Genomic DNA, 51,245 nt, shown 5'->3' with positions numbered 1-51,245 from the left:
GGGGGCGCCTTGGGCGGAGGAAGGGAAACGCCTTCGGCGGAGGAAGGGGTGCCTTGGGTGGAGGCGGGGGGCGCCTTCGGTGGAGGTAGGGGGCGCCTTGGGCGGAGGAAGGGGTGCCTTGGGTGGAGGCGGGGGGCGCCTTCGGTGGAGGTAGGGGGCGCCTTGGGTGGAGGCGGGGGGCGCCTTGGGCGGAGGAAGGGGGCGTGAACCGGATCACGGGCGCGGCGGCGGGTGCGCCGATTGAACGCCTGCGCAGGTCCAGGACGCCCGGGTCGGCGGCGCCCGTGGGCGCTGCCGAGGGGCGTGGGGAGGCGCCGGCGGCCCCCGGGGGAGGCTGCCCCCCCGGGGCCCGTCGGCTCGGGCCCTCAGCGCACCGTCGCCCGCTGGGTCACGGCGACGCATCCCAGGACGGTCGGCGCGGTCAGGGGGACGGCGGGGACGACGCGCTCGCCGAGCAGCGACGTGGACCACACGAGCGTCAGCAGGTGCTGGGCGAGCCGGAGTTGGCCGGCGCGGGCCACACCGATCGCCGCCATACCGCGGTACCGGACGACGAACCCGCCGAACTGCGACACCAGGGACGGCGAGGAAGCGGGCCTCCTGGGCGGAGCGCCCTGAACAAGCCCGGCCACGGACCCGGCCCGTGCGCCGAGGGGCTTGGCGCGCCGGTCCACAAGGCCCCAGCACGCGAGTTCCCGGCCTGAAACGGGTCACGGACCCGGTCCGGCGCCTGCCGTCCGAGGACCGGGCCGTAGGGCCGAAGTCGAGCGTTCCCGCGCCAGGGCCGAGGCTCTGAATGTCCATGGGCCGGTCCGGATGCCCATGGACCGGTCCGGCGGCTGCCGTCCGGCCGATCCGGCTGCCCGCAGGGCCGAGGTTCTTGCCGTCCCCGGGCGAGGGGCCGAAGCCCGCGGGGCCCCCGCGGCGCGGCCGCGTGGGCGCATCAAGGCCGCGGCCGCCACCGCGGCTCGAGTGGTGGGCCGCGCGGCGGCTAGAGGCTCGGCCGCTAGAGGCTCGGGCGGGAGCGGACCGGGTGGTCCTCCGGCATCTCGGCGACGCAGATCCTTACGCCATCCGGGTCGCAGATCCACATCTCGATCATGCCCCAGGGCTCGCGCAGGGGTGGCCGCAGCACGGTGACCCCCCGTTCCTCCAGTTCTCGCCGGGCCTCCAGCGCGTCAGGGACCTGCACCATCAGTTCCACTCCGGGCGCTGGGGGCGTGGCGGAGGTGCCGGAGACCTCGAGGAAGCCTCCACCGAGGAAGAAGACCGTGCCGCGCTCGGCGCCCGTGCCGAACTCGCGGTAGATCGCCAGGCCGAGCCCGTCCCGGTAGAAGGCGCGGCTGCGCTCCAGGTCGGTGGGGCGCAGCAGGATGCGGCTGCTGAGAATGTTGACCATCAGCGGACTGTAGGCAGTGCGCCCTCGGGAGGGAAACACCGGCGCGTTAGCCTTCGGAGCGTGGAGACCGCAGACCCCGCCGCATCGCTGACCTTCCGTGCCGCAGTCGAGGAGGACGTGCCCGCCCTGGTGGAGCTGGTCGAATCCGCCTACCGGGGCGACAGCAGTCGGCAGGGCTGGACCACCGAGGCCGACATCCTCGACGGGCAGCGCACCGACCCGCAGGGCGTCGCCGAGGTCGTGGGCGCCTCGGGCAGCCGCCTGCTCGTCGTCGAGCGGGACGGCGTGCTGGTCGCCTGCTGCCAGCTGGAGCACCGGGGCGCCCATGCCTACTTCGGGATGTTCGCCGTGCGCCCGGGACTGCAGGGCGCGGGACTTGGCCGGGCGGTCCTGGCCGAGGCCGAGCGCGTGGTCCGCGGCGAGTGGAACGCGCGTGAGATGCACATGACGGTGATCTCGGCCCGTGAGGAGCTGGTCGCCTGGTACGAGCGGCGCGGCTACCGGCGCACCGGCCGGACCACCCCGTTCCCCTACGGCGACGAGCGGTTCGGCCTGCCCAAGCGCGAGGGCCTGGAGTTCGAGACGCTGGTCAAGGAGCTGGGCTGAGCCCCTCCGCCTCGACGGCCCGCTTGATCGCGGGGAAGTCGGTCGTGCCGCCGTCCACGCCCAGGGTCCTGGCCAGAAGAAGGTCCCGCGGCGTGTTGACCACCCAGGACACCACCCCGATGCCCTCGTCGTGCAGGCGCTCCACGACGGCGAGGGTGAGCCTGCGCAGGTTGAGGACGGCCAGTTCGGCGCCCACGTCCTTGGCCCGTCGCACCACGTCCTCGCCGTAGCGGCCGGCGACCAGGCCGGTGCGCACCCCCGGCAGCCGTTCCCGGATCTCGGCCACCGCCTCGTCGTGGAACGAGATGACGGTGACCCGCTCCAGCAGGTCGCGGCGGCGCATGGTGTCCGCGAGGGCCCGCGCGGCCGCCCGGTCCTTGATCTCGGCCTGGAGCGGGGCGCGGACCGCGTCGAGCACCTCGTCGAACGTCGGTACCCGCTCACCGAGGCCGGCGTCGAGTTTGCGCAGCTCGTCCAGCGTGTGGTCGCCGATGGGGCCGCTGCCGTCGGTGGTGCGGTCCACGGTCGCGTCGTGCATCACGACAAGGGCGCCGTCGCTGCTCAGATGCAGGTCCAGCTCGATCACGTCGAGCCCCTCGCGTTCCGCCCTGATGAACGAGCGCAGCGTGTTCTCCGGCTCGACGCCCATGACGCCGCGGTGGCCGATGGTCAGGAAGCTCAAACTCGTGACCGCCTGTCGATCTCGGTTTCTGCGCGGGCGGAGAAGCCAACCCAAAAGCTCCAGTCGGCTCCGCAGCCTAGTGCCGGCGAAAGTCCGAACAGTGACAGGAGTGACGCGAGAGGGTGACGGGCATATGTACTGGGTGGCCTTTTCCGCGAGGACGGGAAGAACGACGGCAATGTGGGGGGTCGCACAGGATAATCTGCGGCCTCTCCCCTTGAGCGGGACAACCTCTCTTCTATACGCTGTCATGACGCGAGGTTCTCCTGTGAAAGTGGGGTGTCCATGAAAAATCTACTGTCGGTAACGGACATTGAGGGCGTAAACGGCGCGAGTGATGCAGCCGAGGCGCCCATGGGCACCGTGGCGCTCCCCGCCTGGGCCGATCTGAAGCGGGCCGTGGAGACCATCCGCCCCTGGCAGTCCAAGGACGGCTCGATCGACTTCGACGCCGAGGACGCCCCCGAGCGGGCCGAGGCAGAGCGGCAGGTGGCGGCGATGGCCGACGCCGTGCGCGCCCTCGCCCCCCGCTTCCCGCACGACGCCGAATACCTCGGCAAGCTCCTCACCGACCTCGACCGCTGGGCGGCCGACGGCTTCGGCGTGCCGGACTTCCTGGACTCACTGCTCGCCTTCCAGCCCTCCCAGGAGCGGCAGGACGGCCTCGAGCACCTGGTCCTCTTCCCGATGTACACGCAGAACGGCAACCCGAACCGCAACTTCGAGGCCGTCCTGCTCCGTGTCGTCTGGCCGCGGTGGCTGGCCGAACTCGAGCGCACGCGCTTCGACAACCCGATGTTCGTGCCCATCACCTTCGAGGACTTCACGGCCGGGTACGACACCGACTCCGCCGTCCTGTTCCCCGAGACCGTCGCCGTCCGCGAGGTCCCCGAGCGCTACAGCTGGGGCGGGATCTTCTGCGACCGCGAGGCCGCCCGCTTCCGCCGGGTGACGGCCTCCGCGGTGGAGACCCTGGGCCTGGAGCTGCCCGAGGACGCCCGGCGGCTCGTCGGCGACCAGGACCTCGCCGTGCAGACCTTCGTGCTGTGGGACCTCGTGCACGACCGCACGCACAGCCACGGCGACCTCCCGTTCGACCCGTTCATGATCAAGCAGCGGGCGCCGTTCTGGATGTACGCGCTCGAGGAGCTGCGCTGCGACCTCACGGCCTTCAAGGAGGCCGTGCGGCTGGAGTCCGAGGGCTTCGAGCACGGGCGCAACGTCCAGTTCGCGATTCTCTTCGACCGTCTCTTCCGGTTCCCGCTGACCGGTGAGAGGGTGCGCAACTACGACGGGCTCGGCGGACAGCTCCTCTTCGCCTACCTGCACAAGCACGACGCGGTCCGGTGGACGGACAACAAGCTCCGCATCGACTGGGACCTCGCCTCCACCGTCACCAACCAGCTCTGCGCCGAGATCGAGAAGCTCTACCGGGACGGAATCGACCGTCCGAAGCTGGTCCACTGGTTCGCCGCCTACAACCTGGTCGCGGCCTACCTGTCCCCGCACCCGGGGTCGGTGTGGGCCAAGGGCCCCGACGCGCTGCCGCTCGACCAGCCGCCCCGTAAGCTCGTGGACCAGGTACTTCCCGACGAGTTCCCGCTCAGCATGTTCTACGAGGCACTCAGCAAGAAGCTCAAGCACGTGATCGCCTCCACCAAGGGGATCACCGCAAAGGCCGCCGCGTGAACGAGGCGTCGCAGTCCAGGGAGGTGGCACGGATGAACAGCAAGCCCCTAGAGGGTGCCGTCGTGGCCGTGGCGGGAGCCGCGGGACCGGCCGGAAGGGCGGCCCTGCGCCGCCTGGCCACCGCCGGAGCCACCGTCGTCGCCTCCGACGCGGACGCCGAGCGGCTGCACGCCGCGGTGGACGAGGCCCGGGACGCCGCCGGGGGAGCGGTCGTCACCGGTGACACCGTCGACCTGCTGGACCTCCAGGCCGCCCGGGAATGGGCGAGCCGCACCGAGAAGGAGTTCGGACGGATCGACGGGCTGGTCCACCTCGTCGGCGGCTGGCGCGGCTCGGCCACGTTCACCGAGACGGACCTGGCCGACTGGGAGCTTCTGGAGAAGCTGCTCGTCAAGACCGTCCAGCACACCTCCCTGGCCTTCCACGACCCCCTGCTGCGCAGCCCCCACGGGCGCTATGTGCTGATCAGCGCGTCCGGTGCCACCAAGCCCACCGCGGGCAACGCCGCCTACGGCGCGGCCAAGGCCGCCGCCGAGGCCTGGACGCTGGCACTGGGGGACTCCTTCCGCAAGGCGGGGGGCGACTCGGGACCCTCGGCCGCGGCTGGGATCCTGGTGGTCAAGGCCCTGGTGCACGACGACATGCGGGCCCAGCGGCCCAACGCGAAATTCGCCGGCTTCACCGACGTGGCCGATCTCGCCGACGAGATCGCCGCGATGTGGGACCGGCCCGCCGAGGAAGTGAACGGAAAGCGCAAGTGGCTGACGCCTCAGTGACCTCGAACGACCAGCACGACCCGCACACGACCGACGCCGCGCGCCACCACGACCCGGCGGTGCGCGGCTTCGCGAGCGACAACTACGCGGGGGTCCACCCGGAGATCCTCGCCGCGGTCGCCCTCGCCAACGGCGGCCACCAGGTCGCCTACGGCGAGGACGACTACACCGGCCACCTCCAGGACGTCTTCCGCAGGCACTTCGGCCCCCGGGCCGAGGCGTTCCCGGTCTTCAACGGCACCGGAGCCAACGTCGTCGCCCTGCAGTCCGTCTCCGAGCGCTGGGGGGCCGTCGTCGCGGCCGAGAGCGCCCACATCCATGTGGACGAGTGCGGCGCGCCCGAGAAGATGGGCGGACTGAAGCTGCTCACCGTGCCCACGCCCGACGGCAAGCTCACCCCCGAGCTGATCGACCGCCAGGCCTGGGGCTGGGGCGACGAGCACCGCGCGCAGCCGCTGGCCGTCTCGATCACCCAGACCACCGAACTCGGCACCTGCTACGGCGTCGAGGAGGTCCGGGCCATCTGCGAGCACGCCCACGAGCGCGGCATGGTCGTGCACATGGACGGCTCACGGATCGCCAACGCCGCGGCCACGCTGGACGTGCCGCTGCGGGAGTTCACCACCGACGCCGGGGTCGACCTGCTGTCGTTCGGCGGCACCAAGAACGGCCTGCTGTTCGGCGAGTGCGTCGTCGTCCTCAACCCGGACGTCGCGCGCGGGGTGAAGTACCTGCGCAAGATGTCGATGCAGCTCGCCTCCAAGATGCGGTTCGTCTCGGTGCAGTTCGAGGCCCTGCTCGCCGGGGACCTGTGGCTGCGCAACGCCCGCCACTCCAACGCGATGGCCGAGCGCCTCGAAACCGCGGTGCGGGACATCGACGGGGTCACGGTCGTCCGTCCGGTCCAGGCCAACGCCGTGTTCGCGATCCTGCCGAGGGACGTCAGCGAGCGGCTCCAGAAGCGCTACCGCTTCTATTTCTGGAACGAGCACACCGGCGAGGTGCGCTGGATGGCCTCGTTCGACACCACCGAGGACGACATCGACTCGTTCGCGGCGGCCATCCTCGAGGAGATGGCCAAGCGGTAGCGTCGAGGAGATCGCCAAGCGGTGGCGCCGAAGGGAAGGCCGAGCGGGAGGCCCGCTGGATGCTCGAGACGCCCCGCCCGGTTCCGAGGGGGACCGCGGTGGGGCGTTTCGCGGTTCCCAACGCGTTCACTGGGTGAGACGGGCAGTCCGCGCCGCGACCGGGCGGACGGTCATCGGATACGCTGTCGCCCGTGACGACTGTCGAGCTGCTGCTTTTCGCGCGCGTGCATGTGGACCTGGTCCGGCACGCGAGCGCGCTGTGTCACCGCCCAAGCAGCTGAAGCACCCCAGTCCGGTCGTTCCACCCTGTCCGCGCCCGAGGGCGCCGGCAGGGACTTCTCAGCGGTGGTGACATTCCTTGACCATGACCCAGGCGCCCGCGGCCGTCCAGGCCCCCGCACAGCCGAACCCCGACCACACGTCCGCCCGGCCCGGCACCCGCCCTCGCGCGGACCTGCCCTCCCTGGCCGAGCTGCTGGACTTCGCTCGCCGCAGCGCCGCCGACGCGGAGCTCATCGCCAGTCTCAAGCCCGAGACGTTCGAGCGCAGCTGGCGGCGTCTCGAGGGTCCCGGCGGCTGCGAAGCATGGCTGCTGGCCTGGCCGCCCGGCAGTGAGACCGGCTGGCACGACCACGGAGGCTCCTCGGGGGCGTTCGTCACCGCCGTGGGCGGGCTGACGGAGTACTCCCTCGCCACGGAGCTGCCCACCGGGGGCTGGCGGACGCTGGAGCTGCTGGAGGGCCAGGACCGCACCCGTGAGCTGGGACCCGGCCAGGGGCGCGCCTTCGGCCCCCGGCATGTCCACCAGGTCGTCAACGAGTCGGAGACCGAGTACGCGATCTCCGTGCACGTCTACCACCCCTTGGTGCCGGTGATCCACCGGTACGGGCGCAAGGGCAATGTGCTCACCCTCAAGGCGGTGGAGCGCTCCGAGGACTGGTGACCCGCCGTCGGCACGCCGTCGAGCGGGTCCGCGGGGCCGGCGCGGTCGCGGCCGTCCGGGATGTGCCCGGCCGTGGCCGGTCCCCGCTAGTCCCTGGCTTCTTCCGGAGTGGGAGCGGTGCCCCCCATGTGGGCGGGCAGCCACCACGAGTCCTCCGGGCCCTTCGGCCGGTCGGGGTAGTCGCGCTGGGCGTCGCCAAGCAACTCCGCGATCCGGTCGCGCAGGCGCAGTGTCAGCTTGCCCGGCTTCTCGTCCGCGCCGGGGTGCACGGCCTCGCCGACACGGATGGAGATCGGGATGTGGCTGCGCGAGAAGTTGCGCGGGCGGCCCTTGGTCCACACCCGCTGCGTCCCCCACACGGCCATCGGCAGCAGTGGCACGCCCGCCTCCGTCGCGAGGCGGGCGGCGCCGGTCTTGAACTGCTTGAGCGTGAACGAACGGCTGATCGTCGCCTCCGGGAAGACCCCCACGATCTCCCCGGAGCGCAGCGCCTTGAGCGCGTGCTGGAAGGCATGCACGCCGTCCGCCCGGTCCACGGGGATGTGGTGCATCGCCCGCATGAGGGGTCCGGAGATCTTGTGGTCGAACACCGACTTCTTGGCCATGAAGCGCACCAGCCGCTTGGCGGGCCGGGCGGCCAGACCGCAGAAGACGAAGTCCAGGTAGCCGATGTGGTTGCTCACCAGCAGCGCCCCGCCCTTGCGGGGGATGTTCTCCGAACCCGCCAGGTCGATCCTGAGATCGAAGGCGCGGAACATCGTGTGCGCCACCCCGATGACCGGGGGATAGACGAGTTCTGCCACGTGGGAACACCTTTCCTGGCCCCGGGGGACAAGGTACGCAGCCGTAGGTTCGGCCTGTCGGCAGATGTTCCCCCGTGCGGGCACCATCTGTCACCTTCGGGGACCGGAGCGGGCGGAGATACTCGTCACGTCGTGCGCAGGGTCCGGTGCACCAGCAGGTACATCTCGCAGCCCAGGCAGAGGCCGAAGGCGGCGTTGAGGAACGCGGCGGCCAGTGCGCAGCCGGTCGCCGCCAGGCCCAGCCATGGCGGTCCGGCGAACCAGCCGACCAGTCCCACCGCGCAGAAGAGCAGGCCGACGCCCTGCGCGAAGCGGGGTGGCCGGGGGTCCTCGGCCACGGCGGGAGGGCCGATGCGGGGCCGCACCAGAACGCGGAACAGCCAGGCGTACGGCGTGCGCCGGACACCGCCGGCTGCGCCGAGCGCGAAGAGGAGCGCCTGCACGGCGAGGAGCGGGCCGCTGCCGGTGACGAGCACCGCGGCCAGGACGAGTGTGGTGAGGGCGGCGGAGAACCGTGCCCCGCGGGGGTCGATGGCTTGCATGGCAGCTTGAGTTCCCCCCGGCGGCCGGGGCGACCCGCGGGAATCAATAAGGCTGTGTGAACGCTTGAGGTGGGGATGACCGGTCTGATGGTGTGTCTTGCGGTGCTCGCGTCGGCGGGGGCTTTCGGCCTGCTGCGCGCGCGCCGCGACGGGAGGCTGCGGGTGCGTTCGGGCGATACGGGGGTGCGGCTGACGGCCGCGCAGCTCGGCGGGCCGCTGGGGACGAGGGCCACCCTGGTGCAGTTCTCCAGTGCCTTCTGCCAGCCGTGCCGGGCCACCCGCAGGGTGCTGGCGGACGTCGCCTCGATGGTGGAGGGCGTCACGCATATCGAGGTGAACGCCGAGGCCCGTCTGGAACTGGTCCGCGCGCTGTCCATCCTGCGTACGCCGACGGTGCTCGTCCTCGACGCGGACGGTGCGCTGGTGCGCCGGGCGTCCGGGCAGCCGAGGAGGGCCGATGTGATCGCCGCCCTGGGCAGGGCCGTCGCGGAAGGCGGTGACGACCGGTGATCCTCGTCCCATCTCCCGGGGCCGTCTTGACGGGGCGGGACCGGAATCGTCACTCTGACGCTATGTGGTACGGCCCCCTTCTGTACGCCCGAGTGCACCTGGACCTGGTGCGGCACGCCGGTTCCCGCTGTTCGAGCGGCTGACACGCCTCGCAGCCTGCTCGACCCGCCGACCACGAAGGACACCCGTACTCATGACGGCCTCCGCCGACCTGCACGAAGCCGATCTGCGCAACGCCGACCCGCGCGCGTCCGGCGCGCACGACTCCGATCCGCACGACTCCGATCCGCGCGACTCCGATCCGCGCGACTCCGATCCGCACGACTCCGATCCGCACGACTCCGATCCGCGCGCCTCCGGCCCGCACGACGCCGCTCCACGGGCGACCGGCCCGCACGAAGCGACCGGCGCGCGAGATGCCGCCGGCCCGCGGGAGGCACCCGCGCCCGCCTCGGCCGACCTGTTCCGCGCCGTCTTCCGCCAGCACGCCGCCGGCGTCGCGGTGATCACCGCGACGGGCGACGAGGGGCCGGTGGGCTTCACCGCCACCTCGGTCGGCTCCGTCGCCGCCGAGCCTCCCCTGCTCTCCTTCGGAGCCGGTACCGGCTCCTCGAGCTGGCCCACGCTCGCCCGCGCCGAGTACGTCGGCGTGCACATCCTCGGCGAGCACCAGCAGGAGCTCGCCGCGACCTTCGCCCGCAAGGGCGCCGACCGCTTCGGTGGGACTTCCTGGCGTCCCGGACCCCATGGAGTCCCCCTGCTCGACGGTGTCCTGGCGTGGCTCGTCTGCCGGGTGGCCGCCAGGATCCCGGCGGGGGACCACCGCCTCGTCCTCGCGGAGGCGGTCGCGTTGGACCCCACCAGCCCCGGGCGACCGCTCCTGTACCACCAGGGCGGCTTCAACGCCCTGCGGCACTGAGAGACGGCTCGCGGACGGCATGCCGACGGCACGTGTGCGGCACTGAGGGACGTAAATTGCTGGCACTGAGTGCCACGTTTCACAGTTTCAGGTCCTTGCGCTCCGGCTATGGGTTCATCGGTAATTGCCTGGTAACCGCGGACCAGTACACAGCGCGTACCGGTCCGTAGGGTGCGCCTATGCTGCCAGGGAGCGGCAGCCTGGGCGCGCCGCGCCGGACGTGACCGATGCAGTAGGAGACAGGCGTGAGCTTGAGGATCGTTGTCTGTGTGAAGTACGTGCCCGACGCCACAGGCGACCGGCACTTCGCCGAGGACCGCACCACAGACCGCGAGGCGGTCGACGGACTGCTGTCGGAGCTGGACGAGTACGCGGTCGAGCAGGCTCTGCAGATCAAGGAAGCCAACGGCGGCGAGGCCGAGATCACCGTCCTGACGATGGGCGGCGACGACGCGAAGGACGCGCTGCGCAAGGCGCTTTCGATGGGCGCCGACAAGGCCGTCCACGTCAACGACGAGGCGCTGCACGGCACCGACGTCCTCGGCACCTCCCTGGTGCTGGCCAAGGCCGTCGAGCACGTCGGCTACGACCTCGTGGTCTGCGGCATGGCCTCCACGGACGGCACCATGGGTGTCCTCCCGGCGATCCTCGCCGAGCGTCTGGGCACCCCTCAGGTCACGCTGCTGTCCGAGGTCGCGGTCGCGGACGGCAAGGTCACCGGCCGCCGGGACGGCGACGCGGCGAGCGAGCAGCTCGAGGCGTCCCTGCCCGCCGTTGTCTCCGTGACCGACCAGTCCGGTGAGGCCCGCTACCCGTCGTTCAAGGGCATCATGGCGGCCAAGAAGAAGCCGGTCGAGGCGCTGGAGCTGTCCGACCTCGGCGTGGACGCCTCCGCCGTGGGCCTCGAGGGCTCCTGGACCGCGGTCGACGGTGTGACCGAGCGCCCGGCGCGCACCGCGGGCACGATCGTGAAGGACGAGGGCGAGGGCGGCAAGCAGCTGGCCGAGTACCTGGCCGGTCAGAAGTTCATCTGACCCGCACCTGTCCGCCGACCGCCCTCGAACCGCTTTAGGAGAAATTTCCATGGCTGAAGTACTCGTCCTCGTCGACCACGTGGACGGCGCCGTCCGCAAGCCCACCCTCGAACTGCTGACCATCGCCCGCAGGATCGGTGAGCCCGTCGCCGTGCACCTCGGCGCCGGTGCCGACACCGCTGCCTCCACGCTCGGCGAGTACGGCGCGACCCGTGTCCTGGCCGCCGACGCCCCGGAGTTCGGCGGGTACCTCGTCGTGCCGAAGGTCGACGCGCTGGAGCAGGCCGTCGAGGCGGTCGGCCCGGTCGCCGTGCTCGTCCCGTCCTCCGCGGAGGGCAAGGAGATCGCCGCGCGCCTCGCGGTGCGCCTCGGCTCCGGTCTGATCACGGACGCCGTCGACCTCGAGGCGGGCGACGACGGACCGGTCGCCACGCAGTCCGCGTTCGCTGCCGCGTTCACCGTCAAGTCCCGTGTCACCAACGGCGTTCCGGTGATCACCGTGAAGCCCAACTCGGCCGCTCCCGAGGCCGCCTCCGCGGCCGGCGCGGTGGAGCCGCTGGAAGTGTCGTTCGGCGACGCCGCCAAGGGCACCAAGGTCGTCTCCCGCACGCCGCGTGAGTCCACCGGCCGCCCGGAGCTGACCGAGGCCGCGATCGTGGTCTCCGGCGGCCGCGGGGTCAACGGCGCGGAGAACTTCCACGTCGTCGAGTCCCTCGCCGACTCACTCGGCGCCGCGGTCGGCGCCTCCCGCGCCGCGGTCGACGCGGGCTGGTACCCGCACACCAACCAGGTGGGCCAGACCGGCAAGACCGTCTCCCCGCAGCTGTACATCGCCGCGGGCATCTCGGGTGCGATCCAGCACCGGGCCGGTATGCAGACGTCCAAGACGATCGTCGCGATCAACAAGGACGCCGAGGCGCCCATCTTCGACCTCGTCGACTACGGCGTGGTGGGCGACCTGTTCCAGGTGCTGCCGCAGCTGACCGAGGAGGTCGAGTCCCGCAAGGGCTGACCCGCCGACTGCCTGATTCGGCGCCTTCACGTTCGCGCCTTCACCTTCGCGCCTTCATGTTCGCGCCTCCGGGGCCCGCCGTCGCTCGACGGCGGGCCCGGTGCGTGGGGGCGGGTATTGACGATCATGGGGGCGGTGGCTAGCGTCACTTCAACAGATTGTTGATTTCCGTGGAGGCTCCCATGGTGGTCCGGACATCGCTGCCGGACGCGGTACGCGCCGAGGTCGACGCGTCGCTGTCCGAGGTGGACGCGGAGCTGACCCGCCGCTACCCCGGCGACCCGGGCAGCCGCCGGCCGGTGCACACCGTCTACGTCCCCGCCGACGCCTTCGCGCGGGACACCGTGGCCTCATGGGGCCGCCGGGCGCTCGAGGCGCTGGACGAGCACGCGCCCGACGCGGCCTCGTTCGCCCGGGTCCTGGGCCTGCCCGACGACCTCGCAGGGCCGGTCCACGACCGGGTGCGCGCCAAGCTCGAACGCGAGCCCGTGGAGGATCTGCGCATCGACTTCGAGGACGGCTACGGACCCCGCCCCGACGGGGAGGAGGACGCGGCCGCGGAGCGTGCGGCCGAGCTCATCGGCGCCGCCGCGGCGGACGGCACCGCGCCGCCGTTCGCCGGCATCCGGATGAAGTGCATGGAGTCCGCCGTCCGCGCCCGGGGGATCCGCACGCTCGACATCTTCCTCACCCGACTGCTCGAGGCGGGAGGGCTGCCCCGCGGTCTGGTGCTGACCCTGCCGAAGGTGACGTACCCCGCGCAGGTCGAGGCGATGGTGCGCCTGTGCTCGGAGTTCGAGCGCGCGACGGGCCTGCCCGAGGGGCGCATCGGCTTCGAGATCCAGATCGAGACCACCCAGGCGATCCTCGGCGCCGACGGCCGCGCCACCGTGGCCCGGCTCATCGACGCGGCCGCCGGTCGGGCCACCGGGCTGCACTACGGCACTTTCGACTACAGCGCCTCCTGCGGTGTCGCCGCGGCCTACCAGAGCATGGACCACCCGGTCGCGGACCATGCCAAGGCGGTGATGCAGGTCGCCGCGGCGGGCACCGGGGTGAGGCTGTCCGACGGCTCAACCAATGTCCTGCCGGTCGGTCCGACGCGGAAGGTGCACGAGGCCTGGCGCCTTCACTACGGCCTGGTCCGGCGTTCGCTCGCCCGCGCCTACTACCAGGGCTGGGACATGCACCCGGGCCACCTGCCCACGCGCTACGCCGCCGTCTACGCCTTCTACCGCGAGGGGCTGGACAGCGCGGCGGCCCGGCTCGCCGCCTACGTGGACCGGGTGGGCGGCGATGTGATGGACGAACCCGCCACCGCCAAGGCCCTCAGCGGCTACCTCCTGCGCGGCCTCGACTGCGGGGCGGTCGACCTGTCGGAGGCGGTGGCGGCGACGGGCCTGGACCGTACCCGCCTCGACGCCCTCTCGGGCCGGGGTCCGGCCGCCGCCGCGGGCGGTGCCGGCGGGAGCTGATCCGGCATGCCCGCACCGGGTGTTCAGCGCGCGGTCCCCGGAAGGGCCCGAGGCGGCGGCGCGGACCCGGGCGGCGCGGGCCCCGGCGGCGCGGGCCAGGCGGAGATCCGGCACCGCGCTTCCCGCTTCCGGCCGCTGACGAGGACGCTGATCAGAACGCGATCTCGCCGGAGCCGCGCACGATCAGGCGGCCCCGCAGTTCGACGCGGCGCGGCGGTCCCGTCTCGCCCTCCAGGCGGTTGAAGAGGAGTTCCGTCGCGGTGCGGCCGAGCCGGGCCGGGTCCTGGGCGACCACGGTGACGGCCGGGGAGAGCAGATCGGCGAGCTCGAAGTCGTCGAAGCCGACGAGCGCCACCGGCCGGGAGCTGGCCGTCAGGACGCGCAGCGCGGCGACCGTCACCCGGTTGTTGCCGGAGAACAGCGCGGTGACCGGCTGCGGGTCGTCCAGCATCCGCGACAGCTCGGCGTGCACGCGCTCCGGTGCGGTCGAGCCCATGGACACCCAGGCCTCGTCCACCGGCAGCCCGGCGGCCGCCATCGTCTCGCGGTATCCGCGCAGGCGCTCGGAGGCCGTGTGGATACGCGGCTGGTCACCGATGAAGGCGATCCTGCGGTGCCCCTGTCCGATCAGATGGGCGACCCCCTCGCGGACCGCGCCCGCGTTGTCGGTGAGCACCGCGTCCGCGTCGATCCGCTCGGCCGGGCGGTCCACGAACACCGAGGCGATACCGGCCGCGATCTCGGGCTCCAGATAGCGGTGGTCGAACGACGTCGGCACGATCACCAGCCCGTCCACCCGGCGGGCGCAGAACGCGAGCGTCAACTCCTGTTCGCGCTCGGGGTCCTCGTCGCTGGAGCCGGTGAACAGCAGGGAGCCGTACCCCCGCGCCACCTCCTCCACCGCTCGGCTCAGGGAGGAGTAGAAGGGATCCCCAAGGTCCTCCAGGACCAGGCCGACGCTGGACGTACGGCCCTTGCGCAGAATGCGGGCGCTGTCATTGCGTCGGAAACCGAGCGCGTCTATCGCGGACTGCACGCGCTGCATGGTGTCCGGAGTGACCCCCGGCTCGCCGTTGACCACCCGTGACACGGTCTTCAGGCCCACGCCGGCGCGGGCAGCGACGTCCTTCATGGTGGGGCGGGCGCCGTACCGCTGTGCGGCGCCACGGGAGTTGTGCGCGGGCTCGGCCACGTGTGCTCGTCCTCCTAGTGCTTCGGATCGTGCAGGGTACGGACTGGACAACGTTGTCAGCAAAGGTGAGACTACCCCGGCAGGCTCCGCGCCCGTCAGGGCTCCCACCGCCAGAGGAGACACGACAGCGATGCACACCGACGGCTTCGCCGCTCCGGACCCGGCCGGCGCCGGTCTGCCCTCCGGTTCCTGCGCCCCTGCGGCCGTGGACCGTCCCGAGGGGCTGATCGCGGCGCTGGACATCGGAGGTACGAAGATAGCCGGTGCCCTGGTCGACTCGTGCGGCGCGCTGCTGGCCCGGTCACTGCGCCCGACCCCGGCGAGCGAGGGCGGCGAGACCGTCATGGCCTCGGTGGAGCAGGTCCTGGCCGAACTGGCCTCCTCCCCGCGGTGGCCGGGTGTGCGGGCCGTGGGCATCGGCAGCGCGGGACCCGTCGACGCCTCGGTGGGCACCGTCAGTCCGGTCAATGTGCCCGGCTGGCGCGACTTCCCGCTCGTGCCCCGGGTCGCGGCCGTGACCGGTGACCTGCCCGTCGTGCTCACCGGTGACGGTGTCGCCATGACCGCGGCCGAGCACTGGCTCGGCGCCGCCCGAGGCTTCGACAACGCGCTGTGCATGGTCGTCTCGACCGGAGTCGGCGGCGGTCTGGTGCTCGGCGGAGTGCTGCACGCCGGGCCGACCGGCAACGCGGGCCACATCGGCCACATCAGCGTGGACCTCGACGGCGAGCAGTGCCCCTGCGGCGCCCGCGGCTGCGTGGAGCGGATCGCCAGCGGTCCCAATATCGCCCGCCGGGCCCTGAGCCAGGGCTGGCGGCCCGAGGGTGACGACGTGTCGGCCGCCGCCGTCGCCGAGTCGGCGCGGCGGGGCGACCCCGTCGCCATGGCCTCGTTCGACCGTGCCGCGCAGGCCCTCGCGGCGGGCATCGCGGCGACCGCGGCGCTCACCGAGATCGAGGTCGCGGTGATCGGCGGGGGAGTGGCGAAGGCGGGCGACGTCCTCTTCGAGCCCTTGCGCAAATGGCTGGGCACGTACGCGACCCTGTCGTTCGTCCGGGACATCGAGGTGCGCCCGGCGCTGATGGGCACGGACGCGGGCCTGGTGGGAGCGGCGGCCGCCGCGGCTCAATCGCTGTCCCACCTCGGCCCGTTCAGGGCGGAGGCGGGCTCTCTGTAGGCCTTCGGCCCGGCACCCGCGCCCGGCGTGGGGCGGGACTCGGCCGCGTTCGCGGTGGCCGCCCGGTGCCCCTTCTGCCGGTGGGCCGCACCGGATAGCCTCTGCGCTTTCGCCTCCTTCGGGGCAAGGGTGCCGGGCTCGCCTGTTTTCGAACGTTTGCGAACGCGGCAGCCGAGGGAATTCGTAGGGGGCGCGGTTCACAGACCGCCACAGGAGGGGGCTTCCGTGATCGTCTGGCTCAACGGTGCGTTCGGAGTGGGCAAGACCAGCACGGCACGTGAACTTCTCGAACTGATACCGGGCAGTGTGCTCTTCGACCCGGAACTCGTGGGCTCGGCCCTGCGCGACATGCTTCCGCACAAGCGGATACGGCAGGTGGACGACTACCAGGACCTCCCCGCGTGGCGCCGCCTCGTCGTCGACACCGCCGCCGCACTGCTGAACGAGGTGCCCGGGCCCCTCGTCGTCCCCATGACGCTGCTGCGCCAGGAGTACCGCGACGAGATCTTCGGCGGCCTCGCCGCGCGGCGGGTGCAGGTGCGGCACTTCCTCCTCCACGCCGATGAAACGATCCTGCGAAAACGGATCGAGCAGCGTGTGGTCTTCCCCGAAGACCCGCAGGCCGACGCCGATGTCCGCGGCTGGTGCGTGGACCACATCGACGACTACCAGGCGGCAAGGACCTGGCTGGAGGCGGACGCCTGCGTCGTGGAGGCGGGCGCCGCGAACGCCGCGGAGAGCGCCGAACGCGTCGCCGAACTCCTCGCCGAAGGAGCGGCGGTGCGCGAGATCGTGCAGACCCCCGAGCCGACCGCGGCGACGCTGGCCGCCGGTGTGCTGCTCTTCGACGCCCGGGGACGGGTCCTGCTGGTGGATCCGACCTACAAGCCCGGATGGGAGTTCCCCGGCGGAGTCGTCGAGCCGGGGGAGGCTCCGGCCTGCGGCGGGGTGCGCGAGGTCGGCGAGGAGCTCGGCCTGGAGCTGACCGAGGCTCCCAGCCTCCTCGTCGTCGACTGGGAGCCGCCCAAGCCGCCCGGCTTCGGCGGGCTGCGGCTGCTCTTCGACGGCGGGGTGCTCGCCGCCGACCAGCATGTTCGCCTGCGGCTGCCCGGGGACGAGTTGCGCGACTGGCGCTTCGTCACCGAAGAGGAGGCGGCGGACCTGCTGCCCCCCGTGCGGCGGGCCCGCCTGCATTGGGCGCTACGCGCTCGTGAGCAGTCGACCGTCCTCTATCTCGAGGCCGGCACTCCGGTCGGTCGCTGACCGCGGTCCGAGCCGGCCGCCGCCCTCGACGTGGGCGGCCAGGAGCGGATCGTCGCCCACGGCCACCGGGTTGCCCACCTCCGCGAGGAGGGGGAGGTCGGTGGCCCGGTCGGCGTAGGCGAACGCGCCGGCGCGGTCGAGGCCGTGCCCGTTCATGAAGCGCCGCGCGCCGTAGCCGCGGGCCCGGCCGGTCATCGGGGAGACCAGCCGCCCGGTGTACCGGCCCACCGCCGTCTCCGGGTCGGAGCACAGGATCGCGTCGGCGCCGAGGTGGCGTGCGATGGGCTCGACGCAGGCCGGGACGGCGCCTGAGACCAGGACGGTGAGGAAGCCGCGCCGGACGTGCCCGCGAAAGGCCTCGAGCACCTGCTCGTTCCAGATCCCGCCTCGAGCGGACTCGGCCTGGAACCATTCACGGCCGATCCGGGCCACCTCCGCGACCTGCAGTCCGCAGAGCAGTTCCCGGCAGGCGCGCGCCGCCTCGGCGGCGGAGGAGTCGGTGTACGGCCCCCCGGTGGCGCCGGGCGTCCCGGCCGGTCCCTGCGCCTCCGTCAGCGGGCGGCCGAGCGCGCGCCGGCAGCGCTCCATGGCAGTGAACGTGCTCGTACCGGAGAGCAGGGTGCCGTCCACATCGAAGAACGCCACCACGCGGGGTGCGGTCCCTGCCGGTGCGGGCTCGGTCGGTCCGGGACCGGAAAAAGTGCTCATGACCGTCGATACGGCAAGGAGCCCCGATTGGTTCATCACTGAACGGAATTTCTTTGGCCAAAGCTTCCCGGCGTCGGTGGGGTGGGTGCATTGGTCCGGGAAGGGGCCTTGCGCGAGCCGATCAAGGACGGGCGGCGCATCACCTGTCGGGGCGCCGCGGCGTACGTCCTCCGCGGCGGGGGGCTTCGAGGGCGGCCCTCGCCGAGAGCGCGGCGGCTACTGCCGGCGCTTCGCGTCGATCTCGGCGACGAGGGCCTCGACGCGGGTCCTGATCTCATCCCGGATCGGGCGGACGGCGTCGATGCCCTGCCCGGCCGGATCCTCCAGGGTCCAGTCCAGGTACTCCTTGCCCGGGAAGTACGGGCAGGCGTCGCCGCAGCCCATGGTGATCACATAGTCCGAGCCCTGGACCGCTTCGGTGGTCAGCACCTTGGGCCTCTGGTCGGCGATGTCGATGCCGACCTCGCTCATCGCCTCCACGGCGGCGGGATTGACCCGGTCCGCCGGGAGGGAGCCCGCGGAGCGGACCTCGACCCGGTCCCCGGCGAGGTGGCCGAGGAATCCGGCGGCCATCTGCGAGCGGCCCGCGTTGTGGACGCAGACGAACAGGACGGAAGCGGTTGCGGGCATCGTCTTGGATCTTTCTCCGGGACGGGTCGCGGTGGGTACCCCGTACCCGGTAACGTATCAGCCCATGGTGATGTCAGTCGATACTGATGCCTTGAAGGTGCTGGCGGACCCGCTGCGGATGAGGATCGTCTCCCTGCTCGCGGACGAGGCGCTGTGCGTGTGCCACCTGGTCGAGGAGACGGGTGCCCGGCAGACCAACCTGTCCAACCACCTGAAGGTGCTGCGCGAGGCCGGACTGGTGGAGACCGAGCCGTGCGGCCGCTTCATCTACTACAAGCTGCGCCCCGCCGCCCTGGACGCGCTCGCCGACGCCCTCGGGGAGCTCGCCGAGCGGGCCCGCCGTACCGCCGACAGCAGCCGCAGGCGCCCCTGCGCCTGAGCACCGCCCGTCCAGGCCCACCGACGTCACCCGAGGAGAGTGCCCGTTGAGCGCCACCGGGACCAGACCCGATCCCGCCGCACACCGGGCGGACGCCGTCGCACCGACCGGGCCCCCTGACGCGCCCGGACAGGCCCCGTTGGCCCGGCGCGCGGCGGCCGAACTCGTGGGCACCGCCGCCCTGGTGGCGGTCGTGGTCGGCTCCGGTGTCCAGGCCACCGAGCTGAGCCGGGACACCGGCGTGCAGCTCCTGGCCAACTCCCTGGCCACCGTCTTCGGCCTCGGCGTGCTGATCCTGCTCCTCGGCCCGGTCTCCGGCGCCCACTTCAACCCCGTGGTCACTCTCGCCGAGTGGTGGCACTCCCGCCGCGAGGACGACGGTCCGGACGCGAGGTCGGCCGCGCTCTACATCGCCGCGCAGGCTCTGGGGGCCATCGGCGGGGCCGTGCTCGCCGACGCCATGTTCGACCGGCCGCTGGTGCGCTGGTCCACGCACGACCGCTCCGCCGGACACCTTCTGATCGGCGAGGCAGTCGCCACCGCCGGGCTGATCCTGCTGATCCTCGGACTCGCCCGCGCCGACCGGCTGCGGTACGCGCCCGCGGCGGTCGCCTCGTACATCGGCGCCGCCTACTGGTTCACCTCCTCCACCTCCTTCGCCAACCCCGCCGTCACCCTCGGCCGCGCCTTCACCGACACCTTCGCCGGGATCGCGCCCGCCTCGGTACCCGGCTTCGTCCTCGCCCAGATCGTGGGCGCCGTCCTGGGACTCGCCCTGGTGGCGGCGGTCTTCGGCGCCCCGGCCGGGGAAGCCGGGGCGCCCCCCGCTCAGCCCTCGGCCGGGCCGTCCCAGGTCTCGGCGTAGCCGCGCAGGAACAGCGCCTCCGTCAACGTCATCGACTCCAACTCACCGGGGTCGACGCTCTCGTTGACCGCGTGGATCCGGGCCTGCGGCTCGGACAGGCCGATCAGCAGGATCTCCGCGTCGGGGTAGGTCGCCCGGAGTGTGTTGCACAGCGGGATCGAACCGCCCTGCCCGGCGATCGCCATCTCCCGGCCGTACGCGGCGCGCATCGCCTCGGCCATCGCCGTGTAGGCCGGGCTGGAGGTGTCGGCGCGGAACGGCTGGCCCTGCCCCAGGGCGGTGACGCTCACCCGTGCGTCCCACGGAGCCGCCGCCTCCAGATGCGCGATCAGGGCCTCCTGCGCCACCGCGGCGTCCATCCCCGGCGGCACCCGCAGGCTGACGACGGCCTTCGCGCTCGCCTGCACCGAGGGCGTGAAGCCGACCACGCCCGGGCACTCGATGCCCAGGACCGTGACCGCGGGACGCGCCCACACCCGGTCGGCCACCGAACCGCTGCCGCGCAGCCCCACTCCCTCGAGCACCTTCGCGTCCTCGCGGAAGTCCTCCTCCGAGTACTCCAGGCCGTCCCAGGTGCCGTCCACCGGCAGCCCCTCGATCACGGTGTTGCCGTCCTTGTCCATGAGCGAGTCCAGCACGCGGATCACGGCGGCCAGAGCGTCGGGTGCGGCCCCGCCGAACTGCCCCGAGTGCAGATTCCCCTCCAGGGTCCGCACCGCCACCTCAACGAGCGTCATCCCGCGCAGCGTGGCCGTCACCGTCGGCAGCCCCATCCGGAAGTTGCCGCAGTCGCCGATCACGATCGCATCGGCCGCGAGCAGCTGCGGGTGGGCCTCCACATACCGCTCGAGGCCGCCCGTGCCCTGCTCCTCCGAACCCTCCACGACGACCTTGATCCCCACCGGTACGCCGCCGTCGGCCCGCAGCGCCCGCAGCGCGGCCAGGTGCATGATCAGGCCGCCCTTGCAGTCGGCGGCGCCACGCCCGTACCAGCGGCCGTCCTCGCGCTCGGTGAGCTCGAACGGCGGTGTGACCCAGCCCGACTCGTCCAGCGGCGGCTGGACGTCGTAGTGCGCGTACAGCAGCACCGTCGGCGCCCCCTCGGGTGCGGGCAGGCGCCCGTACACCGACGCCGTGCCGTCCGGGGTGTGCAGCAGAGCGACGTCCTCCATCCCCTCCGCGGTCAGCGCGTCCGCCACCCACTGGGCGGCCTTCTCGCACTCCTCGGGCGGGAACTGGCGCGGGTCGGCGACCGAGGGATACGAGACCAGCTCGGCCAACTCGGCCCTGGCCCGGGGCATCTCGGCGCGGACGGCTTGTGCCAGCGGGGTGGTGTGCATGTCGCTCCTCATGGGATGCGGGCGGGTGGATGCAGCCCTTGCGGTTCCATCAGCGGCGCCGGAGCGGTTCGGGATCCTCCGGGCCCCCGCGCCGCGCCGATGATCGCACAGCCCCCGTAGGATGCGCCCGTGAGCGATGAGCAGGGTGCTGCGGAGAACGAGGGCCGGGACAGCCGCGTGGTATGGGACGTCGTGGTGGTGGGAGCTGGGCCGGCGGGTGCCTGCGCGGCGCATGCCGCGGCCTCGGCGGGCCGACGGGTGCTCCTGCTGGAGAAGGCCGAACTGCCCCGGTACAAGACATGCGGCGGCGGCATCATCGGCCCCTCTCGCGACGCGCTGCCTCCAGGCTTCCAACTCCCGCTCAAGGACCGGGTGAAAGCCGTCACCTTCACCATGAACGGGCGCCTCGGCCGCACCCGCCGCTCCAGGCGCACCCTGTTCGGCCTGATCAACCGCTCCGAGTTCGACGCCGCCCTGGTCGACGCCGCCGTGGCCGAGGGCGCCGAGCTGCGCACCGGCGCCACCGTCTCGCGCGTCGAGCAGCACGGGCCCTCCGTCCCCGACCGCCGCACCGTCGCCGTGATCCTCAGCGACGGGGAGGTCGTCCTCGGCCGGGCCGTCGTCGGAGCGGACGGCAGCGCGAGCCGTATCGGCGCCCATGTCGGAGTGAAGTTCGACCAGGTGGATCTCGGGCTGGAGGCGGAGATCCCGGTGCCGCCCCCGGTCGCCGACGACTGGGCGGGACGGGTGCTCATCGACTGGGGCCCCATGCCCGGCTCCTACGGCTGGGTCTTCCCCAAGGGCGACACCCTCACGGTCGGGGTGATCGCCGCCCGCGGCCAGGGCGGCGCCACCAAGGAGTACCTGGACACCTTCGTCGCACGGCTGGGCCTGGCCGGGTTCGAACCGGTGGTCTCCTCCGGCCATCTGACCCGCTGCCGCGCCGAGAACTCCCCGCTCTCCCGCGGCCGGGTCCTGGTCGCGGGCGACGCGGCCGGGCTGCTGGAGCCCTGGACGCGTGAGGGCATCTCCTTCGCCCTGCGCTCGGGCCGCCTCGCGGGGGAGTGGGCGGTCAAGGTCGCCGAGGCCCCCGACGCGGTGGCCGCCCGGCACCAGGCGCTCAGCTACGCGTTCGCGATCAAGGCCGGCCTCGGTGTGGAGATGAGCGCGGGCCGTCAGCTGCTGGCCGCCTTCGAACGCAGGCCCGGCGTCTTCCACGGCGCCGTCACCACCTTCCCTCCGGCCTGGAACGCCTTCACCCGCTTCACCCGCGGGGCGACGACCTTCGCCGAGCTCCTCCAGCGGCACGGCGTGGCCCGCAAGGCCCTTGCGGCGTTCAACCGGCCCCAGGGCGACTCGGCGGCGCCGCGCAAGGAATCGGGGAAGGAATCGGGGAACGGATCGCAGGAGGAGCCCCCCAAGGAGCCGCTGCCGCAGACGGCGACGTAGGCCCGGCGCCCCGCGCCACCGCCGCCCCTCCCGGCAAAGCCCCCGCCTGCGCGGAAGCCCTCGGCCCGGCGGAAGCCCTCGGCCCGTGCGAAGGCCTGTACTTCCCCGGGAGTACGGGGGATCACCGCTGGTGGATGACGCCCCGTGGGCGGGTGGCGCACTAGCGTGGCGGTATGAGCGATGCGCGTGAGCCGTGGTGGGGGCATGGACCCCTCGGACTCGTGCGGCGCGCCGACGACGGACGGGTGCCCTGGCGGTCCTCGGCCGCCGTCGCCGGGATCCAGGTGATCGGGTCGGCCTTCGCCTCACGGGGCCAGCCCGAACGGCTCGGCCTCGACGTCGCCGCCTATGTGCTTCTGTTGCTCGGCCCCGCGATGCTCCTGCTGCGCCACCGCCACCCGGTGGCGGTCACCACCGGGACCGCCGCGGTCGCCCTGGTCTACCTCGTGATCGGATACCCGTACGGCCCTGTCTTCGTCAGCGTCGTCGTCGCCTTCTTCGCCGCCGTCGCGGCCGGGCACCGGCGCCCGGCGTGGATCGCCCTCGGGATCCTCTACGCCGCCCATCTGCTGGTCGGCCACTGGCTGTACCGCTGGCTCCCCGGCGCCGCGGACCGGGCCGACTGGGCCCGTGAGCTCGGCACGGCCGCGTGGCTGCTCGCCATCGTCACCGGGGCCGAGGTGCTGCGGGTGCGGCGAGAGCAGGCCGTGCAGTCCCGGCTCGCCCGCGAGGAGGCGGAGCGCAGGCGGGTCAACGAGGAGCGGCTGCGCATCGCCCGCGAACTGCACGACGTCCTCGCGCACAGCATCTCCGTCATCAATGTCCAGGCCGGGGTGGCCCTCGCCCTCATGGACGACCATCCCGAACAGGCGCGCACCGCGCTGACCACCATCAAGTCCGCCAGCAAGGAGGCGCTCGGCGAGGTCCGCCAGGTCCTGGACACGCTTCGGGCCCCCGACGGCTCGGCGCCCCGTTCCCCCGCCCCCGGCCTCGACCGCCTGCCCGAGCTCACCGAGCAGGCCGCCGCCGCGGGACTCGCGGTCGACACGCGCACGGTCGGCGCCCCCGTCGCGCTGTCGCCGGGCGCGGACCTGGCGGCGTTCAGGATCGTTCAGGAGGCGCTGACCAACGTGGTGCGTCACTCGCGGTCGCGCACCGCCCATGTCGTCATCGAGTACGGACCCGAGCACCTGGAGCTGCGCGTCGACGACGGCGGTCCGGCGGCGACCACCCACGACAGCGGTGGCGGCAACGGCCTGGTCGGTATGCGCGAGCGGGTCGCGGCGCTCGGCGGGTCGGTGGAGGCCGGGCCGCGCGGTGACGGCGGCTACCGAGTGCGGGCCCGTCTGCCCCTGACCCGGGCGGCCGCGGTCGCCGAAGCCGAGGAGAGCCGATGATCCGGGTGCTGCTGGCCGACGACCAGCTGCTGGTGCGCGCGGGGTTCCGGGCGCTGCTGGACGCCCAGGCCGACATCGAGGTGGTGGGCGAGGCCGCCGACGGGGACGAGGCGGTCCGGAAGACCGGCGAACTCGTTCCGGACGTCGTGCTCATGGACATCCGGATGCCGCTCCTCGACGGCCTCGCCGCCACTCGCGCGATCACCGGCGACGACGCTCTGGCGCAGGTCAAGGTGGTCGTGCTGACGACCTTCGAGCTCGACGAGTACGTCTTCGACGCGATCCGCTCCGGCGCCTGCGGCTTCCTGGTCAAGGACACCGAGCCCGGAGAGCTCCTGCGCGCCGTGCGCGCCGCGGTGGCCGGGGACGCGCTGCTGTCGCCCGGCGTGACCCGGCGGCTGATCGCCGAGTTCGCGGCCCGGTCCAAGGAACCGGTGGCGGGGGAGGGTCTGGAGCCGCTCACCGACCGCGAGCGGGAGGTGATGGCGCTGGTCGGCATGGGGCTGTCCAACGAGGAGATCGCCCGCCGCCTGGTGGTCAGCCCGCTGACGGCGAAGACCCATGTGAGCCGGGCCATGGTGAAGCTGCACGCCCGGGACCGGGCCCAACTCGTCGTCATGGCCTACGAGTCGGGCCTGGTGCGGCCCGGCTGGCTCGGCTGAGACGACGGTCTCGCCCGCCGAGGTGGCCCGGGCGGGCGAGACCCGGGAACGGCGTGAGGTGCCCGGCTTCGCACAACCCCGTGGTGCGAAGCCGGGCACCGTCCGGTGCGGCGGTGCTCGTCGGCTACTTGCCGAGGGGCACCTGGATTCCGTCCTGGACCGGCGCGTTGCCCGTCGGCGCGGTGCCCGCGTCGACGGCGTCGGCCCGCGCGGTGCCCGCCTGCACGGTTTCTTTCCGACCGGCGGAACCCTGACCGGCGGTTCCCTGGCCGGCAGCTCCCTGACCGGCGGTTCCTTGACCGGCGGTTCCCTGCGCCACGATGACGCTGTGCGGGACGTGGCGCCTGCGGACCCCGGTCAGCGTCAGCAGCAGGCCGATGACGGCGAACACCGTCACCACGACCAGGCCCGGTCGGTAACTGTCGAGCACCGCTTGGTGCGAGGTCCCGCCGTCCTTGGCGCTCGCCGTCACCACGGCGGTGACGACGGCGAGGACGATGGCGCCGCCGACCTGGATGCTGGTGTTCAGCAGGCCGGAGACCATTCCCTGCTCGTTGTCGTCCACGCCCGTGGTGGCCTGGATGTTGAGCGAGGGGAAGACCAGGGCGCAGGCCATGCCCAGCAGGATCATCGTGGGCAGGATGACCCCCAGGAACCGCGGCTCGATACCGACCCGCAGGAAGAGGCCGTAGGCCGCCGCCAGCAGCGCGAAGCCGACGGCGATCACCCGCGGGGTGCCGAACCGGTCCACGAGCGGACCGATCCGTGTGGAGGCCACGGCCACCAGGGCGCCGGCGGGAAGGAAGGCGAGCGCGGTGTGGAGCGCCGACCAGCCCAGCAGGTTCTGCATGTACTGCGTCACCAGGAACTGGAAGCCGACGTAGGAGCCGAAGAACGCGACCGCGCCGAGGTTGGCCCTGATCTGGCCGCCCGAGCGCAGTATGCCCAGCCGCACCAGCGGTGAGGCGGTGCGGCGCTCGACGGCCGTGAAGGCGGCGAGCAGGACGGCGAAGGCCGCGAACGACAGCAGGGTGCGGGCGGACGCCCAGCCGGCGTTCGGGGCCTCGACGACGGTGAAGACCAGAAGGAGCATCGAGGCCGTTCCGGTCACGGCTCCGGCGAGGTCGTATCCCTGCCCGGGCTCCCTGCGGGCGACGGGGCCGCGGGGAATCAGCTTCATTCCCATGGCGACAGCGAGGACGGCGACGGGGGCGGGCAGCAGCATGGTCCAGCGCCAGCCGACCTCGGTCAGCAGGCCCGACAGGACCAGGCCCATGGAGAAGCCGGTGGCGGCGCAGGTGGTGTAGATGCTCAACGCCCGGTTGCGAACGGGTCCTTCGGCGAAGGTGGTGGTGATGATGGACAGGCCGGCGGGTGCGGTGAACGCGGCGCTGACGCCCTTGATGAAGCGGCTGGCGATCAGCAGCGAGCCGGAGTCGACGAGGCCGCCGAGCAGCGAGGCGACGGCGAAGACGGCGAGCGCGATGAGGAAGACACGGCGGCGGCCGAGCAGGTCGGCGGCGCGTCCGCCGAGGAGCAGCAGCCCGCCGTAACCGAGGATGTAGCCGCTCACCACCCACTGGAGGGAGGCGGTGGAGAGGTCGAGATCCGTCCCGATGGACGGTAGGGCCACGCCCACCATGGAGACGTCGAGCGCGTCGAGGAACATGGCGGCGCAGAGCACCAACAGGGTGCCCCACAGACGGGAGTTCCAGCGCTCGGCCGCGGCAGGTGCGGTGTCGGGTGAGGTCATGCCGGGAACACTACATGCATCTGCATCTAATGCAACAGCATTTAATTCTGTTGCATACAATGTTCAGTTCCTGGTAACGTGCGGCCATGCCTGAGGAGCCCGACAACTCGCTGGTGGCGCGGTGGCGCGAACTGCTCGCCCTGCACGCCACGACGTGGTGCGAGCTCGACCGGCAGCTGCATGAGCGGCACGGGATCGGGGCGAGCGAGTTCGAGGTGCTCGACCGGCTCTCCGAGGGGAGCGGGGCCACCGCCGAGCCGATGTTCCGCGTCCAGGAGCTGGCGGGTTCGGCGCATCTGAGCCAGAGCGCGCTCTCGCGCCTCGTCGGCCGCCTGGAGAAGGACGGCCTGGTCGAGCGCACGATGTGCAGCGACGACCGCCGGGGTGTGTACGTCTGCCTCACGGACACGGGCAGGCAGCGCGTCGAGTCGGCCCGGCCCACCCACCGCGCGGTGCTGGGCAGGCAGTTGACGGGCCGGCCCGCCGACGCTCGGGACATCCCGGGCGAGTAAGCCCCTTCCCCTCCGGGCACATGTGCGGAAAGGGGAGGTGGTTGCGATGTGGGACGGCATACGCGGGTTCCTGCGCGGTGGTGCGCGGACGGACCACGAGGAGCCACGTCAGCGGAACCTCTTCGAGGCGGCGGCCGACTATGTGGTGGCCAGCGCGGACAACGACGAGGCGGCCAAGGACGCGGCGAGATCGCATGTCGACCCGGACGCGCTGATGTTCGGCGTGAGCGAGCTCGCCCGGCGCGCGGTCGTGGCGATGGCGGCCGAACGGGGCACCAGCCCGGAGGCCATGGCACGGCTCCTGCTCGGCCTGCCCGCCGAGCGCCCCCGATCCGGGCGCCCCTGACACCGGGCGCCCCTGACACCGGGCGCCCCTGACACCGGGCGCCCCTGGCACTGGGCGTCCCTGACCGGGCGTCCCTGACCTGGGCGCCCCTGGCACTGGGCGTCCCTGACCGGGCGTCCCTGACCTGGGCGTCCCTGACGCCGAGCGCCCCTGATCCGGGCGCTCCCGACCCCCATGGGTGCTCCCCCGCCGCGAGGCGGCGTGGCAGGATCATCGTCCATGACCGATCACGACATCCGCCCGGCCGCCGACAGCCCCGTCGGTGTGGTGGAGCGCCAGATCGCCGCCTACAACACCCATGACCTCGACGCGTTCGCCGCGACGTATACGAAGGACATCCGCGTCGTCCGCCGGGACGGCTCCGAGGCGCTGGGCCGTGAGGCGCTGCGGGAGACCTACGCCCCGCAGTTCGCCGAGGGGCGGTGCCGCGCGGAGATCGTCGGGCGGCTCGCCGAGGGCGACTGGGTGGTGGACCACGAGGTGGCCCACGGCGTGGCCGACGAGCCGGTCCGCCTCCTCGTCGCCTACCGTGTGCGGGGCGGTCTGATCGACCGCGTGGAGTTCCTGGGCTGAGTGGCGGTGCCCGGCTGCGACCCGTCGGGGCCTCAGCGCTCGGCGGGGCCGCGAGCTCCCTGTCGCGGCCCCGCCCTTGGCGGTCAGCGGTGGCCGAGCCCCCGGTCCACGGCCGCGATGAGCTCACCGTCGGAGGTGTCCCCGTCCAGGGACCAGATCATCGCTCCACCCAGGTGGTGGCGGCGGATGTAGGAGGTCTTGGCCCGCAGTACCTTCGGGTCGTCGTACGTCCAGAACGTCTTCCCGTCGAACAGCCAGGCGTGGCCCGCCCGCTGGTCGCGGTGGACGGTGAAGGAGCCCGAGTCCGCGAGCTTCTTCAACTGCTTGTAGTCCTCGTAGCCCGCCTCCCACGTGGCGGGTGCCGGACCCGTGGCCGGCTGGAAGAGGCCGTCGCCGCCCCCTGTCACACCCGTCCAGCCGCGCCCGTAGAACGGCACACCGACCACGATCTTGCAGGCGGGCGCGCCCCGGTGGAGCCAGTCGCCCGCGGTCTGGTCGACGCTGGAGTCGTCGGCGGAGGTCGGCGAGCCCGCGGGCACCCGCAGCGAGGACTGCTGGTTGGTCGCGCTGTCCCAGCCGCCGTGGAAGTCGTAGCCCTGCACCGTCCCGAAGTCGAGGTCGCGGAAGATCTTCCGGGCCTCGAAGCCGGCGTCCATCGCCTTCGGCGAGGCGGGCAGGAACGCCGTCAGCTCGTAGTGCTTGTGCCCCTTGCGGCCGTAGGCGTCGAGCTGGCGCCGGAATTCGGCGACGAGCGCGGTGAAGTTCCGCTTGTCCTCCGGGCGGTGGACCGTGTCGGTGTCACCGGGGGAGCCCGGCCACTCCCAGTCGATGTCGATGCCGTCGAAGAGGCCGGCCGCGGAGCCGGGGCCGCCGCGCCCGTCGAGCAGCGGCAGATTGCCCTTGATGAACAGGTCGACGCACGACGCCACGAACGCCTTGCGGGAGGCCGGTGTGAGGGCGGCGTCGGAGAAGTGCGTGGACCAGCTCCAGCCGCCGATCGATATCAGCGTCTTCAGACGCGGATACTTCGCCTTGAGCTGGCGGAGCTGGTTGAAGTTCCCGGCGAGCGCCTGGCCGGCGGTGTCCGCCGTGCCGTCCACGGAGTCCTCGGCTCCCAGGGGACGCTGGTAGTCGGCCCAGGGGTCGCCCTCACCGGGGACGGACGCCTCGAAGCACTTTCCGTCCGGACCGACGTTGGCGAACGCGTAGTTGAGGTGGGTCAGCTTCGCGGCGGTACCGCTGGTGACCAGGTCCTTGACCTGGTAGTCGCGCCCGTAGACGCCCCACTGGGTGAAGTAGCCGACACGCTTGTAGGCGGGGGAGGGATGGTGGTGCCCGCCTGTGTCCGCCTGCGCCGACGGCATGAGAGCGGGCAGCGCGACGAGCAGGGACAGCGAGCAGGCGGCCGCGGCGAACCTGCCGAGAAGTCTTCGGGGCATGGGGCTCTTCCCTGTGAAACGCCTCATGAGGCGGTGGTCCGAGTGGGATCGTCGAGCGTCAAGAGCCGTGCTCGTGAAGACAGGACAGTATTGGCCTAGACCAATACGGTCAAGGGTCGGGACCGTACCGGATGGGCGGACATGGGGGAACGCGAGCGGACGCCGGGGGAGTTTGCGGCGAGCGGCCGCTACCAGGTGATCGCCGAGCGCTCGCGCCACAGCTCCAGCAGGGAGGCGTCGCCCTCGACCTCGAGGAGGTCGGGCAGGGAGCGGTTCCACAGCGTCAGATAGAGCGCCTCGGCCGGGCCGCTGACCGTGCAGTCAGGGGTCTGCTCGCTGTCCCGCTCCACGGTCGGCGCGTCCAGCGAGAGGTGCACGTACCAGTCCGCCGCGGTGTCACCGGCGTCCGTCGCCCGCAGGTGCAGCAGGCGCGGTCCGTCGGCGCGCAGGCGACTGAACGGGCGGGTGTGGAAACAGCTCACCAGCTCGTCCACCCCGTCGGCGCCGAAGTCCGCGGGAACGGGGGAGAGCCCGTCCCCCGCCGCCGCCTCGGCGTCGACCCGGTGGATCGCCGTCTCGTGCGCCTGGTGCCGTGCCCAGAACTGCCTCGGTGAGGGAGAGGCGAGGAAGTACCAGCAGTCCAGGTCGGGCGCCGCCCCGCGCAGGGCGCCGAGGACACGCTCCAGCCCCTCGCGGAACCACGGCAGCAGGTCCGCGTCGTCCGGCATCGGGCCGAAGACCTCCCGCTCCTGCGCCTCGTCCATCGCCTCGGTGCGCTGTTCCAGCACATAGGCGGCCGCCCAGCGGTGCACCCCGCCCGTGTGGTGGACGAGGTCGCGCACGGCCCACTCGGGGCAGGTCGGGACGTATGCGTCAGGGCCGCCGCGGGCCGCTGCCGCAGCCAGCAGTTCGCCCTCCCTGCGCAATGCCTCGAGGTGCTCCTGGAACTCCATGCGCCGATTGTCGCGCAGTCCCGCGCACGGCGTAGGCGACGGCCGCCGCGAGGGCCGCCAGCAGGGCCACCGTGGTCAGGGCGGTCGGCAGGCCGACCTGGTCGGCGAGGAACCCGATCGCGGGCGGCCCCAGCAGCATCCCCGAGTAGCCGAACGTGGAGGCCGTCGCCACTCCGCCCGGCCCGGCGAGGGCTCCGGCACGGGCGACGGCTATGGGGAAGATGTTCGCCAGCCCCAGTCCGGTGACGGCGAATCCGGCGATCACCAGCCAGGTCAGCGGTGCCAGCGAGGCGACCAGCATCCCGGCCGCGGCGGTCAGCCCGCCCAGCGCCAGCGCCGTGGTCTGCCCGGTCCGCTCCAGCAGCCGGGTCCCGGACAGCCGGCCCGCCGTCATCGCCAGGGAGAACGCGGCGTAGCCGGCCGCCGCCGCCCCCGGCCCCGTGTGCAGGTCCTGCTCGATGTGGAGCGCTCCCCAGTCGGCCAGCGCGCCCTCGCCGTAGGCCGTGCACAGGGCGATGAGGCCGAACAGTGCCACGATCAGCGGGGCCCGGCCGGTGCGGGGCGCGGGTGCGGTGCTCTCGTCGCCAGGGACGGCCGCGATCCGGCTGCGCAGCATGACGGCGCCGCTCACCGCCGTGGTGGCCAGGCCCACCGCGGTCAGCACGAGCAGGTGGCGGGTAGGGGTCAGATACGGGGCCACCAGGGCGCCCAGCCCGGCGCCGAGCAGACCGCCGAGGCTGAACGCGGCGTGGAACGTGGGCATCACGGGCCGCCGCAGGGCGGTGACGAGTTCCACCGCGGCACTGTTGATCGACACATTCATCCCGCCGTACGCCGCGCCGAAGACGAGGAGGACCAGGCCGAGGGCGAGCGCGGAGTGGGTCAGCGGCGGCAGTGCGATGCTGAGGGAGAGCAGGACGCCGCAGGCGACGGTGACGGCGTGGCTGCCGAAGCGGGTGCACAGCCACCCGGTGACCACCATGGTGAGCACCGCACCGGCCGACACGCCGAGCAGGGCCATGCCGAGCTCCCCCGCGGAGGCGCCGACCTGCCGCTTGATGGCGGGTATGCGGACGACCCAGCCGGCGAAGACGAAGCCGTCGAGGGCGAAGAAGACAGTGAGGGCGACACGCAGTCGCCGCAGGGACGGGCGGATTTTGTTTAGTGACGGCACAAAGTGAGAATAGAGGAGTGACGCAGACTCGGACAAGGCTGGAACGCGGCCGCGGTGTCCTGGGCCAGGCACTGACCCTGGTGCACACCGGGCAGGCCCCCACCCGTGCCGTCCTCACCTCGGAACTGGGAGTGACCCGGGCCACGGCGGGCGCGGTGGCCGCGGAGTTGGAGAGCCTCGGCCTGATCCGGGTGGACACCCACCCGGCGGCGCCCGCGGCCGGCACCCATGGGCGCCCGTCGCACGGACTGTCCGTCGATCCGGAGGGCCCCGTCGTCCTGGCCGCGCAGGTGCACGTCGACGGCTACCGGGCCGCCCTCGTGGGGCTCGGCGGGCATGTGGTCGCCACCGCTCCCGGCTGTATGACCCCGCCCGAGGACCCGGCGGGAGTCATCGGCGAGGTGGTCGAGGCCGGCGCGCGGCTGCTGCGGGGCTCGACGCGGCGGTGCGTCGGTGTCGGACTGGCCGTGCCGTCGGCCGTCTCGGAACCCGAGGGCGAGGCCCTGGACCCGTTGAACCTCGCCTGGTCCATCGGCGCGCCCGTGCGCGCCGCCTTCACCGAACAGGTCGAACGCGCCGGACTCAGCGGCCCCGACGGCGCCCCGCTGCCGTGCTTCGTCGGCAACGACGCCAACCTCGCCGCGCTCGCCGAGCACCGGCACGGCGCGGGAACGAAGTCCCGGCACCTGCTCTATGTGACCACCGGGCACCGGGGTGTCGGCGGGGCGCTGGTGCTGGACGGTCGCCTGCACACCGGCAGTGGCGGCCTGGCCCTCGAGGTCGGCCATCTGACGGTGGACCCGGGCGGGCGGCCCTGCCGGTGCGGCAGCCGGGGATGCCTGGACGTGGAGGCCGACCCCCTGGCCTTCCTGGAGGCGGCCGGACGGGCGCCGGGGCCGCAGTTCTCGCTGCTGCACCAGGCCGCGCGCCTGCTCCGTGAGGAGTACGCGGACGAGGGCGTCGCAAGGGCCGCCGGCCTGCTCGCCGACCGGTTGGGCCTGGGCCTCGCGGGGCTGGTCAACATCCTCAACCCGGACCGGATCGTGCTGGGCGGCCTGCACGCCGCCCTCCTCACGGCCGACCCGGACCGGCTGCACTCGGCGGTGGCCCGCCGGAGCCTGTGGGGCCGGGGTGTGGCCCTGCTGCCCTCGGGGCTGGACCACGCGGGCCTGGTGGGCGCGGCGGAAGCGGCCTGGCAGCCGGTCCTCGACGACCCGCTGGGGGCGCTGGGGGAGTAGGGCGCCGCCGAGGCGGGGAGCCCGTGCGGCAAAGCGGCCGGGACCGCGACCGCCGACGCAGGCGCAGGGTCGTCGGCCCCCTTCACGGCCCCCCGTACTCCTCCCGTGGTACCCCGGGTGCCGCTCGGTGGACGACGACCGCGCGGCCCCGCGCGGCCAGTCTCGGTAGTGGAAGCGGAAGCCCTACCGAGGAGCCCACCATGGACACCGCGATGACCCTGCTGGCACACGAGGGCTGGAACGGCCCCGGACCGTGGATCCTGTTCGTCCCGCTGGTCTGGGCCGTCGTCGTCCTCGGTCTGATCACCTTCCTGCGCCGCACCGCCCGGCGCGGGGGCGCGGGCCCCCGCCGGCGAGGACCCGGCCCCTGGCACCTCGGCGCCGGTCCCGCGGAGCCCTCACCGGTCGACGTGCTCGGCCGGCGCTTCGCCGAGGGGCAGATCGACGAGAACGAGTACTGGATGCGGCTGTCGGTGCTCAACGAGGCCATGCACAGCGAGCGGCAGGCCGAGCCCAAGGGCGGTGCGCGATGACCGCCGCCGCCCGCGTGGTCGACGCCGCCAAGGTCTACGGCTCGGGGGAGACCGAGGTCCGGGCCCTCGACGGGGTGAGCGTCGACTTCCCGGCCGCTGGGTTCACCGCCATCATGGGCCCCTCCGGCTCCGGCAAGTCCACGCTCATGCACTGCGCCGCGGGCCTCGACACCCTCACCTCCGGGAGCGCCCGGATCGGCGATGTCGAGCTCAGCGGTCTGACCGACAAGCAGCTGACCGTCCTTCGGCGGGAGCGGATCGGGTTTGTCTTCCAGTCGTTCAACCTGGTGCCGACCCTGACCGTCCGGGAGAACATCACCCTGCCCCGGGACCTGTCCGGCCGCCCCGCCGACCCCGAGTGGATCGACGCCCTGGTGGATGTGGTCGGCCTGCGCGACCGCCTGCACCACCGGCCCAGCGAACTGTCCGGCGGACAGCAGCAGCGGGTGGCGGTCGCGCGCGCCCTCGCAGGGCGGCCGGACGTCGTCTTCGCCGACGAGCCGACCGGCAACCTCGACTCGCGCTCCGGTGCCGAGGTCCTGGGCCTGCTCGGCCGCGCGGTCCACGAGATGGGGCGCACCGCGGTGATGGTCACGCATGACCCGGTCGCCGCAGCCCACGCCGACGAGGTGCTCTTCCTCGCCGACGGCCGGCTGGTCGACCGGATGCCCGAGCCCACCGCCGAGCGGGTCCTGGACCGGATGAAGGCCTTCGACGGCCGTGCCCCCGGCGCGCGCCGCACTCCCCAGGAGGTCGGCCCATGACCGGCACCCGAGCCGCGTTCCGACTGAGTCTCAGCGCTCTGCGCGCCCACAAACGCCGTTTCGCGGGGACCTTCCTCGCCGTCCTGCTCGGCGTGTCGTTCCTGGCCGGGACGATGGTCATGGGCGACACCCTGCGGGCCAACTTCGACACCCTGTTCGTCGACGCCAACACCGGCACGGACGCCGTCGTGCGCAGCGCAGACGTCATCGACGCCGGACAGGGCGGCGGGGTGCGCGAACCGGTACGGGCATCACTGGCCGGCAGGCTCGGCAAGGTGCCCGGCGTCGCCGCGGCCGTGCCGAGCGTCCAGGGCGCCGGCCAGCTGATCGGCAGCGACGGCAAGCCCGTGGGCGGCCAGGGACCGCCGACGCTGGCGGGCAACTGGATCACCGACGCCAGGCTCAACCCCTACCACCTGGTCGAGGGCAGCGCCCCGACGTCGGAGCACGAGGCCGTCATCAACCGGGGCGCCGCCAAGAAGGGCGGCCTGAAGGTCGGCGACACCGCGGTCGTGCGGACCCCCGACCCCCTGCGGGTGAGGATCGTCGGCATCGCCACCTTCGGCGGAGCCGACGGCATGGGCCAGGTCACCTTCACCGCGCTGACCCTGCCCACCGCGCAGAAGTACCTCACCACCGGCCCCGACCGCGCCTCCGCCATTCAGGTGAGGGCGGCCTCCGGAGTCTCGCAGCGCGAGGTCGCGGACCGGATCGCCCCGCTCCTGCCGAAGGGCAGCGAGGTGCTCACGGGGCAGCGCGCGACCCAGGAGAACCAGGACGAGGTCTCCGGCCGGTTCCTCGGCGTCTTCACCACCTTGCTCCTCGTCTTCGCCGGGATCGCGCTGCTGGTGGCGACCTTCAGCATCCACAACACCTTCGCGATCGTCGTCGCCCAGCGCACGCGTGAGAACGCCCTGCTCAGGGCCCTCGGCGCCTCCCGCCGCCAGGTGGTGGGATCCACGCTGGCCGAGGCGGTCGCCGTCGGGCTGGTCTCCTCCCTCGCCGGGCTGCTCGGAGGCGTCGGGGTGGCCCTGGGGCTCAAGGCCCTCTTCCCGGCGCTCGGGTTCGGGATGCCGACCGGCGGCATGGTGATCACCACCGCCGCGATGGCCGTGCCACTGGCCGTCGGTGTCACCGTCTCCGTCGGCTCCGCCCTCGTGCCCGCGGTCAGGGCCGGCCGCACCGCGCCGCTGGCCGCTCTGCGGGAGACGGCGGTGGACCGTTCGGGTGCCTCGTGGAAACGAGCCGCGGCGGGCGCCGTCCTCGGCGCGGCCGGGATCGCACTGGCCGTGGTCGGCGCCTCGGGCAGTCCCCAGGTGCCGGTCACCGCCACCGGCGCCGTGCTGGTGGTGATCGCGTTCGTCGTCCTCGGCCCGGTGGCCTCCACGGCGGCCGTGCGCGTCCTCGGCGCACCCCTGCCGCGGCTGCGCGGGGTGACCGGCGCGCTGGCCGGACGCAACGCGCTGCGCGGTCCCAAGCGCACCGCCGCCACCGCCACCGCGCTGATGGTGGGCGTGGCCGTGGTCACCCTGTTCACCGTGTTCGGCGCGTCGTTGAAGGCCACCATGGACCGCACCGTCGACCGCTCGTTCGCGGGCGATGTCGCCATCACCACCCCCGCGTTCGGCGCGGGCGGCAGCGGGCTCAGCCCCAGGCTGGCCCCGGCCGTCGGTGAACTGCCGCAGGTACGTGAGTCGGTGGGGCTCGGCAAGGGCGTCGCCAAGGTCGACGGCGGGGGACGGGAGCTGACCGTCACCGATCCGCGGCGCCTGGCGAACGTGATCGACCTGGGTTCGGTGCGCGGAAGCCTCGACGGGCTGGGCACCGGGGGCGTGGCCGTCTCCCGCGGCGAGGCCGGCAAGCACGGCTGGCACCTCGGCAGCACCGCGCGACTGGTCTTCGCGGACGGGCAGCGGCAGCCGTTCACCGTCCGGGCCGTCTACGAGCGGGGCGACCTGTCGGGCGACTACCTCATCACCCGCCGGGCGTGGGCGCCGCACCGGGTGCAGGACCGCGACACCCTGGTCGCCGTCGCCTTCAAGGACGGTGTCTCCCTCGGCGCGGGCAGGGCCGCGGTGGAGAAGACCGCGGCCGGCTACGGCCACCCGGATGTGCAGGACCGCGCCGAATACGCCAAGTCGGCGGCCAGGGGAGTCGACTTGATGCTGTCGACCGTCTACGCCCTGCTCGCCCTCGCCGTGCTCATCGCCCTGCTCGGTATCGCCAACACCGCGACCCTGGCCGTCCATGAGCGCACCCGCGAACTCGGCCTGCTGCGCGCGGTGGGCCAGACCCGTTCGCAACTGCGGGCCATGGTGCGCTGGGAGTCGGTGCTGGTGGCCGCGTTCGGCACCGTCGGCGGGCTCGGCCTCGGCGCCTTCCTCGGCTGGGCCCTGGTGCGGGCCGCCGACAGCGCCGGAACGAGCGCGTTCGCCATTCCCGTGCCACGGCTGGGCGTCGTCCTGCTGGTGGGGGTGGTGGCCGGAGCGCTCGCCGGGCTGCGGCCCGCCGGACGTGCCGCCAAGCTCGATGTGCTCAAGGCCATCGGCGTCGAGTGAGCGGAGGCCATGGCTCAACGCCNGGGGGGCCCCCCCCGCGACTCGGTTGAGCCAGGTGACCGTGCCGGATCAGTTGAGCGAGATGACGGGGTCGTCCTCGGTGAGGGTGAACCACACCGTCTTGCCCCCTGTGTCCTGCGGCCAGGCTCCCCACTCCCGGCTCACCGCCGCGACGATGGCGATGCCGCGGCCGTACGTCGCCAGCGTCGGCGACGCGATCGCCTGCGGCAGCCGGGGGTCCCCGTCGTGCACCGAGACCGTCAAACACCCGGCCATGTGCACCATTTCGACGGTGCAGCGCTTGTCGGGCTGCGCGTGCTTGTGGACATTCGCGAGGAGCTCGGTGATCCCCAGCAGAGCCGGGTCTATCAGTGGGTCAAGGTGCCAGTACCGCAGTTGCGCCTGCACAATGCGCCGTACTTGCCCGAATCGCGGCGGCGCGGCCTCGAAGTTCAGCTCGCATCGCCTGGCCAGGTCCGTGATCACGACTGCGACTCCCTCCGCATGGGAGAACCCGCACTGCGACATACCAGATAATCCGCGCTCTTAGACCAGATTCGCCCCAATGGACTCACAGTGCAACTCCCGTAACATCACGTAACAGAAGTTTCCGGGGCGCGTCCTCGTCCGGTGCGCGCCCCCTGAGTGGCCGTCGGCCGACACCCCGAAGGAGCCAAGGAGTCAAGGGGCCAGGGGCCAAGGGGTCGAGAGCTGAAGGCTAGGAGGAGCGTCTGGCCTGGCGAAGGGCGTCGAGGAAGCTCCGCACCGTGCGCTGGGCGCCCTGCTCGGGCGTCTCTCCGGCACGGGCGGCCGAGGCGCGATCGCCGATCGAGATGAGATAGCGGGTTCCATTGACGGTGGCCCGGGCGCTGCAGCGTGCCCCGAACCACGGAATGCCGGCCTGCACCCTCTCCACGGGGGCACTGTCGATCTCCGTCCCCCGGCTGGTCAGCAGCCTCAGCCGCCCATCGGTGATGAGCACCTGTCCGGCTCGGGTCAGCGGTCGGAGCCACTTGCCGATCTGTACTCCCGTTGCGCTGAACTCGGGCTCAGCCATGGTCACACCCCCGCGAGGTCTCGGCTGACTACGCCTTGCTGGGAAGTCTGCCGGGCGCATGGGGTGATTGCCAGTGCTCGCGGCGGCGGGTTCGCGACAGCCTGCATATGATCGTGGCGCCACCGAGGTGGTTCGCACCGGTTGAGGAAGGAAGGCGGCACGAAGTGGCGGTACGGCAAAGCGCAGGGGCGGGCGGCGTCGCGGACGAGGTCCCCGGGCCCGCCGTCCGCCGGACGGCCGATGTGGACCGCTCCGATCCGGGCTACCGCGAATGGCTCAAGGAGGCCGTCCGCAAGGTGCAGGCCGACGCCAACCGCTCCGCCGACACCCACCTGCTGCGATTCCCGCTCCCCGAGGCGTGGGGCATCGACCTCTACCTGAAGGACGAGTCGACGCACCCGACCGGCAGCCTCAAGCACCGGCTGGCCCGCTCACTGTTCCTCTACGGCCTCTGCAATGGCTGGATCCGGCCGGGCGCCCCCGTGATCGAGGCCTCCAGCGGCTCCACGGCGGTGTCCGAGGCGTACTTCGCGGGGCTCATCGGCGTGCCGTTCATCGCGGTGATGCCGCGCACGACGAGCGCGCAGAAGACCCGGCTCATCGAGTTCCACGGCGGCCAATGCCATCTGGTGGACGATCCCAGGACGGTCTACGAGGTGTCCGCACGCCTCGCGAGGGAGACCGGCGGCCACTACATGGACCAGTTCACCTACGCCGAGCGGGCCACCGACTGGCGCGGCAACAACAACATCGCGGAATCGATCTACCAGCAGCTCCGCCTGGAGCGGTATCCCGAGCCCGCGTGGATCGTGGCCACCGCCGGCACCGGAGGCACCTCGGCGACGATCGCCCGCTATGTGCACTACATGCAGTACGACACTCTCGTCTGCGTGCCCGACCCGGAGAACTCCTGCTTCTTCGACGGCTGGGTGGCGGGTGATCCCGAGGTCTCCTGCGAGTCGGGATCGCGGATCGAGGGCATCGGGCGGCCCCGGATGGAGCCCAGCTTCGTGCCGGGCGCGATAGACCGGATGATGAAGGTCCCCGACGCGGCCACCGTCGCCTCCGTGCGCGCCCTGGAGCGGCGTATGGGCATACGCGCGGGAGGCTCCACCGGAACGGGCCTGTGGAGCTCGTTCAAGATCATCGCCGAGATGCTGGCCGCCGGTCGTACCGGAAGCGTGGTCACGCTGATCTGCGACCCGGGCGACCGCTATCTCGACAAGTACTACTCCGACGCCTGGCTGGCCGAGCAGGGCATGGACATCACGCCTTACGCGAAGGCCGTAGAAGGATTCCTCGACACCGGGGCGTGGCCCTGCTGACCGACCGGTGCCGCCCGCCCGCCGGGGCTCAACGGCCTGGATGCGACCGACCGACGTGAGGGGCCCGAATGTTGCGACGTATCGCTAGCTGCGGCTGGGCCGTGCTGATGGGCTGCGCCATGCTGTTCGCCGGCGTCCCGCAGGCGCAGGCGCGCTCCCATGCCCGGGTCGGGGTCGCGGGGCCGAACGCCATGGAGGCGAACCCGAGGGGGACGGCGTCGCTTGGGGAGGTGTCGAGAGGGACGGCGTCCATGGGGGCGGTGTCGCTTGGGGAGGTGTCGAGAGGGGCGGTGTCGCCGGGGGAAGGGGCCGCACGGCACGAGCCCACCGTCTTCGCCCACCGGGGAGCCAGCGCCGACGCCCCCGAGAACACCCTCGCGGCCGTCCGGCTCGCCCGGCGCCTCGGCGCCCGGTGGGTGGAGAACGACGTCCAGCGCACCAAGGACGGCGGGCTCGTCGTCATCCACGACAGCACGCTGAAGCGCACCACCGACGTCGAGAAGGTCTTCCCCCGGCGGGCCCCGTGGAACGTCGGGGACTTCACCCTCGCGGAGATCGAGAGGCTGGACGCGGGCAGCTGGTTCGACGCCCGGTTCCGGGGTGAGCGCGTGCCCACCCTCGAGCAGTACCTCGCCGAGCTGGACCACACCGGCCAGGGGCTCCTGCTGGAGATCAAGGAGCCCGGGCTCTACCCCGGTATCGAGGCCGAGATCGCCCACGAGCTCGGCCGACTGGGCTGGCTGGACCGTGCCCATGTCAGAAAGCGTCTGATCGTCCAGAGCTTCGACGTGGACAGCCTGGCGACCTTCCATGTCTTCCGGCCCATGGTGAGGACCGCTCTGCTGGGCACGCCCGACCTCAGCGACGTCTACCGGTACGCGTGGTTCACCGACGGGGTCAACCCTCGCGCCAAGGACGCCACCTCCGCCTATGTCTCCGCTCTCCATGACGTCAGGGGCGCGCACGGCAAGCGGCTGCGGGTCAGTACCTGGACGGTCAACGACGTGGCGACGGTCCGGAGGGTGGTCGCCAACGGGGTCGACGGCCTGATCACCAACCGGCCGGACATGGTGCTCGACGCCGTCCGGATGCCCGAGGCGGCCTTCGCGCGCTGAGCCGCGGCCGGGACCGGCCGCGCGGGGGCGCGCGGCCGCGTACGGGCGGTCACGGGCCCGTGTCCGTGGGGGCTACGGCCGGGTCCGGGCCTCGGCGAGCCGCCGCTCCAGGGCGGTGACCGCGCCGTGGAACGACCGGCCGACACCCGCCCTAGCCGCCCTCAGGAAGAGCGCGGTGGGGGCGGAGGCGTCGGCGGCGAAGGTCCACTCCACCCGTGTGCCGCCCGGGCCCGCCGGGGTGAGCCGCCACCGCTCCATCAGCGCCCTGAGCCCGGGGGCGTTCGTGGCGTCGACGCGGTAGACGAACCGGCCCGGCTCGTCGCAGGCAAGGACCGTCTCCTCGAAGCTCACTCCCGCCCGCAGCCGCACCAGCCGCCGGGTGCCCACCTCGCACGGACCACCGCCCCGGTACGAGCACGAGGCGATCGAGCGGAACCACCGGGGCCAGTCCCCGGGATCGTCCACCAGCGCGTGGAACACCTCTTCCGGCGCCGCGGCGGCTTGGCGCGCGAACACCAGCCGGACCGGAGCCCGTTCGACGAAGTCCAGTTCCTCACCGCGCAGCCGCCGCACCGTCCACCCCTCACCGCGAGTCCGGGTCCCGGACAATACCTGATAAGGCGTCAGGTGTCGTCGGCCGGGCGGGGCTCTCCCGCGATCACGAGCTCACGCAGATGCTCGGAGATCTCCTCGCGCGCCGACTGCGGCATCCCGGAGTCGGTCACCAGCGTGTCAACCTCGGCGATCGGTGCGAACGAGCTCAGGCCCACGGTGCCCCACTTGGTGTGGTCGGCCACCACGACCACGCGCCGCGCCGACTGCACGAAGCGCCGGTTGGTCTCCGCCTCCGCGAGATTCGGCGTGGACAGCCCCGCCTCCACCGAGATCCCGTGCACACCCAGGAAGAGAAGGTCGAAGTGCAGATTCCGGATCGCCCGGTCCGCCACCGGTCCCACGAGCGAATCGGACGGTGTGCGGACACCGCCGGTCAGCACCACGGTGGCCGCGCCCGGAGCGCCGTGCGGATGCGGGCCCTGAGAGCTGCGCCGCTGGGCCGAGTCGAAGACGTCCGAGACGCGCACCGAGTTGGTCACCACGGTCAGATCGGGCACATCCAGCAGATGCTGGGCCAGCGCGAACGTCGTCGTGCCGCCCGAGAGCGCGATGGCGCTGCCCGGCACCACCAGTTCCGCCGCCGCCTTGGCGATGGCCTCCTTCGCCGACATCTCCAGGCTCGACTTGGCCTCGAAGCCCGGCTCGTGGCTGCTGGCGTCCACCACCGGAACGGCGCCGCCGTGCACCTTCTCCACCACACCCTGGCGGGCGAGGGCGTCGAGGTCGCGGCGCACGGTCATGTCGGAGACGTTCAGCTTGCGGGTCAGCTCATTGACGCGCACACCGCCCCTGCGGCGCACCTCGTCGAGGATCAGGGCGCGCCGCTGCTCGGCGAGGAGGTTCTGATTGTCGCTCAAGCTGCGCCCCGTCCCTTCTCTCACGCGGCCCGCTCGTGGACGGCCCGGCCGCAGCGGACCGGCCCGGTGCGACGCGGCCATCCTCCCATGCGGCAAATGCCTGTACGACCCATCCGCACGCCCTGATCGCAGGGGTGGGCGCGGGTGCCGTCACCGCCGCCGTCCGTAGCCCGCGGCCCACGCATTGTCACGATTTGCTGCGGCATCCGCCGTGACGGGTGTAGGAGGGCCGAACTTTCGGGATCCTTACGGAGAGTGCACGCAATGTCGGGGGAGAGTGATCTCGATGGCGACGCCATCGCAGGAGCGGCCTCATCAGGTCTCCACCACGTCCACGCCGCCCACCATGTCCACGCCGCACGCCACTTCGACGCCGTCCGCCGGGGGCGGGCGGCCGCCACTGGCGCTGGAACTGCTCGTCCACGGAGTGGGCGGGACCACGCCGGAGTTGATGCTGGGCGATCCCAGGACCGTGCGGGTCGGCGGGGACGGCACCGCCGGACTGCACCGCAGGACCGACGACCACGACGCCGAGGCCCGCCCGGACGACTACCGGGGCACGGCCGTGCCCGAGGCGTACTGCTGGTCCAACCTCACCTCCGGCAACTCCAGCCGCGCCATGTGGCTGCTCCTGCTGCCGTTCATGGTCGTCAACCTCGCGCACTGGATGCGGCCCCCCTCCGGGCGCCGCCGCGAGCGGCTCGACCGCTCCTACGACCTGCTGGTGCGCCTGGCGGCCCTGTCGTTGACCGTTTTGCTGGTGGCAGCCGCCTGCGAAGTCTCCATCGACCTGGTGGCCTGGCAGTGCGCGGGTACCCCGGGGTGTGCCGACCACAAGGCGTGGCTCGGGTTCCTCGCCGCGGACCGGGGAGGCTGGTGGAGCCCGCCCGGTCGCCGTATGGCGCTCGCCTCCGTCGTGCCGATCGCGATCACCCTGCTCCTGTGGTGGCTCTCGCACCGCACATGGAGCGCCTACGAGTCCCAGAAGCCCGTGCTGCCGGGCGCGGTCGGCGAAAGGCGTCCCGACGGCCGCAGTTCCGACGACAGGCGTTCCGGCGGCGGGCGTTCCGACGGGTCGGCTCGCGGCGGCCCTGCCACCAGCGGTCCGGCTCCTGACCGTCCGGCTCCCGGCGGCCCGGCTCCGGATGGTCCGAGGTGCGGTCCGGGTGTTCCCGCACTGGCGCTGCCCGGCTTCTGGTACGGGCGCCGACTGGTGGCGAGGCTGCGCGCCTCGCACACCGCGGCGGGCTTCCTGACGGTGGCCGCGGCGCTCCTGCTGCCCGCCATACGCCGTGACCACGCCTCCGGGCACGGACTCCTGGTGGGGCTCGGCTGGGCGCTGGCCGCCGTGCTGATCCTGCTGAGCGGCGCGGTCCTGCTCGTCCTCGACCGCAGCGGGCGCAGCGAGGAGTCGGCCGACGAGGTGGTGGACCGGTACGCGGTCCGGGCGCTGCCCGGGTTCGCGCTCGGCGGCGCCGTGCTCGCCGCGCTCTACGCCGGATGGGACCGCGGCCGGTGGCGCTCCGGCGGCTGGGCGCCCGGAGCCGATGTCTTCACCGGCATCGCCGTCGTCCAGGGCGTCCTGGTCGTGCTCCTGGCCTTCGTCGCCTGGTGGATGCACGACTCGCGCACCTGCGGCCGGACCGTCCTGCACGGCCTCGGCGGCCCCGCCGTGGCGATGATCGCCTGTGCGCTCGGCGCACTGATGTCCGCCGGAACGGCCCAGCGGGTCGCCGACTGGCTGGACCGGGGGGCGACCCCCGGCCAGGAGCACGGCCTGATCACCGGCCCACCGGTGATCCTCATCTGGCAGGCGTCCGTCATCCCGCCCGTCCTGGCGGTGCTCCTCGTCCTGCTCGCCGTGGTCGCCGTCCAGTACTGGCGCGCACGCGCCCGGGAGATCGACCGGGTCCGGCGCAGCCACCCCGGTGAGCCCGAACAGCCCGCCCGTACCCGGCAGATCGCGCGGGCGGATGTGCGCGCCGGGCTCACCGACAAGGCGCCCGCGCTGGTCGCCACGGGTGCGCTGGCCACTTTCGCGCTCGGCGCCGTCGCGGTCTTCGGTTCCATGGCGACGCACGAGATACCGGGTGACGCCGCACGGGGAACGGCCGTCATCGTCGCCGGGCTCGCCCAGACCTCGCAGGCCCTCGGGTCCTGGCTCATCGGCGCCGCCGTGCTCCTGCTGGTGACGCTCGGGCGGCGCGCCTACCGGGACGCCGGGGCCCGGCGGACGGTGGGGATCCTGTGGGACGTCGGCACCTTCTGGCCTCGGGCCGCCCACCCGTTCGCGCCGCCCTGCTACGCGGAGCGGGCCGTGCCCGATCTGACCTGGCGGATGGTCACCTGGACCAGGGAGCACGGCCGCAGGCTTGTGCTGTCCGGCCACTCGCAGGGGACCGTCCTGGCCGCGGCCGCCGCGTGGCAGCTGGACACCCGGACCCGCGACCGGGTGGCCCTGCTGACCTACGGCTCACCCCTGGAGCGGCTCTACGGCCGCTACTTCCCCGCCTACCTGGGACCCACCGAGCTGGACGAGCTGAGCGGGGAACTCCACGCGTGGAAGAACCTGTGGCGCAGGACCGACCCGATCGGCGGGCCGGTCAAGGTGGCGCCCAGTGGCAGCGGACCGCCCGTGGACACCGGTCCGCTGCCGGACCCCGCCTCCTACGGGCGCACCGAGGAGTTCCCGCTGCCCTGCCCGATCCTGGGGCACCACGACTACCGCGACGACCCGGCGTTCGCCGTGGCCCGCTCCGCCCTGCTCGAACAGCTCATGCTCGAGGGCGCGGACAGGGGAGCGTCCAGCACGACGGATCCGGCCCCGCCCGACGGCACGGGGCCGGGTGTGCCGACCCAGAAGGCCGAGAGGACGTAGCGGGCACCCGCCGGCCCGGGGCGCCCTGTCGGCAAGGGCGCCCGAGGGCTCACAGCAGCGGAGGAAGGTCCTCGCGGTAGAGCAGTTGGAGCTCCTCCGTGCTGGGGTCGGCCACCGAGGCCAGCCGCCCGGCATGGCGCTCCACCATCGCCTCGAAGGTCTGGCGGGCGGTGCGGCCGTTGCCGAACGCCGGGCCCTTCGGCATGGCCGTGAAGTGCTTCAGCAGTGCCTCGGCCGCGCCCTCGCCGAGCCGGTACTCGTGCTCGACCGCCTGCTGCTCCACGATCTCCAGCAACTCCTCGGGGGAGTAGTCGGCGAAGGTGATCGTCCGTGAGAAACGCGAGGCCACACCGGGGTTGGAGGACAGGAACCGCTTCATCTCGGCGGTGTACCCGGCCACGATGACGACCACGGCGTCACGGTGGTCCTCCATGAGCTTCACCAGGGTGTCGATGGCCTCCCTGCCGAAGTCGCGGGCCCCGTCCTCCGGGGCCAGCGCGTAGGCCTCGTCGATGAACAGCACCCCGCCGCGCGCCCGTTCGAATGCCTCCTGGGTGCGGATCGCGGTGGATCCGATGTGCTCGCCCACCAGGTCCACACGGGCCACCTCCACCAGGTGCCCGCGCTCCAGCACGCCGAGCGCGGCCAGGATCTCGCCGTAGAGCCGGGCCACCGTGGTCTTGCCGGTGCCGGGAGAGCCCGTGAACACCAGATGCCGCCGCAGGGAGGGCGCCTTGAGCCCGGCCTTCTGCCGTCGGCGCCCGACCGCGATCAGGTCGATCAGCGCTCGCACCTCCTGCTTGACGGTGGTGAGGCCGACCAGCGCCTCCAGCTCGCCCAGCACCTCGTCCGACGCGCGCGCCCCCGGGACGGGCGTTGTCGCGGGCGCGCCCGCCGAGGCCGGCTCGGGCTCGGCCGACCGCTGGGCGGGCACCGACCCCAGCACCCCGTGGGCCACCGGCGCGCTCTGCGCCGCGGTCGCGGTGCCGCCCGGGTGGTGGTCGCCGCGCTTGGCGCCTGCCACCCCCGAGGCAAGCGGGTCGGCCGAGACCGAGCGCCGCTCCGCGCTCTCGTCGCTCGTGCAGTCCTCGGCGACGGCGCCGCCCTCGGCGAACTCGTATCCGCCGCGGGCGCACCGCTCCGTACGGCAGCGGTGCAGGGCGGTCCTCGAGCCGTCCGTCACATGGAAGCCGTATCCCCGGCTGCCGGTGACCGTGCAGTCCTGGAAGGTGCCCCGCCCGCCCGCGGAGACGTAGAAGCCGGCCTCGGACGGGGAGCTGACGGTGCACCGCTCGACCGTGGGATCGGCACCCTTGGTGACGATGACGCCGGTCGAGGTGGACTCGATGGTGCACGACGACAGCACGCCGCCGCTTCCGTGGTCACGGAACCACGCGCCCGTCGCCGCCTCGCGGATCCGGCAGTCGTCGAGCTGGACGGTGGCGCCGTCGCTCACCGACACGGCGGTGTTGCGCACCTGCGCCAGATCGCTGTCCACCACGTCCGCCCGCGACCCCCGGTCGAGCACGAACAGGGCGTCCGGGACGTCGTGCACGCGGCACGAGTCGAGCGTGGCCACCGCGCCGTCGCTGATCCACACGGCCGGGTAGTCGCCGGTGCTGTCGTGGAGTTCGCAGTCGTTGGCGTCCACCCGTGTGCCGGGGTCCCACACCGACAGGCCGTTGCGCCCGAACCGGCGGACGGCGGTGCGGTGCAGCGTCAGGACCGAGCGAGACCGCAGATCGATCGCGTTCTCGGGGACGTCGTGCACCCGGGAGTCCGTCATGGTCAGCACGGCGTCGGTGTCCAGGGTGATCCCGTCGGCGCTGGTGCGGTGCACCTCGCAGTCGGCCAGCCGCCCGGTGGCCCGCGCGGTCACCTGGACGCCCGTCCCCGTGATCTCGTAGATCTCGCAGCCCGCCGCCTCGGCCGTGGTCTCCTCCCCGGAGACCGCGAGCCCGGCGCCCGAGGCATGGTGGATCCGGCAGCGCTCAAGACGGGGCGAGGCGCCCGCGCGCACCGAGAAGCCGGTCTGCCCGGCCCTGACGACCTCGCACTCCTCGAACAGTCCGCCCGAGCGGTCGAGGACGCTGACGCCGAGGCCCGCCGGGTTCTCCACGGTGCAGCGGCGGACGGTGGGCCTGGCTCCGTTCCTCACCTCTATGCCGACCGCGGAGTGGGTCACCACGCGCACGTCGGACAGCTCGGGAGAGGCACCCTCGACGAGAACGGCGGGCGCCGAGGTGTCCTGGCCCTCGACGTGGAGGTCCTGGACGGTTGCCGAGGCGCGCACGGTCAGCGCCACACCACCCGCGGGAGCGATCCGTACCGTCCCCGGGCCGTCCGCACCGCGCAGCGTGACGGCCCGGGCCACCACCACGTTCTCCTGGTAGGTGCCGGGACGCACCGACACGATGTCGCCGTCGCCCGCCGCCTCGAGGGCGGCCGTGAGCGTGTCGAACTCACCTATCCTGCGACGCCACCGGGAACTGCCCGAATGCGTCACCTGAACCACGCTCTGTGCCATGGTGCTGTCTTGCCCCCACGTCATATGACTGGACCACCGCTGGACCGCCGCCCGGCTGTGACCGCGGACGACTGCCGACGACTGCCGACGACTGCCACGGCCAGAGGAGGCCCCGCGCGGAACCGGCCGGTCCACGGTATCGCGCGCCGCGGGGGTCTCCGGGCGAAGCGGGCCACGAGTCGGCCGACCGACCGGTTTTGCGTCGAGTCGTTACCGGGCCCGCCCGCCCCGCGGAACCACCCGCCCGCCCGGAGCCCGCCACCTCACAGGCGGCGCGGCACCGGGTCGTCGTTGCGCCGCTCGTAGCGCAGCACCGGCTCGCCGGGGCGCCAGGTCTGGATCAGCAGGGCCTGCCCGCCCGGCGCCAGCGACGTGAGCACCACCTCGGTCAGGTCGAGCCGGAAGGCATGGAAGGGATCGGTCTGACCCGCCGCCTGCGCCGCGGCCGTCAACTCGGCGTCTCCGACCACCTCCACGGCGTACCCCGCCACCTTCGCGTCACCGCCTTCCAGAGCCTCGTCGTCATTGGTGGCGGCATGGATGGCGAAGCGCCCGTCCCGCCGCAGATCCCGCGCCTTGACCGCCCCCAGCATCGAGCCGATCGTCATGTCCGGCCCGTTGAAGTCCACTTCCGTGCCGCTGACCCGGGGCGAGCCGTCCTGGCGCAGCGTGGCCAGGACATGCGACTTCGCCGACCGGAAGCGGGCCTGGACCGCTGCCGCCAGATCGGGGCTCTCCTCTTCGAACTGCCGCCATGTCGCCATGGCCGCAGTGTCGCAGCCGCCACCGACAACGCCGCCGCGGCTCACTCCAGGACGGTCAGCCCGTCCCCCAGGCGGAGCGTCCCCGTGCCCTGCGGCACCAGGTTCTGCCCGAAGACCAGATCCTTGCCGAAGCGCCGGTGGCGTCCGAGCGTCCTGAGGGGCTCGCCGCCCCTGAGGGCCGTCTTCTGGTCGATGGTGGTGACGACGCAGCGGCCGCACGGCTTGGCGACGCGGAAGTCGACCTCCCCGATCCGCACCCGCTTCCAGCCGTCCTCGGCCCAGGCCTCGGTCCCGTCGATCACCACATTGGGCCGGAAGCGGTCCATCGGCAGCGCCGAGGGCTCCTGGTGCTCCTCGGTGATCAGGTCGTTCAGCGCCGTCAGCGAGGAGGTGGTGGTCAGCAGCAGCGGGTAGCCGTCGGCGAAGGTGACGGTCTCGCCGGGCAGGGCGAAGTCCGGGTCGACGGGCCGCCGCAGGGGGTCGTCGAGATGGATCAGCCGAAGATCCGCGCCGATGTACCGGGTGAACCACTCGTGGGCCGCCTCGTCGGCGGGCACCGCCTCGAACGAGGAGCCCCACACCTGCACGGGCACGGTCGGCCGCCCGGGCCCGGGAACCGGCACGGCCAGCGGCGCCATGTCCGGCGCCTCGAGGACCAGCGACCCGTCCGGGCGCAGGCTCACGCCCACCAGTGCCAGGCGCGGGTGATCGCGCTGAGTCGTGAACCGGCCGTCCGGCCGGGCCACCATCCATCTGCGGTCCCCGGCGAGCCCCCACGGCTCAACGGCCGCTTCGCCGGCGTCGAAACCCGCCGCCGACTTGACCGGATAGACGTGTATCGCGCTCAGCCGCGGCGAAGGCCGCGCTGGATCCGGCTGTGGTGTCGGCCGTGACGCCGACCGTGGTCCTGGCATGGACCCATCGTCCCAGGTGGCACCCGGCGCGGGTCCCGGGCCCCTGCTCGGGCCGGACACCGGCCGCTCGCTCGCGGTCGGACCGGGCGCCCACCCGGGTCAGTAGCCGGGGCCCTGGTAGGGGCGGCGGTACGGGTCGTCGCTGTAGGGCGCGGGCGACTGGCGCGGGGGCACCGGGCGGGGCGGGACGGGGCGCATGGGGCCGGTCTCGTAGCCGCCGTTGGTGTAGCCCTGGGCCTGGGCCTGGTACGGGGCGCCGGCCGTGTACCCGCCTCGGGGCGCGCCCGCCTGCTGCGGGATGTACGCCGTCGGAGCCGCCTGCTGCTGATAGGGAGCGGGCTGCGGCGCGGCCGCGAGGTAACCGTTCTGCATGCCGTACGGAGGCGTGTACGAGTGGCCCGCGGAGGGCAGCGCCGGCAGTGCCGGGAGGTTGCTGCCCTCGTAGGCCGAGGGGACGCGGATGGGAGCGATCTGCGGAGTGCCCCGCTCGGCGACGAGCCTGTCGTAGATCGGGGTGTCGGGGAAGAAGGCCGACGAGGCGTAGTAGCCGCCGCCGTAGGTGCCGCGGGGGGAGGTCATGAGGCATAAGGTAAGCCCACTATGTGCTTTGTGGGGAGTCCGATCAGCGGGCTAATTTGTGCGACTGGGGCGACTGGTGTTCGCCAATGATGGCGAATGAGTCAAAAACGGTCGTCACACCACGTTCCCATCGTGTAAATCCCTGTGGTGCACAGGGTTTCGGGATGATGCCCGGCCTCACTCGACGGCCGGTCGAACGTCCTGGTGAGGGCCGTGCGCACCACCGAGCAGTGCCGCGCGCACCTCGTCCGCGTGGTCCTGGATCCTCGCCACCGCGGCCGCTGTGCGGCGCATCGTCCCAGCCGTCATGTGCGACCACAGCGGGACCGTGAGCACGGCTGCCGACAGGGCGTCGGTGAGGGGCAGGCGGTCGGCCTGCCCGAGCGCCCGGTACGCCTTCTGGCGGTGCACCGGGGGGTGGAAGTAGCGCCGGGTGTCGATGCCTTCGGCCCCCAGGGCGGTGGCCAGCGACGGGACGTCGAGGCCGAACTCCTCCCTGTCGATCACGAGGGTGAGGTCCTTGAACGTGGAGGTGTCCCCCTCGTCGACGACAGGGAAGCGCAGCCCCGGCAGCCCCTTGACCTCCTCGGCGAACACGGCGGCCAACTCCCCCCGGTGCGCCACCCGCTCCGTCAGCCCGGACAGCGACGCCAGCCCCACGGCCGCGTGCAGCTCCGACATTCGAGCGTTCAATCCCGCGAACAGGCAGTCGTAGTCACCGGGGTTGCCGTAGTCCCGCGCCGTCCGCAGGGTCCGGGCCAGCGCCTCGTTCCGCGTGGCGATCAGACCGCCCTCGCCCGCCGGCGCCACCTTGGTGGGGCTCATGCTGAACACCTCGGCCGCCCCGAAGCCGCCCACGGGCACCCCGGCCCGCCGGCTGCCCAAGGCGTGCGCCGCGTCGTAGACCAGCGGCACCCCCGACCGGTCGGCCGCCTGTTGGAGCCGCTCCACCCGGCACGGGGTCCCGTAGACATGGGTGGCCATCACCGCGGTCCCCCCGACATTGCGCAGGGTGTGCGCCGCGTGGTCGGGGTCCAGGGTCAGCGAGTCGGCCGAGCACTCGGCGAAGACCGGGCTGCTGCCCGCCCACACCGCCGCGTGCGCGGTGGCGGAGAACGTGAAGCCGGGCATGACCACCGGTCCGGTCACCTCCAGCGCCTGGAGGACGAGCATGAGCCCGGAGGTGCAGTTCGACACCGCGACGACGTGCGGTACGTCCAGCAGCCCGGCCGCCTCCTCCTCCAGGGCGGCCACGGTGCGCCCGTTGGTCAGCCGCCCGTCGGCGAGGATCGCGTCGATGCGCCCCAGCACCTCCTCACGCCGGGGGATCCGCACGACCGTGAGCGGCAGGCCGTCCGGGAACGCGGGTGTTCCACCGAGGGCGGCGGGCAGGGCGGTTGCGGTCGTCGTCATCGGGAGACCTCTCGGGGTCGGTGCGGCCGACGTGGCCTGGGCGGGGGTGGGGACCGGAACGCCGAGTGCGGGCCGGCCGGGGCTCTCGGGCCGCCCGGCCCCGCAGGGCCCGGCGGGTGCGGGCCGGCCAGGGGCTGGGAGCGGGCCGCGCCCCGGGCCGTGCCCGCCTCCGGAGCACGCCGCGGAATCGCCAGCAGCACCAGGACCAAGGGCAGAACCTGCACCCGCTCCCGCGTGAGGATGCCCAGGTTGTTGATGTTGGAGAAGGCCCAGCAGAACAGCAGGGAGTACACGGCCGTGAAGGCGATGTAGGGCTCTTTGAGGAACAGCTTGGGAAGCCGTCGCAGCCTCGCCCACGACATGATGAACACGATCATCAGGGCGAAGCACTCCACGGACGCGACGAGCGCCTGGACGTTGTGCGCCTCGAAGGGGAACGGGCGGAACAGGACCGTGACCACGTTCATCGGCAGGTTCACCGGCGACAGGTTCACCGGCGGTCCGGACCCGGCCGCCTCCCCGGAGGCGTCCACCGCGGCGGAACCGCCCTGCGAGGTGCGCCGCTGAGTCTCCGACAGCACCTGGGAGACGCCCTGCGAGTCCGTGCCGTCCAACCCGAAGAAGGCGCTGGCCTGCTGGAGCATCAGCATGATCCCCACGCCCATCACGGCGATGCCCGCGACCGCCTTGATCGGCCCCAGCGCGGAGACCTTGTCCGGGCGGCGCCTGAGCAGGTACGCGACGCCGAGTCCGGCGCCCGCCAGCAGGGTGATGTGCGGGCGCACCATGGCCGTGCCCACCGAGCCCAGCGCCAGCAC

General features: G+C 72.7%; 48 protein-coding genes and 3 pseudogenes (1 of these 51 only partly in view). 28 read left to right on the top strand and 23 right to left on the bottom strand.

What is annotated here, in order from left to right; genetic code table 11:
• Positions 1 to 365: 365 nt before the first annotated feature.
• Both IEY86_RS27510 and IEY86_RS27505 read right to left on the bottom strand, forming a co-directional pair.
• Positions 366 to 659 (bottom strand): annotated as a pseudogene (locus IEY86_RS27510) (EamA family transporter); the annotation flags it as partial.
• Positions 660 to 1,006: 347 nt separating this feature from the next.
• Entirely contained in the window at positions 1,007 to 1,399 is a 393-nt protein-coding gene (locus tag IEY86_RS27505; RefSeq protein ID WP_189134562.1) for a VOC family protein, read from the bottom strand.
• A 60-nt stretch (positions 1,400 to 1,459) separates the two neighbouring features.
• Between IEY86_RS27505 and IEY86_RS27500 the strand changes: the two genes are divergently transcribed.
• Positions 1,460 to 2,005, top strand: coding sequence for a GNAT family N-acetyltransferase (locus IEY86_RS27500; RefSeq protein ID WP_189134561.1), 546 nt, complete (start codon positions 1,460 to 1,462; stop codon positions 2,003 to 2,005).
• Here the strand turns inward: IEY86_RS27500 and IEY86_RS27495 are convergent.
• Positions 1,989 to 2,687, bottom strand: a complete 699-nt coding sequence (locus IEY86_RS27495; protein WP_189134560.1) for a glycerophosphodiester phosphodiesterase — start codon at positions 2,685 to 2,687, stop codon at positions 1,989 to 1,991. The two genes, IEY86_RS27500 and IEY86_RS27495, sit on opposite strands and share 17 nt — an antisense overlap.
• A 354-nt stretch (positions 2,688 to 3,041) precedes the next feature.
• Between IEY86_RS27495 and IEY86_RS27490 the strand changes: the two genes are divergently transcribed.
• The 4 genes from IEY86_RS27490 to IEY86_RS27475 all read left to right on the top strand — a co-directional run bounded on the left by IEY86_RS27490 (position 3,042) and on the right by IEY86_RS27475 (position 7,183).
• A complete protein-coding gene (locus IEY86_RS27490; RefSeq protein ID WP_189134559.1) occupies positions 3,042 to 4,376 on the top strand; it encodes a DUF6421 family protein in 1,335 nt (444 codons plus the stop codon).
• Positions 4,377 to 4,408: 32 nt separating this feature from the next.
• On the top strand, positions 4,409 to 5,152 hold the full coding sequence (locus IEY86_RS27485) for an SDR family NAD(P)-dependent oxidoreductase (protein WP_189134558.1): 744 nt from the start codon (positions 4,409 to 4,411) through the stop codon (positions 5,150 to 5,152).
• Positions 5,134 to 6,240, top strand: a complete 1,107-nt coding sequence (locus IEY86_RS27480; RefSeq protein ID WP_229698804.1) for a threonine aldolase family protein — start codon at positions 5,134 to 5,136, stop codon at positions 6,238 to 6,240. Before IEY86_RS27485 ends, IEY86_RS27480 begins: the two co-directional genes overlap by 19 nt.
• Positions 6,241 to 6,604: 364 nt before the next feature.
• Positions 6,605 to 7,183, top strand: coding sequence for a cupin domain-containing protein (locus IEY86_RS27475; protein WP_189134557.1), 579 nt, complete (start codon positions 6,605 to 6,607; stop codon positions 7,181 to 7,183).
• Between the two features lie 86 nt (positions 7,184 to 7,269).
• Here IEY86_RS27475 and IEY86_RS27470 read toward each other — a convergent pair whose 3' ends face one another.
• Positions 7,270 to 7,986, bottom strand: a complete 717-nt coding sequence (locus IEY86_RS27470; RefSeq protein ID WP_189134556.1) for a lysophospholipid acyltransferase family protein — start codon at positions 7,984 to 7,986, stop codon at positions 7,270 to 7,272.
• Positions 7,987 to 8,111: 125 nt separating this feature from the next.
• Entirely contained in the window at positions 8,112 to 8,528 is a 417-nt protein-coding gene (locus tag IEY86_RS27465; RefSeq protein WP_189134555.1) for a DUF4395 domain-containing protein, read from the bottom strand.
• A 75-nt stretch (positions 8,529 to 8,603) separates the two neighbouring features.
• Here IEY86_RS27465 and IEY86_RS27460 point away from each other — a divergent pair, with 75 nt between their 5' ends.
• The 6 genes and pseudogenes from IEY86_RS27460 to IEY86_RS27435 all read left to right on the top strand — a co-directional run bounded on the left by IEY86_RS27460 (position 8,604) and on the right by IEY86_RS27435 (position 13,478).
• Complete coding sequence (locus IEY86_RS27460; protein ID WP_189134554.1) at positions 8,604 to 9,038, top strand: TlpA family protein disulfide reductase; 435 nt, start codon at positions 8,604 to 8,606, stop codon at positions 9,036 to 9,038.
• A 45-nt stretch (positions 9,039 to 9,083) separates the two neighbouring features.
• Positions 9,084 to 9,350: pseudogene (locus IEY86_RS38230) on the top strand (hypothetical protein); the annotation flags it as partial.
• Between the two features lie 148 nt (positions 9,351 to 9,498).
• Positions 9,499 to 9,957: a flavin reductase family protein gene (locus tag IEY86_RS27450; protein WP_189134575.1), complete on the top strand. Its 459-nt coding sequence runs from the start codon at positions 9,499 to 9,501 to the stop codon at positions 9,955 to 9,957.
• A 245-nt stretch (positions 9,958 to 10,202) separates the two neighbouring features.
• Positions 10,203 to 10,991 (top strand): electron transfer flavoprotein subunit beta/FixA family protein, encoded by a 789-nt coding sequence (locus IEY86_RS27445; protein WP_189134553.1) that lies wholly within the window; start codon positions 10,203 to 10,205, stop codon positions 10,989 to 10,991.
• Between the two features lie 49 nt (positions 10,992 to 11,040).
• Positions 11,041 to 12,003 (top strand): electron transfer flavoprotein subunit alpha/FixB family protein, encoded by a 963-nt coding sequence (locus tag IEY86_RS27440; RefSeq protein WP_189134552.1) that lies wholly within the window; start codon positions 11,041 to 11,043, stop codon positions 12,001 to 12,003.
• Between the two features lie 182 nt (positions 12,004 to 12,185).
• On the top strand, positions 12,186 to 13,478 hold the full coding sequence (locus IEY86_RS27435) for a DUF6986 family protein (RefSeq protein ID WP_189134551.1): 1,293 nt from the start codon (positions 12,186 to 12,188) through the stop codon (positions 13,476 to 13,478).
• A gap of 151 nt (positions 13,479 to 13,629) precedes the next feature.
• Here the strand turns inward: IEY86_RS27435 and IEY86_RS27430 are convergent, their stop codons facing one another.
• Positions 13,630 to 14,610: a LacI family DNA-binding transcriptional regulator gene (locus tag IEY86_RS27430; protein ID WP_189134574.1), complete on the bottom strand. Its 981-nt coding sequence runs from the start codon at positions 14,608 to 14,610 to the stop codon at positions 13,630 to 13,632.
• Positions 14,611 to 14,800: 190 nt separating this feature from the next.
• Here IEY86_RS27430 and IEY86_RS27425 point away from each other — a divergent pair, with 190 nt between their 5' ends.
• Together IEY86_RS27425 and IEY86_RS27420 are read left to right on the top strand one after the other, a co-directional pair.
• Positions 14,801 to 15,847 carry an ROK family protein gene (locus tag IEY86_RS27425; RefSeq protein ID WP_189134550.1) on the top strand — a complete coding sequence of 349 codons (1,047 nt, stop codon included), beginning with the start codon at positions 14,801 to 14,803 and terminating at the stop codon, positions 15,845 to 15,847.
• A gap of 225 nt (positions 15,848 to 16,072) precedes the next feature.
• Positions 16,073 to 17,110 (top strand): NUDIX hydrolase, encoded by a 1,038-nt coding sequence (locus tag IEY86_RS27420; protein WP_189134549.1) that lies wholly within the window; start codon positions 16,073 to 16,075, stop codon positions 17,108 to 17,110.
• Here IEY86_RS27420 and IEY86_RS27415 read toward each other — a convergent pair.
• Both IEY86_RS27415 and IEY86_RS27410 read right to left on the bottom strand, forming a co-directional pair.
• A complete protein-coding gene (locus IEY86_RS27415; protein ID WP_189134548.1) occupies positions 17,048 to 17,818 on the bottom strand; it encodes an HAD family hydrolase in 771 nt (256 codons plus the stop codon). The two genes, IEY86_RS27420 and IEY86_RS27415, sit on opposite strands and share 63 nt — an antisense overlap.
• A 216-nt stretch (positions 17,819 to 18,034) precedes the next feature.
• On the bottom strand, positions 18,035 to 18,448 hold the full coding sequence (locus IEY86_RS27410; RefSeq protein ID WP_189134547.1) for an arsenate reductase ArsC: 414 nt from the start codon (positions 18,446 to 18,448) through the stop codon (positions 18,035 to 18,037).
• 64 nt (positions 18,449 to 18,512) lie between these two features.
• Here IEY86_RS27410 and IEY86_RS27405 point away from each other — a divergent pair, with 64 nt between their 5' ends.
• Together IEY86_RS27405 and IEY86_RS27400 are read left to right on the top strand one after the other, a co-directional pair.
• Positions 18,513 to 18,827 (top strand): ArsR/SmtB family transcription factor, encoded by a 315-nt coding sequence (locus IEY86_RS27405; RefSeq protein ID WP_189134546.1) that lies wholly within the window; start codon positions 18,513 to 18,515, stop codon positions 18,825 to 18,827.
• A 46-nt stretch (positions 18,828 to 18,873) separates the two neighbouring features.
• A complete protein-coding gene (locus IEY86_RS27400; RefSeq protein ID WP_189134545.1) occupies positions 18,874 to 19,692 on the top strand; it encodes an aquaporin in 819 nt (272 codons plus the stop codon).
• On the opposite strand, the gene IEY86_RS27395 is transcribed toward IEY86_RS27400, so the two are convergent.
• The gene (locus IEY86_RS27395) at positions 19,656 to 21,032 is read right to left on the bottom strand and encodes a dipeptidase (protein ID WP_189134544.1); all 1,377 of its coding nucleotides are present in this window, start codon (positions 21,030 to 21,032) and stop codon (positions 19,656 to 19,658) included. The two genes, IEY86_RS27400 and IEY86_RS27395, sit on opposite strands and share 37 nt — an antisense overlap.
• A gap of 129 nt (positions 21,033 to 21,161) precedes the next feature.
• Here IEY86_RS27395 and IEY86_RS27390 point away from each other — a divergent pair, with 129 nt between their 5' ends.
• From IEY86_RS27390 to IEY86_RS27380, 3 genes are all read left to right on the top strand, one after another.
• Positions 21,162 to 22,481, top strand: a complete 1,320-nt coding sequence (locus tag IEY86_RS27390; RefSeq protein ID WP_189134543.1) for a geranylgeranyl reductase family protein — start codon at positions 21,162 to 21,164, stop codon at positions 22,479 to 22,481.
• A 173-nt stretch (positions 22,482 to 22,654) separates the two neighbouring features.
• Complete coding sequence (locus IEY86_RS27385) at positions 22,655 to 23,878, top strand: sensor histidine kinase (RefSeq protein ID WP_189134542.1); 1,224 nt, start codon at positions 22,655 to 22,657, stop codon at positions 23,876 to 23,878.
• Positions 23,875 to 24,540, top strand: a complete 666-nt coding sequence (locus IEY86_RS27380; RefSeq protein ID WP_189134541.1) for a response regulator transcription factor — start codon at positions 23,875 to 23,877, stop codon at positions 24,538 to 24,540. Before IEY86_RS27385 ends, IEY86_RS27380 begins: the two co-directional genes overlap by 4 nt.
• 124 nt (positions 24,541 to 24,664) lie before the next feature.
• Here the strand turns inward: IEY86_RS27380 and IEY86_RS27375 are convergent, their stop codons facing one another.
• A complete protein-coding gene (locus IEY86_RS27375) occupies positions 24,665 to 26,293 on the bottom strand; it encodes an MFS transporter (protein ID WP_189134540.1) in 1,629 nt (542 codons plus the stop codon).
• Positions 26,294 to 26,379: 86 nt separating this feature from the next.
• Here IEY86_RS27375 and IEY86_RS27370 point away from each other — a divergent pair, with 86 nt between their 5' ends.
• The 3 genes from IEY86_RS27370 (at position 26,380) to IEY86_RS27360 (ending at position 27,724) form a co-directional block, all read left to right on the top strand.
• A complete protein-coding gene (locus IEY86_RS27370) occupies positions 26,380 to 26,805 on the top strand; it encodes a MarR family winged helix-turn-helix transcriptional regulator (RefSeq protein ID WP_189134539.1) in 426 nt (141 codons plus the stop codon).
• Between the two features lie 46 nt (positions 26,806 to 26,851).
• Positions 26,852 to 27,151 carry a hypothetical protein gene (locus tag IEY86_RS27365; protein ID WP_189134538.1) on the top strand — a complete coding sequence of 100 codons (300 nt, stop codon included), beginning with the start codon at positions 26,852 to 26,854 and terminating at the stop codon, positions 27,149 to 27,151.
• Positions 27,152 to 27,370: 219 nt separating this feature from the next.
• Positions 27,371 to 27,724 carry a nuclear transport factor 2 family protein gene (locus tag IEY86_RS27360; RefSeq protein ID WP_189134537.1) on the top strand — a complete coding sequence of 118 codons (354 nt, stop codon included), beginning with the start codon at positions 27,371 to 27,373 and terminating at the stop codon, positions 27,722 to 27,724.
• 83 nt (positions 27,725 to 27,807) lie between these two features.
• Here the strand turns inward: IEY86_RS27360 and IEY86_RS27355 are convergent, their stop codons facing one another.
• The 3 genes from IEY86_RS27355 to IEY86_RS27345 all read right to left on the bottom strand — a co-directional run bounded on the left by IEY86_RS27355 (position 27,808) and on the right by IEY86_RS27345 (position 31,290).
• A complete protein-coding gene (locus IEY86_RS27355) occupies positions 27,808 to 29,163 on the bottom strand; it encodes a glycoside hydrolase family 18 protein (RefSeq protein ID WP_189134536.1) in 1,356 nt (451 codons plus the stop codon).
• A 188-nt stretch (positions 29,164 to 29,351) separates the two neighbouring features.
• Entirely contained in the window at positions 29,352 to 30,116 is a 765-nt protein-coding gene (locus IEY86_RS27350; RefSeq protein WP_189134535.1) for a maleylpyruvate isomerase family mycothiol-dependent enzyme, read from the bottom strand.
• Positions 30,037 to 31,290, bottom strand: a complete 1,254-nt coding sequence (locus IEY86_RS27345) for an MFS transporter (protein WP_189134534.1) — start codon at positions 31,288 to 31,290, stop codon at positions 30,037 to 30,039. The genes IEY86_RS27350 and IEY86_RS27345 overlap by 80 nt, the downstream gene beginning before the upstream one ends.
• A gap of 17 nt (positions 31,291 to 31,307) precedes the next feature.
• Here IEY86_RS27345 and IEY86_RS27340 point away from each other — a divergent pair, with 17 nt between their 5' ends.
• From IEY86_RS27340 to IEY86_RS27325, 4 genes are all read left to right on the top strand, one after another.
• Complete coding sequence (locus tag IEY86_RS27340; protein WP_189134533.1) at positions 31,308 to 32,528, top strand: ROK family protein; 1,221 nt, start codon at positions 31,308 to 31,310, stop codon at positions 32,526 to 32,528.
• Positions 32,529 to 32,728: 200 nt separating this feature from the next.
• Positions 32,729 to 33,061 (top strand): SHOCT domain-containing protein, encoded by a 333-nt coding sequence (locus IEY86_RS27335; protein ID WP_373287103.1) that lies wholly within the window; start codon positions 32,729 to 32,731, stop codon positions 33,059 to 33,061.
• A complete protein-coding gene (locus tag IEY86_RS27330) occupies positions 33,058 to 33,825 on the top strand; it encodes an ABC transporter ATP-binding protein (RefSeq protein ID WP_189134532.1) in 768 nt (255 codons plus the stop codon). Before IEY86_RS27335 ends, IEY86_RS27330 begins: the two co-directional genes overlap by 4 nt.
• On the top strand, positions 33,822 to 36,383 hold the full coding sequence (locus IEY86_RS27325; RefSeq protein WP_189134531.1) for an ABC transporter permease: 2,562 nt from the start codon (positions 33,822 to 33,824) through the stop codon (positions 36,381 to 36,383). Before IEY86_RS27330 ends, IEY86_RS27325 begins: the two co-directional genes overlap by 4 nt.
• 102 nt (positions 36,384 to 36,485) lie before the next feature.
• Here the strand turns inward: IEY86_RS27325 and IEY86_RS27320 are convergent.
• Positions 36,486 to 36,869 (bottom strand): annotated as a pseudogene (locus tag IEY86_RS27320) (ATP-binding protein); the annotation flags it as partial.
• A 232-nt stretch (positions 36,870 to 37,101) separates the two neighbouring features.
• A complete protein-coding gene (locus IEY86_RS27315; RefSeq protein ID WP_189134529.1) occupies positions 37,102 to 37,440 on the bottom strand; it encodes a hypothetical protein in 339 nt (112 codons plus the stop codon).
• Between the two features lie 164 nt (positions 37,441 to 37,604).
• On the opposite strand from IEY86_RS27315, the gene IEY86_RS27310 reads away from it, so the two are divergent.
• Positions 37,605 to 38,765 (top strand): PLP-dependent cysteine synthase family protein, encoded by a 1,161-nt coding sequence (locus tag IEY86_RS27310; protein WP_373287102.1) that lies wholly within the window; start codon positions 37,605 to 37,607, stop codon positions 38,763 to 38,765.
• Between the two features lie 251 nt (positions 38,766 to 39,016).
• Positions 39,017 to 39,880, top strand: coding sequence for a glycerophosphodiester phosphodiesterase (locus IEY86_RS27305; protein ID WP_189134572.1), 864 nt, complete (start codon positions 39,017 to 39,019; stop codon positions 39,878 to 39,880).
• Between the two features lie 72 nt (positions 39,881 to 39,952).
• Here the strand turns inward: IEY86_RS27305 and IEY86_RS27300 are convergent, their stop codons facing one another.
• The gene (locus tag IEY86_RS27300; RefSeq protein WP_189134527.1) at positions 39,953 to 40,453 is read right to left on the bottom strand and encodes an SRPBCC family protein; all 501 of its coding nucleotides are present in this window, start codon (positions 40,451 to 40,453) and stop codon (positions 39,953 to 39,955) included.
• Between the two features lie 50 nt (positions 40,454 to 40,503).
• Positions 40,504 to 41,352: a DeoR/GlpR family DNA-binding transcription regulator gene (locus IEY86_RS27295; RefSeq protein WP_189134526.1), complete on the bottom strand. Its 849-nt coding sequence runs from the start codon at positions 41,350 to 41,352 to the stop codon at positions 40,504 to 40,506.
• Positions 41,353 to 41,698: 346 nt separating this feature from the next.
• On the opposite strand from IEY86_RS27295, the gene IEY86_RS36815 reads away from it, so the two are divergent.
• Positions 41,699 to 44,230 (top strand): hypothetical protein, encoded by a 2,532-nt coding sequence (locus IEY86_RS36815; protein ID WP_229698806.1) that lies wholly within the window; start codon positions 41,699 to 41,701, stop codon positions 44,228 to 44,230.
• Between the two features lie 49 nt (positions 44,231 to 44,279).
• Here the strand turns inward: IEY86_RS36815 and IEY86_RS27285 are convergent, their stop codons facing one another.
• From IEY86_RS27285 to IEY86_RS27260, 6 genes are all read right to left on the bottom strand, one after another.
• Positions 44,280 to 46,757, bottom strand: a complete 2,478-nt coding sequence (locus IEY86_RS27285) for a right-handed parallel beta-helix repeat-containing protein (protein ID WP_189134525.1) — start codon at positions 46,755 to 46,757, stop codon at positions 44,280 to 44,282.
• Between the two features lie 263 nt (positions 46,758 to 47,020).
• A complete protein-coding gene (locus IEY86_RS27280) occupies positions 47,021 to 47,521 on the bottom strand; it encodes a pyridoxamine 5'-phosphate oxidase family protein (protein WP_189134524.1) in 501 nt (166 codons plus the stop codon).
• A gap of 41 nt (positions 47,522 to 47,562) precedes the next feature.
• Positions 47,563 to 48,435, bottom strand: coding sequence for an MOSC domain-containing protein (locus IEY86_RS27275; RefSeq protein WP_189134523.1), 873 nt, complete (start codon positions 48,433 to 48,435; stop codon positions 47,563 to 47,565).
• 99 nt (positions 48,436 to 48,534) lie between these two features.
• Complete coding sequence (locus IEY86_RS27270) at positions 48,535 to 49,014, bottom strand: DUF6643 family protein (protein ID WP_189134522.1); 480 nt, start codon at positions 49,012 to 49,014, stop codon at positions 48,535 to 48,537.
• A 177-nt stretch (positions 49,015 to 49,191) separates the two neighbouring features.
• The gene (locus IEY86_RS27265; protein ID WP_189134521.1) at positions 49,192 to 50,427 is read right to left on the bottom strand and encodes a DegT/DnrJ/EryC1/StrS family aminotransferase; all 1,236 of its coding nucleotides are present in this window, start codon (positions 50,425 to 50,427) and stop codon (positions 49,192 to 49,194) included.
• Positions 50,424 to 51,245, bottom strand: the 3' portion of a protein-coding gene (locus tag IEY86_RS27260) for a hypothetical protein (RefSeq protein ID WP_189134520.1). Its footprint extends 711 nt past the window's final position; only the last 822 of its 1,533 coding nucleotides appear in the window; its start codon lies off the right edge, out of view; its stop codon occupies positions 50,424 to 50,426. Before IEY86_RS27260 ends, IEY86_RS27265 begins: the two co-directional genes overlap by 4 nt.

Source organism: Wenjunlia tyrosinilytica, from assembly GCF_014646055.1.
Lineage (GTDB): Bacteria > Actinomycetota > Actinomycetes > Streptomycetales > Streptomycetaceae > Wenjunlia > Wenjunlia tyrosinilytica.
The sequence above is the reverse complement of the archived record's forward strand: the minus strand, read 5'-3'. Positions and strand labels throughout refer to the sequence as shown.

What these genes read in the sequence shown, in the direction of transcription:
- IEY86_RS27505 (WP_189134562.1), bottom strand. Translation starts at nt 1,399, where the DNA reads ATGGTCAACATTCTCAGCAGCCGCATCCTGCTGCGCCCCACCGACCTG.
- IEY86_RS27490 (WP_189134559.1), top strand. Translation starts at nt 3,042, where the DNA reads ATGGGCACCGTGGCGCTCCCCGCCTGGGCCGATCTGAAGCGGGCCGTG.
- IEY86_RS27485 (WP_189134558.1), top strand. Translation starts at nt 4,409, where the DNA reads ATGAACAGCAAGCCCCTAGAGGGTGCCGTCGTGGCCGTGGCGGGAGCC.
- IEY86_RS27475 (WP_189134557.1), top strand. Translation starts at nt 6,605, where the DNA reads ATGACCCAGGCGCCCGCGGCCGTCCAGGCCCCCGCACAGCCGAACCCC.
- IEY86_RS27465 (WP_189134555.1), bottom strand. Translation starts at nt 8,528, where the DNA reads ATGCAAGCCATCGACCCCCGCGGGGCACGGTTCTCCGCCGCCCTCACC.
- IEY86_RS27460 (WP_189134554.1), top strand. Translation starts at nt 8,604, where the DNA reads ATGACCGGTCTGATGGTGTGTCTTGCGGTGCTCGCGTCGGCGGGGGCT.
- IEY86_RS27440 (WP_189134552.1), top strand. Translation starts at nt 11,041, where the DNA reads ATGGCTGAAGTACTCGTCCTCGTCGACCACGTGGACGGCGCCGTCCGC.
- IEY86_RS27435 (WP_189134551.1), top strand. Translation starts at nt 12,186, where the DNA reads ATGGTGGTCCGGACATCGCTGCCGGACGCGGTACGCGCCGAGGTCGAC.
- IEY86_RS27430 (WP_189134574.1), bottom strand. Translation starts at nt 14,610, where the DNA reads ATGAAGGACGTCGCTGCCCGCGCCGGCGTGGGCCTGAAGACCGTGTCA.
- IEY86_RS27425 (WP_189134550.1), top strand. Translation starts at nt 14,801, where the DNA reads ATGCACACCGACGGCTTCGCCGCTCCGGACCCGGCCGGCGCCGGTCTG.
- IEY86_RS27415 (WP_189134548.1), bottom strand. Translation starts at nt 17,818, where the DNA reads ATGAGCACTTTTTCCGGTCCCGGACCGACCGAGCCCGCACCGGCAGGG.
- IEY86_RS27410 (WP_189134547.1), bottom strand. Translation starts at nt 18,448, where the DNA reads ATGCCCGCAACCGCTTCCGTCCTGTTCGTCTGCGTCCACAACGCGGGC.
- IEY86_RS27405 (WP_189134546.1), top strand. Translation starts at nt 18,513, where the DNA reads ATGGTGATGTCAGTCGATACTGATGCCTTGAAGGTGCTGGCGGACCCG.
- IEY86_RS27395 (WP_189134544.1), bottom strand. Translation starts at nt 21,032, where the DNA reads ATGCACACCACCCCGCTGGCACAAGCCGTCCGCGCCGAGATGCCCCGG.
- IEY86_RS27385 (WP_189134542.1), top strand. Translation starts at nt 22,655, where the DNA reads ATGAGCGATGCGCGTGAGCCGTGGTGGGGGCATGGACCCCTCGGACTC.
- IEY86_RS27380 (WP_189134541.1), top strand. Translation starts at nt 23,875, where the DNA reads ATGATCCGGGTGCTGCTGGCCGACGACCAGCTGCTGGTGCGCGCGGGG.
- IEY86_RS27375 (WP_189134540.1), bottom strand. Translation starts at nt 26,293, where the DNA reads ATGACCTCACCCGACACCGCACCTGCCGCGGCCGAGCGCTGGAACTCC.
- IEY86_RS27370 (WP_189134539.1), top strand. Translation starts at nt 26,380, where the DNA reads ATGCCTGAGGAGCCCGACAACTCGCTGGTGGCGCGGTGGCGCGAACTG.
- IEY86_RS27365 (WP_189134538.1), top strand. Translation starts at nt 26,852, where the DNA reads ATGTGGGACGGCATACGCGGGTTCCTGCGCGGTGGTGCGCGGACGGAC.
- IEY86_RS27360 (WP_189134537.1), top strand. Translation starts at nt 27,371, where the DNA reads ATGACCGATCACGACATCCGCCCGGCCGCCGACAGCCCCGTCGGTGTG.
- IEY86_RS27355 (WP_189134536.1), bottom strand. Translation starts at nt 29,163, where the DNA reads ATGCCCCGAAGACTTCTCGGCAGGTTCGCCGCGGCCGCCTGCTCGCTG.
- IEY86_RS27350 (WP_189134535.1), bottom strand. Translation starts at nt 30,116, where the DNA reads ATGGAGTTCCAGGAGCACCTCGAGGCATTGCGCAGGGAGGGCGAACTG.
- IEY86_RS27335 (WP_373287103.1), top strand. Translation starts at nt 32,729, where the DNA reads ATGGACACCGCGATGACCCTGCTGGCACACGAGGGCTGGAACGGCCCC.
- IEY86_RS27330 (WP_189134532.1), top strand. Translation starts at nt 33,058, where the DNA reads ATGACCGCCGCCGCCCGCGTGGTCGACGCCGCCAAGGTCTACGGCTCG.
- IEY86_RS27325 (WP_189134531.1), top strand. Translation starts at nt 33,822, where the DNA reads ATGACCGGCACCCGAGCCGCGTTCCGACTGAGTCTCAGCGCTCTGCGC.
- IEY86_RS27315 (WP_189134529.1), bottom strand. Translation starts at nt 37,440, where the DNA reads ATGGCTGAGCCCGAGTTCAGCGCAACGGGAGTACAGATCGGCAAGTGG.
- IEY86_RS27305 (WP_189134572.1), top strand. Translation starts at nt 39,017, where the DNA reads ATGGGGGCGGTGTCGCTTGGGGAGGTGTCGAGAGGGGCGGTGTCGCCG.
- IEY86_RS36815 (WP_229698806.1), top strand. Translation starts at nt 41,699, where the DNA reads ATGTCCACGCCGCACGCCACTTCGACGCCGTCCGCCGGGGGCGGGCGG.
- IEY86_RS27285 (WP_189134525.1), bottom strand. Translation starts at nt 46,757, where the DNA reads ATGGCACAGAGCGTGGTTCAGGTGACGCATTCGGGCAGTTCCCGGTGG.
- IEY86_RS27280 (WP_189134524.1), bottom strand. Translation starts at nt 47,521, where the DNA reads ATGGCGACATGGCGGCAGTTCGAAGAGGAGAGCCCCGATCTGGCGGCA.
- IEY86_RS27275 (WP_189134523.1), bottom strand. Translation starts at nt 48,435, where the DNA reads ATGCCAGGACCACGGTCGGCGTCACGGCCGACACCACAGCCGGATCCA.
- IEY86_RS27270 (WP_189134522.1), bottom strand. Translation starts at nt 49,014, where the DNA reads ATGACCTCCCCCCGCGGCACCTACGGCGGCGGCTACTACGCCTCGTCG.
- IEY86_RS27265 (WP_189134521.1), bottom strand. Translation starts at nt 50,427, where the DNA reads ATGACGACGACCGCAACCGCCCTGCCCGCCGCCCTCGGTGGAACACCC.